Origin of the sequence: Streptomyces sp. NPDC021356 (assembly GCF_040641015.1) — a bacterium.
GTDB lineage: Bacteria > Actinomycetota > Actinomycetes > Streptomycetales > Streptomycetaceae > Streptomyces.
Window position 1 is genome coordinate 62,351 of sequence record NZ_JBFACU010000021.1, and the last position, 57,671, is coordinate 120,021.

At 72.8% G+C, this 57,671-nt stretch carries 40 protein-coding genes, 2 tRNA genes and 1 pseudogene (1 of these 43 cut by a window edge); 7 read left to right on the forward strand and 36 right to left on the reverse strand.

What is annotated here, in order from left to right:
- Positions 1-121 precede the first annotated feature (121 nt).
- The 4 genes from hemW to lepA form a co-directional block, all read right to left on the reverse strand.
- Complete coding sequence (hemW, locus tag AB0G56_RS26530; RefSeq protein ID WP_360973457.1) at positions 122-1,354, reverse strand: radical SAM family heme chaperone HemW; 1,233 nt, start codon at positions 1,352-1,354, stop codon at positions 122-124.
- 189 nt (positions 1,355-1,543) lie between these two features.
- Positions 1,544-3,451: an ATP-binding SpoIIE family protein phosphatase gene (locus AB0G56_RS26535; protein WP_360973459.1), complete on the reverse strand. Its 1,908-nt coding sequence runs from the start codon at positions 3,449-3,451 to the stop codon at positions 1,544-1,546.
- A gap of 133 nt (positions 3,452-3,584) precedes the next feature.
- Positions 3,585-5,465, reverse strand: coding sequence for a long-chain fatty acid--CoA ligase (locus tag AB0G56_RS26540; protein WP_360973461.1), 1,881 nt, complete (start codon positions 5,463-5,465; stop codon positions 3,585-3,587).
- 273 nt (positions 5,466-5,738) lie between these two features.
- Positions 5,739-7,607: a translation elongation factor 4 gene (lepA, locus tag AB0G56_RS26545; RefSeq protein WP_360973463.1), complete on the reverse strand. Its 1,869-nt coding sequence runs from the start codon at positions 7,605-7,607 to the stop codon at positions 5,739-5,741.
- 222 nt (positions 7,608-7,829) lie between these two features.
- Between lepA and rpsT the strand changes: the two genes are divergently transcribed.
- On the forward strand, positions 7,830-8,096 hold the full coding sequence (gene rpsT, locus AB0G56_RS26550; RefSeq protein WP_053750780.1) for a 30S ribosomal protein S20: 267 nt from the start codon (positions 7,830-7,832) through the stop codon (positions 8,094-8,096).
- A 746-nt stretch (positions 8,097-8,842) separates the two neighbouring features.
- Here rpsT and holA read toward each other — a convergent pair.
- From holA to leuS, 9 genes are all read right to left on the reverse strand, one after another.
- Entirely contained in the window at positions 8,843-9,832 is a 990-nt protein-coding gene (gene holA / locus AB0G56_RS26555; protein ID WP_360973465.1) for a DNA polymerase III subunit delta, read from the reverse strand.
- Positions 9,833-9,931: 99 nt separating this feature from the next.
- Positions 9,932-10,177, reverse strand: a complete 246-nt coding sequence (locus tag AB0G56_RS26560) for a hypothetical protein (RefSeq protein WP_360973467.1) — start codon at positions 10,175-10,177, stop codon at positions 9,932-9,934.
- A gap of 52 nt (positions 10,178-10,229) precedes the next feature.
- A complete protein-coding gene (locus tag AB0G56_RS26565) occupies positions 10,230-11,111 on the reverse strand; it encodes a YceI family protein (RefSeq protein ID WP_360973469.1) in 882 nt (293 codons plus the stop codon).
- A gap of 146 nt (positions 11,112-11,257) precedes the next feature.
- Entirely contained in the window at positions 11,258-12,103 is an 846-nt protein-coding gene (locus tag AB0G56_RS26570; protein WP_360973471.1) for an arylamine N-acetyltransferase, read from the reverse strand.
- A gap of 4 nt (positions 12,104-12,107) precedes the next feature.
- Positions 12,108-14,897 carry a ComEC/Rec2 family competence protein gene (locus tag AB0G56_RS26575; RefSeq protein WP_360973570.1) on the reverse strand — a complete coding sequence of 930 codons (2,790 nt, stop codon included), beginning with the start codon at positions 14,895-14,897 and terminating at the stop codon, positions 12,108-12,110.
- 65 nt (positions 14,898-14,962) lie between these two features.
- Entirely contained in the window at positions 14,963-16,099 is a 1,137-nt protein-coding gene (locus AB0G56_RS26580) for a ComEA family DNA-binding protein (RefSeq protein WP_360973473.1), read from the reverse strand.
- Between the two features lie 188 nt (positions 16,100-16,287).
- A complete protein-coding gene (locus AB0G56_RS26585) occupies positions 16,288-17,133 on the reverse strand; it encodes a DegV family protein (RefSeq protein ID WP_360973475.1) in 846 nt (281 codons plus the stop codon).
- A gap of 72 nt (positions 17,134-17,205) precedes the next feature.
- Positions 17,206-17,952 (reverse strand): hypothetical protein, encoded by a 747-nt coding sequence (locus AB0G56_RS26590; protein WP_360973477.1) that lies wholly within the window; start codon positions 17,950-17,952, stop codon positions 17,206-17,208.
- A 129-nt stretch (positions 17,953-18,081) separates the two neighbouring features.
- Complete coding sequence (gene leuS, locus AB0G56_RS26595; protein ID WP_360973479.1) at positions 18,082-20,964, reverse strand: leucine--tRNA ligase; 2,883 nt, start codon at positions 20,962-20,964, stop codon at positions 18,082-18,084.
- Between the two features lie 377 nt (positions 20,965-21,341).
- Here leuS and AB0G56_RS26600 point away from each other — a divergent pair.
- A pseudogene (locus AB0G56_RS26600) lies at positions 21,342-22,037 on the forward strand (cytochrome b/b6 domain-containing protein); the annotation flags it as partial.
- A 242-nt stretch (positions 22,038-22,279) separates the two neighbouring features.
- Here AB0G56_RS26600 and AB0G56_RS26605 read toward each other — a convergent pair.
- From AB0G56_RS26605 to AB0G56_RS26650, 10 genes are all read right to left on the reverse strand, one after another.
- A tRNA-Ala gene (locus AB0G56_RS26605) sits at positions 22,280-22,352 on the reverse strand.
- 142 nt (positions 22,353-22,494) lie between these two features.
- A complete protein-coding gene (locus AB0G56_RS26610) occupies positions 22,495-22,728 on the reverse strand; it encodes a hypothetical protein (RefSeq protein WP_006136074.1) in 234 nt (77 codons plus the stop codon).
- A gap of 3 nt (positions 22,729-22,731) precedes the next feature.
- Positions 22,732-22,905, reverse strand: a complete 174-nt coding sequence (locus tag AB0G56_RS26615) for a hypothetical protein (protein WP_360973481.1) — start codon at positions 22,903-22,905, stop codon at positions 22,732-22,734.
- Positions 22,906-23,192: 287 nt separating this feature from the next.
- A tRNA-Ala gene (locus tag AB0G56_RS26620) sits at positions 23,193-23,265 on the reverse strand.
- 225 nt (positions 23,266-23,490) lie between these two features.
- On the reverse strand, positions 23,491-24,168 hold the full coding sequence (locus AB0G56_RS26625; protein WP_360973483.1) for a histidine phosphatase family protein: 678 nt from the start codon (positions 24,166-24,168) through the stop codon (positions 23,491-23,493).
- Entirely contained in the window at positions 24,159-24,605 is a 447-nt protein-coding gene (gene rsfS, locus AB0G56_RS26630) for a ribosome silencing factor (protein ID WP_360973485.1), read from the reverse strand. Before rsfS ends, AB0G56_RS26625 begins: the two co-directional genes overlap by 10 nt.
- Before the next feature lie 77 nt (positions 24,606-24,682).
- On the reverse strand, positions 24,683-26,536 hold the full coding sequence (locus tag AB0G56_RS26635) for an LCP family protein (protein ID WP_360973487.1): 1,854 nt from the start codon (positions 26,534-26,536) through the stop codon (positions 24,683-24,685).
- A gap of 16 nt (positions 26,537-26,552) precedes the next feature.
- Positions 26,553-27,227: a nicotinate-nucleotide adenylyltransferase gene (gene nadD / locus AB0G56_RS26640; RefSeq protein ID WP_360973489.1), complete on the reverse strand. Its 675-nt coding sequence runs from the start codon at positions 27,225-27,227 to the stop codon at positions 26,553-26,555.
- Positions 27,228-27,270: 43 nt separating this feature from the next.
- On the reverse strand, positions 27,271-27,426 hold the full coding sequence (locus tag AB0G56_RS26645) for a hypothetical protein (protein ID WP_360973491.1): 156 nt from the start codon (positions 27,424-27,426) through the stop codon (positions 27,271-27,273).
- Between the two features lie 1,037 nt (positions 27,427-28,463).
- Positions 28,464-28,628: a hypothetical protein gene (locus tag AB0G56_RS26650; RefSeq protein WP_360973493.1), complete on the reverse strand. Its 165-nt coding sequence runs from the start codon at positions 28,626-28,628 to the stop codon at positions 28,464-28,466.
- Positions 28,629-28,742: 114 nt separating this feature from the next.
- On the opposite strand from AB0G56_RS26650, the gene AB0G56_RS26655 reads away from it, so the two are divergent.
- Positions 28,743-29,891 carry a M48 family metallopeptidase gene (locus AB0G56_RS26655; RefSeq protein ID WP_360973494.1) on the forward strand — a complete coding sequence of 383 codons (1,149 nt, stop codon included), beginning with the start codon at positions 28,743-28,745 and terminating at the stop codon, positions 29,889-29,891.
- A gap of 35 nt (positions 29,892-29,926) precedes the next feature.
- Here AB0G56_RS26655 and AB0G56_RS26660 read toward each other — a convergent pair whose 3' ends face one another.
- The 5 genes from AB0G56_RS26660 to proB all read right to left on the reverse strand — a co-directional run bounded on the left by AB0G56_RS26660 (position 29,927) and on the right by proB (position 35,050).
- Positions 29,927-31,063 carry a hypothetical protein gene (locus AB0G56_RS26660; protein ID WP_360973496.1) on the reverse strand — a complete coding sequence of 379 codons (1,137 nt, stop codon included), beginning with the start codon at positions 31,061-31,063 and terminating at the stop codon, positions 29,927-29,929.
- 89 nt (positions 31,064-31,152) lie between these two features.
- The gene (locus AB0G56_RS26665) at positions 31,153-31,752 is read right to left on the reverse strand and encodes a hypothetical protein (protein ID WP_360973498.1); all 600 of its coding nucleotides are present in this window, start codon (positions 31,750-31,752) and stop codon (positions 31,153-31,155) included.
- Between the two features lie 90 nt (positions 31,753-31,842).
- Positions 31,843-33,129, reverse strand: a complete 1,287-nt coding sequence (locus AB0G56_RS26670) for a glutamate-5-semialdehyde dehydrogenase (protein WP_360973500.1) — start codon at positions 33,127-33,129, stop codon at positions 31,843-31,845.
- Positions 33,130-33,256: 127 nt separating this feature from the next.
- Positions 33,257-33,784, reverse strand: a complete 528-nt coding sequence (locus AB0G56_RS26675; protein WP_360973572.1) for a hypothetical protein — start codon at positions 33,782-33,784, stop codon at positions 33,257-33,259.
- A gap of 138 nt (positions 33,785-33,922) precedes the next feature.
- On the reverse strand, positions 33,923-35,050 hold the full coding sequence (proB, locus tag AB0G56_RS26680) for a glutamate 5-kinase (protein ID WP_360973502.1): 1,128 nt from the start codon (positions 35,048-35,050) through the stop codon (positions 33,923-33,925).
- A 418-nt stretch (positions 35,051-35,468) separates the two neighbouring features.
- Here proB and AB0G56_RS26685 point away from each other — a divergent pair, with 418 nt between their 5' ends.
- From AB0G56_RS26685 to AB0G56_RS26695, 3 genes are all read left to right on the forward strand, one after another.
- On the forward strand, positions 35,469-38,840 hold the full coding sequence (locus AB0G56_RS26685) for a hypothetical protein (RefSeq protein WP_360973504.1): 3,372 nt from the start codon (positions 35,469-35,471) through the stop codon (positions 38,838-38,840).
- A 485-nt stretch (positions 38,841-39,325) separates the two neighbouring features.
- The gene (locus tag AB0G56_RS26690) at positions 39,326-39,847 is read left to right on the forward strand and encodes a hypothetical protein (RefSeq protein ID WP_360973506.1); all 522 of its coding nucleotides are present in this window, start codon (positions 39,326-39,328) and stop codon (positions 39,845-39,847) included.
- Between the two features lie 76 nt (positions 39,848-39,923).
- A complete protein-coding gene (locus AB0G56_RS26695; RefSeq protein WP_360973508.1) occupies positions 39,924-42,125 on the forward strand; it encodes a S1 family peptidase in 2,202 nt (733 codons plus the stop codon).
- Positions 42,126-42,214: 89 nt separating this feature from the next.
- Here the strand turns inward: AB0G56_RS26695 and AB0G56_RS26700 are convergent, their stop codons facing one another.
- The 8 genes from AB0G56_RS26700 to AB0G56_RS26735 form a co-directional block, all read right to left on the reverse strand.
- Positions 42,215-45,049, reverse strand: a complete 2,835-nt coding sequence (locus AB0G56_RS26700; RefSeq protein ID WP_360973510.1) for a stealth conserved region 3 domain-containing protein — start codon at positions 45,047-45,049, stop codon at positions 42,215-42,217.
- Between the two features lie 5 nt (positions 45,050-45,054).
- Positions 45,055-46,044, reverse strand: coding sequence for a hypothetical protein (locus AB0G56_RS26705; protein ID WP_360973512.1), 990 nt, complete (start codon positions 46,042-46,044; stop codon positions 45,055-45,057).
- Complete coding sequence (locus AB0G56_RS26710; protein WP_360973514.1) at positions 46,041-47,873, reverse strand: stealth family protein; 1,833 nt, start codon at positions 47,871-47,873, stop codon at positions 46,041-46,043. The genes AB0G56_RS26705 and AB0G56_RS26710 overlap by 4 nt, the downstream gene beginning before the upstream one ends.
- Before the next feature lie 255 nt (positions 47,874-48,128).
- On the reverse strand, positions 48,129-49,565 hold the full coding sequence (obgE, locus tag AB0G56_RS26715) for a GTPase ObgE (protein ID WP_360973516.1): 1,437 nt from the start codon (positions 49,563-49,565) through the stop codon (positions 48,129-48,131).
- 102 nt (positions 49,566-49,667) lie between these two features.
- Complete coding sequence (gene rpmA, locus AB0G56_RS26720; RefSeq protein ID WP_018570808.1) at positions 49,668-49,922, reverse strand: 50S ribosomal protein L27; 255 nt, start codon at positions 49,920-49,922, stop codon at positions 49,668-49,670.
- Between the two features lie 14 nt (positions 49,923-49,936).
- Positions 49,937-50,257: a 50S ribosomal protein L21 gene (rplU, locus tag AB0G56_RS26725; protein ID WP_004931419.1), complete on the reverse strand. Its 321-nt coding sequence runs from the start codon at positions 50,255-50,257 to the stop codon at positions 49,937-49,939.
- Positions 50,258-51,269: 1,012 nt separating this feature from the next.
- Positions 51,270-55,664, reverse strand: a complete 4,395-nt coding sequence (locus AB0G56_RS26730; protein WP_360973518.1) for an Rne/Rng family ribonuclease — start codon at positions 55,662-55,664, stop codon at positions 51,270-51,272.
- Between the two features lie 274 nt (positions 55,665-55,938).
- A complete protein-coding gene (locus AB0G56_RS26735) occupies positions 55,939-56,724 on the reverse strand; it encodes a TIGR03936 family radical SAM-associated protein (protein ID WP_360973520.1) in 786 nt (261 codons plus the stop codon).
- Between the two features lie 502 nt (positions 56,725-57,226).
- On the opposite strand from AB0G56_RS26735, the gene AB0G56_RS26740 reads away from it, so the two are divergent.
- On the forward strand, positions 57,227-57,671 hold the start of the coding sequence (locus AB0G56_RS26740) for a recombinase family protein (protein WP_360973574.1). The gene runs 1,118 nt beyond the window's last position; the window shows 445 of its 1,563 coding nt (coding positions 1-445); it begins with the start codon at positions 57,227-57,229; its stop codon lies beyond the right edge, outside the window.

Sequence of the window (57,671 nt, forward strand, 5' to 3'; positions counted from 1 at the left end):
GAGACCTGCCGGGCGGGCGTGAGACCTGCCGGGCGGGCGTGAGACCTGCCGGGCGGGCGTGAGACCTGCCGGGCGGGCGTGAGACCTGCCGGGCGGGCGTGAGACCTGCCGGGCGTGGGCCTCAGTCCACGAGGTCCCGCACCACCGCGTCCGCCAGGAGCCGCCCGCGCAGGGTGAGGACGGCGCGGCCGGTCTCGTACGGCGCCTGCTCCAGGAGTCCGTCGGACAGCGCGCGCCGGGAGGCGGCCAGGCCCTCCGGGCGCAGGAGGGAGAGCGGCACGCCCTCCCTGAGCCGCAGCTCCAGCAGGATGCGCTCCACCCGGCGGTCCTCGTCCGTGAGGAGTTCGCGGCCGGCGCCCGGGGAGCGGCCCTCGGCCAGCGCGGCGGCGTATGCGCCGGGGTGCTTGACGTTCCACCAGCGCACGCCGCCCACGTGGCTGTGCGCGCCGGGGCCCGCTCCCCACCAGTCCGCGCCGCGCCAGTACAGCTCGTTGTGCAGGCAGCGGGCCGCCTCGGAGGTGGCCCAGTTGGACACCTCGTACCAGTCGAGGCCCGCCGCGGACAGCATCTCGTCGGCGATCAGGTAGCGGTCGGCGTGCACGTCGTCGTCGGTCATGGGGATCTCGCCGCGGCGGATCCGGCGGGCCAGCCCGGTGCCCTCCTCGACGATGAGGGCGTACGCGGAGACGTGGTCGGGGCCGGCGCCGAGGGCCGCGTCGAGGGAGGCCCGCCAGTCGTCGTCGGACTCGCCGGGGGTGCCGTAGATCAGGTCCAGGTTGACGTGCTCGAAACCGGCCTCGCGGGCCTCTGCGACACAGGCCTCGGGGCGGCCGGGGGTGTGAGTGCGGTCGAGGATCTTCAGCACGTGCTGCTTCGCGCTCTGCATGCCGAAGGAGATCCGGTTGAAACCGCCCTCGCGCAGCGCCGCCAGGTAGGCCGGGTCGACCGACTCGGGGTTGGCCTCGGTGGTGACCTCCGCGTCGGGCGCCAGACCGAACTCCTCGCGGATCGCCGCCAGCATCCGTACGAGGTCGCCTGCCGCGAGCAGCGTGGGCGTGCCGCCGCCGACGAAGACCGTGCGGACCTGGCGCGGGTCGTCGCCGAGCACCTTGCGCGCGAGGCGGACCTCGTCGACCAGGGTCGTGGCGTAGTTGTCGCGGGAGGCGAGCACGCCGCCGCTGCCGCGCAGTTCGGTGGCGGTGTAGGTGTTGAAGTCGCAGTAGCCGCAGCGGGTGGCGCAGTAGGGCACGTGCAGGTAGAACCCGAGCGGCCGGCCGGCGGCCCCGGCGAGCGCGGAAGCGGGCAGCGCGCCGTCGGCGGGGACGGGCTCGCCGTCGGGGAGTGCGGAAGGCATGCCTTCCATTGTCCAGCACGCCGCGACAGTGCGGGGACGAGTGGGGTGGCGGGCGGCCGGGGCGCGATCGGATCACAGATGGCCCGGGCCCCGGGCCGGGCCACCGGGCCGGGCCACCGGGCCGGGCCCACGTCCCGGCCGGAAGGCCGGAAGGCCGGAAGACAGGAAGGCCAGAAGGCAGGGCCCGGGTCACTGCGCCTGGAGGACCAGGAGGGCCAGGTCGTCCTCCGGGGGGCGCTCGCCGAACTCGTGCACCAGGCGTCGGATGCGGTCGGCGATCAGGTCGGCGTCGAGGCCCGCGCAGTCCGCGAGGGCGGCGGCGAGTCCGTCGCCGTCGTCGAACTGGCGGGAGCCGGAGCGCCGCTCGGTCACCCCGTCGGTGACGCACAGCAGGGTGTCGCCCGGCACCAGCTCGAAGCTCTCGCACACGTACGTCTCGTCCTCGATGACGCCGAGCAGCGTCTGCGGGCGGGCGACGGTGCGGACGTCGCCGTCGTGGGCGAGGACCAGCGGCAGCGGGTGACCGGCGCAGGCGAGGGTGCAGCGCACACCGCCCTCGAAGGGGGCCAGCTCGCCGTAGAGGAGGGACAGGAAGCGGGTCTGCGGGGCGTCGCCGGGCACGACCGGGCCGACCAGCGCCCGGGCCGCGGCGTCGGCGGCCTCGGTGGCGTCGTCGAGGAGGAGCTGGTTGAGGCGGTCGAGGACGTCCGCGACGCCGTACCCCTCGCGGGCCAGCAGCCGCAGCCAGGGCCGGGCGAGTCCGATGACCACGGCGGCCTCGGGCCCCTTGCCCTGGACGTCGCCGACCGCGAAGCACCAGCGGCCGTCACCGGCCGGGAAGACGTCGTAGAAGTCACCGCTCGGACCGCCCTGGACGCACGGTTCGTAGACGAGGGCACTGCGCATGCCCGGGATCTCGGCGACCGCGCCGGGCAGCAGCCCGCGCTGGAGCACGGCGCTGATGGTGGCCTGGCGGGCGTACTGCCGGGCCGCGCCGATGCCGAGCGCCACTCGCCGGCTGAGGTCCTCCACCAGCCCGGTGATCTCGTCGGGGAAGCGGAGCAGCCCGGCCCGGCCGATGACGAGCGTGCCGAGCGGCCGGCCGCCGGCGATCAGCCGGTAGGCGAGCGCGGAGCCGTCCGCGGCGCGCGGGCCCAGTGCCTCGCCTGGCCAGGGGTAGGGGACGGGCCCGGAGTTCAGTACGTCGTCGGTGGGGCGCGGCGGGTCCTTCTCCAGGGCCCGGCGCAGTTCCTCGATGTGGCTCTCGCTGCCGTGCCAGACGCGGGCGAGCCGCGGGCCGGGCGCGCCGGCGCCATCGCTCCACAGGCCGCGCGCCGTGGACTCGTCCTCCAGCCAGACCGCGCACCAGTCGGCCAGCCGGGGCACGACGAGCTGGCCGGTGAGTGCGGCCACCAGGTCCTCGTCGAGCTGCCCGGCGAGCAGGTCGGACGCCTCCGCGAGGAAGGACAGCGCGCCGCGTCCCAGCCACTCGCGGTCGCGTTCGGCGCGCTGCGGTCCGGGTGCGAAGGCCTCGGCGAGCCCGAGCCAGGGCTCCGCGCCCTGCCCGGCGGCCGTCGCCTGCCCTTCGCCGCCCTCGCCGCCCGTGTCGTCCACGGCGATCAGCCGCGCCCATACGGTCTTGGCGCCACTGCGGTAGGTGATGCCCCATTCCTCGGCGAGCGCGGCGACCAGGCGCAGGCCCCGGCCGTACTCCGCCGGCTCGTACGCCGGTTCCTGAGCGTGGCCGTGGTCGCGGGGGGCGCGCGAGGGGTGGTGGTCGGTCACCTCGACGACGCACGCGCCGGTCTCCGCCTCCAGCCGGCAGGTCAGCTCGGCGTGCGTGCCCGCGTGCACGACGACGTTGGTGACCAGCTCGCTGACGACGACCAGGACCTCGTCGGCGAGCCGCTCCGGGACGCTCAGGCCCACGTCGCGCCACTTCGTGAACCCCGCGCGGACCAGCGCGCGGGCGGAGCCGGGCGCGAGCGGGCTGCCGGGCAGCGCCGCGTACACCTCACCGGTCGCGCCCGCACGCTGCCGCGCGGCCGGGTCACCGGCGCGGGACCCCGTCTCCCGCTGCGTCGGAATGGCCCCCATCTACAGCTCCCCGAGCGATCGGACGATAGGTCGGTCGTTGCCGACAGGGTGACAGACCGACCGCGTCCATAAGCACCGAGTTACCGAACTCGGCCGCCAGGGGCGAGAACTGTGCTACGCATGAGCTACGCCCTCACGCCTCCCGCGCCCCCGCGTACATGTCGTCGATCAGGTGCTTGTACGCCCGTTCGACCACGGGGCGCTTCAGCTTGAGGCTCGGCGTGATCTCGCCGTGTTCGACGTCGAGGTCGCGCGGCAGGAGGCGGAACTTCTTGACGGTCTGCCAGCGCTGCAGGCCCTCGTTGAGCTGCCGGACGTAGCCGTCGATCAGTTCCACGGTCTGCGGGGCGGCGACGACCTCGGCGTAGGCCTTGCCCTCGAGGCCGTTCTCCTGGGCCCACTCCAGGATCGCGGGCTCGTCGAGCGAGATGAGGGCGGTGCAGAAGTTGCGGTCGGCGCCGTGCACCAGGATGTTCGAGACGTACGGGCACACGGCCTTGAACTGGCCCTCGACCTCGGCGGGCGCGATGTACTTGCCGCCGGAGGTCTTGATCAGGTCCTTCTTGCGGTCGGTGATGCGCAGGTAGCCGTCCGGGGACAGCTCGCCGATGTCGCCGGTGTGGAACCAGCCGTCCGGCTCCAGCACCTCGTCGGTCTTCTCGGGCAGCTTGTGGTAGCCCTGCATGATGCCGGGGCCGCGCAGCAGGATCTCGCCGTCCTCCGCGATGCGGACCTCGGTGCCGGGCAGCGGCTTGCCGACGGTGCCCGTGCGGTAGGCCTCGCCGGGGTTGACGAAGGAGGCCGCGGAGGACTCGGTGAGGCCGTAGCCCTCCAGGATGTGGACGCCGGCGCCGGCGAAGAAGTAGCCGATCTCCGGGGCGAGCGCGGCGCTGCCGGAGATGCAGGCGCGCAGCCGGCCGCCGAAGGCCTCGCGGATCTTGGCGAAGACGAGGGTGTCGGCGACCTTGTGCTTCGCGGCGAGGCCGAAGGGCGCGGAGTGGACGCCGGTGCGCTTGAAGTTGTCCTGCGTGACCTTGGCGTACTCGCGGCCGACCTCGGCGGCCCACTGGAAGATCTTGTACTTGGCGTTGCCGCCGGCGCGGGCCTTGGCGGCGACGCCGTTGTAGACCTTCTCGAAGATGCGCGGCACGGCCGCCATGTAGGTGGGCCGGACGACCGGCAGGTTCTCGATGATCTTGTCGACGCGGCCGTCGACGGCGGTGACGTGCCCCAGCTCGATCTGCCCGGAGGTGAGCACCTTGCCGAAGACGTGCGCGAGCGGCAGCCACAGGTACTGCACGTCGTCGGGGCCGAGCAGGCCGGTGGAGGCGATCGCCTTCGCCATGTACGACCAGTTGTCGTGCGGGAGGCGGACGCCCTTGGGGCGGCCGGTGGTGCCGGAGGTGTAGATGAGGGTGGCGAGCTGGTCCTTGGTGATCGCGCCGACCCGCTCCTTGATCAGCTCCGGGTGCTTCTCCAGGTACGCGGCGCCGCGCTGCTCCAGCTCGGCGAGGGTGAGCACCCAGCCGTCGTCGCCGCTCTCCACGCCCGCCGGGTCGATCACGACGACGTGGCGCAGGTCGGGCAGTTCGGCGCGCCGTTCGACGGCCTTGGCCAGCTGCCCGGCGTTCTCCGCGAGGAGCACTCTGCTCTCGGAGTCGGACAGGATGAACGCGGACTCCTCGGCGTTGGTCTGGGGGTAGACCGTGGTGGTGGCCGCGCCCGCGCACATGATGCCGAGGTCGGCCAGCACCCACTCCACGCGCGTGGAGGAGGCGAGCGCGACGCGCTCCTCGGGGCGCACGCCCAGTTCGATGAGTCCGGCGGCGATGGCGTGCACCCGCTCGGCGGCCTGCGCCCAGCTCAGCGACCGCCACTCGTCGGGGCCCTCACCGGAGGACGGCGGTACGGGGTAGCGGTAGGCCTCGGCGTCCGGTGTGGCCGCCACACGCTCCAGGAAGAGGGCCGCCACGGACGGCGGACGGTTCTCGATCAGGGTCTGTGCGTCGCTCACGACATCCTCCGGGGCCCGCGACAGTGCGGCGGCTGGCTCAGGTGCGGCTGGGTTGACTCACGGGTGGTGGTTCGGCGTTGTTTAACTCACGAGTAACTAGCGAGCAGGCATCAGGGTAAAGGGCGACCGGCCACCGCGTAAGAGGCTGTGGCCTGAGACTTCCCACCGAGCGCTACCACGCGCACGCGCAGGGGCCCGCCGCACTTTCGTGCGACGAGCCCCTTTTCACCCGGTTCACCGACGCGGCGGCCGCTCGATCCGTGCTACCGCCGGTTACTTCTTGCCCTTGGCCGACGCCGTGCTGTCATCGCTGGAGAGCACCGCGATGAAGGCCTCCTGCGGAACCTCCACGGAACCCACCATCTTCATGCGCTTCTTGCCTTCCTTCTGCTTCTCCAGCAGCTTCCGCTTACGGGAGATGTCACCGCCGTAGCACTTGGCGAGGACGTCCTTGCGGATGGCGCGGATGGTCTCGCGGGCGATCACGCGCGAACCGATGGCGGCCTGCACGGGCACCTCGAAGTTCTGCCGCGGGATCAGCTCCCTGAGCTTGGCGACGAGCCGGACGCCGTACGCGTACGCCTGGTCCTTGTGGGTGATCGCCGAGAAGGCGTCCACCTTGTCGCCGTGCAGCAGGATGTCGACCTTGACCAGGGAGCTGGACTGCTCGCCGGTGGGCTCGTAGTCCAGGGAGGCGTAGCCGCGGGTCTTGGACTTCAGCTGGTCGAAGAAGTCGAAGACGATCTCCGCGAGCGGGAGCGTGTAGCGGATCTCGACGCGGTCCTCGGAGAGGTAGTCCATGCCGAGCAGGGTGCCGCGCCGGGTCTGGCACAGCTCCATGATCGCGCCGATGAACTCGGTGGGCGCGAGGATGGTGGCCCGTACGACCGGCTCGTACACCTCCGCGATCTTCCCCTCGGGGAACTCGCTCGGGTTGGTGACGGTGATCTCGCTGCCGTCCTCCATGATCACGCGGTAGACCACGTTGGGGGCGGTCGCGATCAGGTCGAGGCCGAACTCGCGCTCCAGCCGCTCCCGGATCACGTCCAGGTGGAGCAGGCCGAGGAAGCCGACGCGGAAGCCGAAGCCGAGGGCCGCGGAGGTCTCCGGCTCGTAGACGAGCGCGGCGTCGTTGAGCTGGAGCTTGTCCAGCGCCTCGCGCAGCTCGGGGTAGTCGGAGCCGTCCAGCGGGTACAGCCCGGAGAAGACCATGGGCTTGGGGTCCTTGTACCCGCCCAGCGCTTCCGTGGCGCCCTTGTGCTGGCTGGTGACGGTGTCACCGACCTTGGACTGGCGGACGTCCTTCACACCGGTGATCAGGTAGCCCACCTCGCCGACGCCCAGGCCGTCGGCGGGCAGCATCTCCGGGGAGTTGGTGCCGATCTCCAGCAGCTCGTGCGTGGCGCCGGTGGACATCATCCGGATGCGCTCGCGCTTGTTGAGCTGGCCGTCGATCACACGGACGTACGTCACGACACCGCGGTAGGAGTCGTAGACGGAGTCGAAGATCATCGCGCGCGCGGGAGCGTCCTTGACGCCGACCGGGGCGGGGATCTGGTCGACCACCTTGTCGAGCAGCGCCTCGACGCCGAGACCGGTCTTGGCGGAGACCTTCAGCACGTCCTCGGGGTCGCAGCCGACCAGGTTGGCCAGCTCCTCGGCGAACTTCTCCGGCTGCGCGGCCGGCAGGTCGATCTTGTTGAGGACCGGGATGATCGTGAGGTCGTTCTCCATCGCCAGGTAGAGGTTGGCGAGGGTCTGGGCCTCGATGCCCTGGGCCGCGTCGACCAGGAGGACGGTCCCCTCGCAGGCGGCGAGCGACCGGGACACCTCGTACGTGAAGTCGACGTGCCCCGGCGTGTCGATCATGTTGAGGATGTGCGTGGCGCCGGGGTCGTGGGTGGGAGCCCACGGCAGCCGCACCGCCTGGGACTTGATCGTGATGCCGCGCTCGCGCTCGATGTCCATGCGGTCGAGGTACTGGGCGCGCATCTGCCGCTGCTCGACCACACCGGTCAGCTGCAGCATCCGGTCGGCGAGAGTGGACTTGCCGTGGTCGATGTGCGCGATGATGCAGAAATTGCGGATCAGCGCCGGGTCGGTACGGCTCGGCTCGGGCACATGGCTGGGGGTCGCGGGCACGCAGGGTCCTGATTCTTGAGGCGTCCGCATACGTCTGCTGGTGCGTCTGCGGTCTCGGGTCGGATCGATACGTAGTCTTTCCATGGTCCCATGCCCGGCCGGGGCCGGGGAGCGGCGACCGGTTTGGGTCGCGCACCGGGCCGCTGGTAACGTGGGGGGCTGTGTCTCATGCCCTCTCAGCGCGAGGCACACCGGAAAATTTTCGAAAGAGAAGGCTCATTCGTGGCGAACATCAAGTCCCAGATCAAGCGGATCAAGACCAACGAGAAGGCTCGGCTGCGCAACAAGGCCGTCAAGTCCTCCCTGAAGACCGCGATCCGCAAGGCCCGCGAGGCCGCTGCCGCGGGTGACGTCGAGAAGGCCACCGAGTACCAGCGCGCTGCCGCGCGCCAGCTCGACAAGGCCGTCTCCAAGGGCGTCATCCACAAGAACCAGGCCGCCAACAAGAAGTCGGCGCTGGCTTCCAAGGTCGCGACCCTCAAGGGCTGAACTCCCTGACTTGACGCCGGACGGATCCGAGCGGGCCCTCTCTCATCCGCTCCCGCCCGGCACCCCGGCCCCATGCGCGGCCTGCGTTCGCCACGCGGGCATGGGTCCACGAGCATCATCCGAAGGTCCCGGCAGCCTCCCTTCCCCAGGGACGGCGGCCGGGGCCTTCGGCCTTTGACGGGTACGGCAGGGGGGTTCGGGATTCAAGAAGTTCGGCGTCGGGCGGGGGTCCCCACCAGGCGCCAGTGCCGCTCGGCCGGGGCTTCGGTCAGGGCGCTGGTGCCGGTGCGGGTCGGCGGGAGGCTTCGGCCAGGGCGACGGTGCCGGTGCCGGTGCGGGTCGGCGGGGAGGCTTCGGCCAGGGCGCTGGTGCCGGTGCCGGTGCGGGTCGGCGGGAGGCTTCGGCCAGGGCGACGGTGCCGGTGCCGGTCGGCGGGAGGCTTCGGCCAGGACGCCGGTGCCGGTGCCGGTCGGCGGGGAGGCTTCGGCCAGGACGCTGGTGCCGGTGCCGGTCGGCGGGAGGCTTCGGCCAGGACGACGGTGCCTACGCTCCGGAGCAGTGGTGCCGACCGCTTGGGGGTGCCGGTGTCGCCTGTCGTCCCCCGCCCGGGAACGCCGACGGCGTTCGCTCAGGGAAGCGACGGCGTTCTCACGGAAGCGACGACGTCCGCCCGGGAAGGCGACGGCGTTCTCACGGAAGCGACGACGTCCGCTCGGGAAGGCGACGGCCTCGGCACGGCCGCGGGGTCATCCGCGTCCCCGGGAGCGGGCCGCGCGGGCGATGGTCACCACCGCTTTTTCCAGGGCGTACTCCGGGTCGTCGCCGCCGCCCTTCACGCCGGCGTCCGCCTCGGCCACCGCACGCAGGGCCACCGCCACACCGTCCGGAGTCCAGCCACGCATCTGCTGGCGGACGCGGTCGATCTTCCACGGCGGCATGCCCAGCTCGCGCGCAAGGTCCGCGGGCCGTCCGCCGCGCGCGGAGGACAGCTTCCCGATCGCCCGTACGCCCTGGGCCAGCGCGCTGGTGATCAGCACCGGGGCCACGCCCGTCGCGAGCGACCACCGCAGCGCCTCCAGGGCCTCCGCCGCGCGGCCCTCGACGGCCCGGTCGGCGACGGTGAAGCTGGAGGCCTCCGCCCGGCCCGTGTAGTAGCGGGCGACGACGGCCTCGTCGATCGTGCCCTCCACGTCCGCGACCAGCTGGGACACCGCCGACGCCAGCTCCCGCAGGTCGCTGCCGATCGCGTCGACCAGCGCCTGGCAGGCCTCGGGCGTCGCCGAGCGGCCCAGACCGCGGAACTCGCCCCGCACGAAGGCGAGCCGGTCGGCGGGCTTGGTCATCTTCGGGCAGGCCACCTCCCGCGCCCCCGCCTTGCGGGCCGCGTCCAGCAGGCCCTTGCCCTTGGCGCCGCCCGCGTGCAGCAGCACGAGGGTGATCTCCTCGGCGGGCGAGGACAGATACGCCTTCACGTCCTTGACGGTGTCGGCCGACAGGTCCTGCGCGCTGCGGACGACCACGACCTTGCGCTCGGCGAAGAGCGAGGGGCTGGTCAGCTCGGCGAGCGTGCCGGGCTGCAACTGGTCGGGGGTGAGGTCGCGTACGTCCGTGTCGGCGTCGGCGGCCCGGGCGGCGGCCACCACCTCCCGCACCGCACGGTCGAGCAGGAGGTCCTCCTGGCCCACGGCGAGCGTCACCGGGGCGAGAGGGTCGTCATTCGCAGTCTTCCTGGCCATCGCGACAAGCATCCCACGGCCCACTGACAACGCCCCCGGCGCGCGGACGGCCCAGGCCTGCGGCCGGTCGGGGCGCCCCTGGAGCAGGACGCCCCGCGGTCACGGCTCCTCGCGCCAGCCCTCCCACTCCCCTGCGAACGCGTCCAGCTCCGCCGGGTCGAGCCGTTCCTCCTCGTCACGCAGGACGACGAGCCACTGGGCGTCCTCCGCGTCGTCCTCACCCGCCAGCGCCTCCCGTACCAGCCGCGGCTCCTCCTGGAGCCCGAACCGCTCCCCGAGCGCCTCCGCGGCCTCCTCCGCCGCGTCGCGGTCGGGCAGCACCAGGACATGTCTCACGTCACTCACGCACGCCATTGTCGGGCACGGCGCGTCGGCGCCTTCACCGGCGGTGGGCCGCTCAGCCCTTGGGCACGACCTGGATGTCGAGTTCGATCTTGATGGTCGGGCCGACCACGGCGATGCCGCGCGCCAGCATCGTCTGCCAGCTCACCGTGAAGTCGTCGCGGTGCAGCTCGGTGGTGGCCCGGCAGGCGGCCCGGGCCTCGCCCTCCATGCCGTTGCCGAGCCCGAGGTACTCCGTCTCCAGGGTGACCGTACGGGTCACGCCGTGCAGCGACAGCGCCCCGGTGACGGCCCAACGGTTGCCGCCGCGGTGCGCGAACCGGTCGCTGTAGAACTCCAGGGTCGGGAACCGCGCCACGTCCAGGAAGTCGCCCGAGCGCAGGTGGTCGTCCCGCATCTTGACGTTGGTGTCGATGGACGCCGCGTCGATCACCACGTGCATCGCCGAGCGCTCGACCTCCTCGGCGACCCGCACCACACCGGCGAACGAGTTGAACCGCCCGTGGATCCGGGCCAGCCCGATGTGCCGGGCGGTGAAGGCGATCGAGGAATGGGCGGGCTCGATCTCCCAGTCGCCCGGCGCGGGCAGTTCGGGCGGCTGCGAGACCTGGAGCGTCACGTCGCCGAGCGAGGTGAGCGAGTTCTCCGCGACCGTCGCCGCGGCCCGGTAGGGCGCGTACCCCTCGGCGGTCACCGCGAGCCGGTACTCCCCAGCGGGAACCGCCGCCACGAACGACCCGAACGGGTCCGTCCCGCCGCTGACCACCTTGCGTCCCGCGGTGTCGAGCACCGCGAACTCGGCCTGTTCGACGGGCTGGTTGACCGGATCCAGCACTCGGCAGCTCAGCACTCCCGCGCTCGGTGGGGTCCACACCGCCGCCAGGGGACTCGTCCGTTGCACGCGCTTCGTTCGGCTTCCCAGCAAGCGGCCGATCATCTACGACACCTTCTGCACGATGTGAGAACAGCTGTTACCAAAGAAGCATTCGATCACCGATGGGGCTTTCGAGGCAACACGGGATCACATCATGGGAAACCGGGGCATGTACCGCGGGTCGCACGAGTGGCGCAGTGTGGCCAAAATCAGCCGCTCCCGAGGGGATTGCGCACAGTCGGCACACAGCCCGGCGCGATGCCGAACCGGTCCCGGTACACCGCCAGCACCTCTTCGTCCGAACCCAGCTCCTCCACCTCCCGCGTTCCGTCGGGGCCCGTAGTCGTCAGCGTCCGGCCGCCGAGGGTGATCCGCCCTCCGTCCTCCGTCAGCCGCGAACACACCAGCGACCGCATGAAGTGCGAGGCGGGCGACGTGCTGTGCCACCAGGCCCCGGACACGAAGTCGCCGAGGGCCCTCGGCCGTGACTCCAGCCGGTACTGGCGCCGGCCGTCGCGGACCACGTCCAGATCCACACCCTCCGCCCCGGCCCCGGCCCCGGCACCGCGCACCCCGGCCGCGTCCGGGTCGGCGGGCACGATCCGGAACGTCCCGCCCGGCTCCACCTGCTCCTCCCGCTCCCGGAAGGCCAGCGGGAAGTGGCTCAGCGCCCCGAACCCCACATCGGCCAGCCAGTCGCCCCCGTCCCCCGTCCGCACCCGCAGCGCGAGATGGTCGTACGGGATCCCGAGCCGCCCCTCCTCCCCGTACACCCGGGCCGCCAGCAACGCCACGCCGAAACCGAGCGCGGTGAGCAGGGCCCCGAACGCGCCGTTCAGTTCGTAGCAGAACCCGCCCCGGCGCGCGCCCACCACCTTGTCCAGCAGCCGTTCCTCGGTCAGCACGATCTCCTCGCCGAGGTGGACGGAGAGGTTCTCGAAGGGCACGGTCCGCAGGTGCCGCAGATGCAGCTCCCGCAGGGCGGCGACGGTGGGCGAGGCCGGGGGCGCGGCCCCGATCCGGTCGAGGTAGGCGGCGGCCTGTGCGGCGTTCATGCCCTCAGTCTCGCGCCACGCGCAGCCCCGCGCCCTCCCCGGACACGGCGAGCGTCCCGTCCCGGTCCGTCCGCAACACCACCGCGCCCCCGGCCCGCAGCGCCGCGACCGTACGGGGAGCCGGATGCCCGTACATGTTTCCCGCGCCGCAGGAGATCAGCGCCAGTCGCGGGGCCACCGTCCTCATCAGGTCGGGGTCCTGGTACGCCGACCCGTGGTGGGCGACTTTCAGCACGTCCACCCTGGCCAGCCCGGCCGCCTCCGGCGAGTGCGCCAACTCCTGCTGCGCCAGGGGCTCCAGGTCGCCCAGCAGCAACAGCCGCAGCCCGCCGGAGCGGACGAGCAGCGTGACGCTGGCGTCGTTGGGGCCGTCCGGCCGCGCGGACGGACGCGCCGACGGCCACAGCACCCGCCAGGACAGGGTGCCGGTGCGCCGCTCCTCCCCCGCGACGGCACGGGTGAGCGGGATGCCCCGCCGCGCCGCCTCACCGCGGACGAACGCCGCCTGTTCCGCGGGCTCTTCGTACCCCGTCGTCTCGATCGACCCCACCGAGCGGCCCCGCAGGACCCCGGGCAGGCCGGTCACGTGGTCGGCGTGGAAGTGGGTCAGCACCACCAGCGGGACCCTGGTGACGCCGAGGGCACGCAGGCAGTGGTCCACCCGCCGCGGATCAGGGCCCGCGTCCACCACCACCCCGGCACCCGGCCCCGCCGCCAGCACCGTCGCATCGCCCTGCCCCACGTCACACATCGCGAACCGCCACCCCGGCGGCGGCCAGCCCGTGAGCACCCGGGTCAGCGGCGGCGGTCGCACCACCGCCAGCAGGAGCAGCGCCCCGCAGACCCCGCACAGCCATGGATGGCGCAGCAGCCGCCGGCCCAGCAGCACGAGCACCACCGTGACCAGGCCCAGGAGCAGCGCCCCGGTCCAGCTGCCCGGCCAGTCCACTCCCCCGCCGGGCAACCCCGCACCGGTGCGGGCGACGTCCGCGATCCATCCGGTCGGCCAACTCGCGCACCAGGCCAGCGCCCTGGCCACGGGCAGCGCGACCGGTGCGCACGCCAGCGCCGCGAAGCCCAGCACCGTGGCGGGGGCGACCGCGATCTCCGCCAGCAGGTTGCACGGCACCGCCACCAGGCTCACCCGGGCCGACAGCACGGCCACCACCGGCGCGCACAGGGCCTGCGCCGCGGCCGCCGCGGCAAGCGCCTCGGCCAGGCGGGCGGGGACCCGTCGGCGGCGCAGCGCCGCGCTCCAACGGGGTGCCAGCGTGAGCAGGGCGCCGGTGGCCAGCACCGACAGCAGGAAGCCGTAACTGCGGGCCAGCCACGGGTCGTAGAGCACCAGCAGCAGAACGGCCGTCGCCAGCGCCGGGATCAGCGATCTGCGCCGCCCCGTGGCCAGGGCCAGCAGCACCACCGCCCCGCAGGCCGCGGCGCGCAGCACGCTCGGGTCGGGCCTGCACACGACGACGAACCCCAGGGTGAGTACCGCGCCCAGCAGCGCGGTGGCCCGCAGCGGCAGCCCCAGTCGGGGCGCGAGGCCCCTGCGTTCGACGTGCTGGGCCAGACCGGGCGGTCCGATGAGCAGGGCGAGGAGGATCGTGAGGTTGCTCCCCGAGACGGCCAGGACGTGGGCGAGGTCCGTCTCCTTGAACGCCTCGTCCAGTTCGGACGTGATCCGCGAGGTGTCCCCGACGACCAGTCCCGGCAGCAGGGCCCGCGCGTCCGCCGGCAGCCCGTCGGTCGCCGCGCGCAGCCCGGCCCGCAGCCGGCCCGCCAGGCGCTGCGGCCCGGACGGGCCCCCGATCACCTCGGGTGCCGCTCCGGCCCGGACCTTCAGCACCGCCGCGATCCGGTCGCCGCCCGCCAGTGGCGGCGCCAGCCGTGCGGTCACCCGCAGCCGTGTGGAGGGCAGCAGCCCGAGCCAGGGCGCACCCCGACCGCCGGCCGCCCGCGCACCTGAGGGTTCGTCGCCCCGCGCCCCGGTGTCCACGAGGATCAGGACCGGCGCGCGGGTCCTCGCCGCCGTTCCGTCCGGCCGTTCGACGCGTCGTACGTCCGCGTCGAGCAGTACGGAGACCGGTGCCATGTGGTCACCGCTGACCCGGGGACGGGTGAGCCGTGGGTCGGAGGTCAGCTCCACCTCGGCGGTCACCGTCGCGTACCGCCGCGCGAGCTCCGGAACCGGGCCGCGCCGCAGATCCGCGCCGTGCAGCCCCGCCGAGGCGGCGGCTGCCGCGGCGGCGAGCAGCGCGGCCGAGACGGAGACACGCACCCAACCGGGCACTCGGCCACCTGGCAGGTCACCTGTGCGGGGGCGGACTGTGGGTACGCGGGTCGGGTGGTCGGTACCGACCTGGGCCGGGTGGTCGGCTTTGGTCCCGCAGGGGTGGTCGGTGTCTGGCAGGGCCGGGCGGTCGGTGTCTGGCAGGGCGGGGTGGTCAGCCTCTGCCCAGGTGGGGCGATCGGTTCCTTCTGGGGCTGGTTGGTCGCTCCGTGCTCGGGCAGGGCGGTCGGTCCCTGGCCGGGCGGGGCGGTGCGTCCCTGCTCGGGCCAGGTCGTCGGTCCCTGCCCGGGTCGGGCCTCGTCGCCCGGCCCGTCGGCTGAGGACGAGTGCGGCGCTCGCGGCGAGACAGGCGAGCACGAACACCGTCACCCACCTCGCGGAGGCGTCCAGAGTCAGGGCCGCCGTCGCCCAGGCCGCGAGTGCCGGGGGCACGAGCCGAAGGTCGGTCGGCCCCTCCTGCCGGGGGTGGGCCGCGCCGAGCCGGTTGCCGGAGTCGGCGTGCACCGACGGACGGAGGCGGTCGGCGGGCCCGGCGGCGGGACGGCCGGGCGTTGCCGCGGTGGCCGCTTTCATGCCCGCACCAGGTCGCGCAGGTCGGCGAAGCGACGGTCGCCGATGCCGGTCACCTGCCGCAGTTCCTGCACCGAGCGGAAGCCGCCGTGCTGAGTGCGGTAGTCGATGATGTGCCGCGCCAGCACCGGGCCGACGCCGGGGAGGGTCTCCAACTGCTCCGCGGTGGCGGTGTTGAGGGAGACGGGGACCGCCGGACCCGTAGCGGAAGATCCCGGCCCGGCCGGTCCTGTCCCGGCCGGGCCGGCCCCGCCCGGTCCCGCAGCCGGTGCCGGTCCGCCGACGACCACCTGCTCACCGTCCACGAGGAACCTGGCGCGGTTGAGGCTGTCGAGGGAGGTCCCGGGCCGTGCGCCGCCCGCCGCCCGGATCGCGTCGGCGACCCGTGAGCCCGCCGGGAGCCGGTGGACACCAGGACGGCGGACCTTGCCGCTGACGTCCACCACGATCTGCTGCGCACCGGTCGAAGGGGCGGCGGCCGGTACGGATGCCAGGCCGTCCGCCGGGAGGCTCCTGCCCCCGTCCCGGCCGGGCCGGGGCGCCGCCGCACGCACCACTTCCGGCGCCGCGACCGACCGGGTGCGGCCGGTCCAGAAGTGCTGCGCGGCCAGAGCCGCGACGGCGGCGAGCACCACCGTTAGCGCGATCACGTTCCTGCGCTCGATCGCGCACCGCTTCTGCAGCCACAGCGGCATCCGCTCGCGCAGCGCGAGGCCGGCCCGCTCCCGCCACGGCCGCTCCCGCCAGGTCCGCGCCGCGTCGGGCGCGTCGGGCACTTCCGTCGCATCGGCCACGTCGGAGGCGCTGCCTACAGTGCCTGGGGCACTGACGCGGTCCCCGTCCCCGCATCCGTCCCCTCCCCCGTGCGCGGCCGGCCCGGGGATCCGCGGCGGGCCGCTGCCCGACTCCCCGGTCGGCGCGGTGGGTCCTGCGAAGAGGACTTCGGCGCGTCGGCGCAGGTCCTCGGCCGGGGCCTGCCGCTGCCGCAGCCCCTGCCGGACGGGAGCGTGGCGCCGGTGCGGACGAAGGGAGTGACGGTGGTCGCGGGTCCGGCCGTCCGAGCCGGGACCCCGGCCGGGTCCGCTGGTCGCCGTCGCCGTACCTGAACGTGAGCGTGAGTGTGATCGAAGTGCCATGCCGTCAGCATCGGACGGATCGGCCACTTCGTGATGATCTTGCTCAATTCCCGGGGATTACCCGCCGGTTGTGGACAACTTGGTCACCCACGCGGGTGATCCCTCGCGTCCACTTCCGATCCGGCCACGCCCGACCAAGCACGTCCGACCAGGCACGTCCGACCAGGCACGTCCGGTCCGTCCACGCCTCAGCGAGGAGAGACCACGACTCCCAGCAGGCCCGGCCCGGTGTGCGCGCCGATCACCGCGCCGACCTCGCTCACATGCAGGTCGGCCAGCCCGGGGACACGCGCCCGCAGCCGGTCGGCGAGGGCCGCGGCCCGGTCGGGGGCGGCGAGGTGGTGGACGGCGATGTCGATGCCGGGCCCGCTCGCGCACTCGGCGGCGATCTCCTCCAGGCGGGCGATCGCCCTGGACGCCGTCCGTACCTTCTCCAGCAGTTCGATACGGCCGTCCTGCAGTTGCAGCAGGGGCTTCACGGCGAGGGCGGAGCCGAGCAGGGCCTGCGCGGCGCCGATCCGGCCGCCGCGGCGCAGATAGTCGAGGGTGTCGACGTAGAAGTAGGCGGAGGTGCCCGCGGCGCGTTTCTCGGCGGCCGTGACCGCGTCGTCCACCGTGCCTCCGCTGCCGGCCGTCTCGGCGGCGGCCAGGGCGCAGAAGCCCAGGGCCATGGCGACCGTCCCGGTGTCCACCACCCGTACCGGCACCGGTGCCTCGCGCGCCGCGAGCACGGCGGCGTCGTAGGTGCCCGACAGCTCGGCGGACAGGTGCAGGGAGACGATGCCGCTCGCGCCGGACTCGGCGACCTTGCGGTAGGTCTCGGCGAACTGCTCGGGGCTGGGGCGCGAGGTGGTGACGGAGCGCCGCTTCTGCAGCGCCTGGGCCAGGGAGCGGGTCGAGATCTCGGTGCCCTCTTCGAGTGCCTGGTCACCGAGGACCACGGTCAGCGGAACCGCGGTGATGCCGTGGCGCTCCATCGTCCGCGGCGGCAGGTAGGCCGTTGAATCGGTGACGATCGCGACATGGCGGGACATGAGCTGGAGGTTACCTGCCGTAGCGCTCGGGCGGCAGCCCAGCCCCTCTGACCGGGTGGACGCTTGGCCGGATCAGGTGGTGCTCTCGGGGCGGGGCTTCTTCTGCCAGGAGTACGCGGGACGGCGGCCTGGCGGGGTGATGGCGGGCCGGGAGCGGTCCTGGACGGTGTCCGGGTCCGGGCGGGTGGCCGCGGGCGGCGTGCGCCGGTCCGCATCGCCGGGGGCCGGCTCAGCCGAGGGCTCACCCCACGCGGGGGCGCCGGGCGGCGGTTCCGTGCTGGTCCAGTGGCGCAGGGCGTCGGCCTCCACGCCGATCTGCGCGCTCAGGGAGTCCAGGTCGTCGTCGGCGAAGCGGCGGGCGCGGTCGTGGGCCGCCCAGCGCAGGGCGTCGGCCGACTGCGTGATGCGGTGCGTCCGCTCCCTCAGGGGTGGCAGCCGCTCGGCGAGCGTGGCCCGGTCCGGCTCGCTCTCCAGCCGCTTCAGTTCGTGGTCCAGCTCTTGCCCGTGGGCGCTGAGGCGTTCGAACAGGGCGATGGATTCCTTGAGGGACTCGTCCTCGGCCGCGCCCGCGTACAGGGCGTCCTGGGTGGCGCGCATCGAGGTGCGCAGCGTGAGCCGGAGCTGGGCCAGTTCGCCGGCCGGGCCGGGCTGGGCGAAGGACTTGGCCCGCAGGGTCTGGTCCTCCACGGCGCGGCGGGCCTGGCCGATGGTGCGGTCCACACCGCGCTTGGCGGCGCCGACCGCCTTGACCGTGGCGTAGGCGCCGAGGACCAGGCAGAGCACGAAGAGCACGGCGAAAACCGCGACGACTGCTTCCACGACGCTCCTCCTCCGCTTCGCGGCGCCGTCCGCGCCGCTCTTCCACGGTAAACGCAGCGGGCAGGTTCAGGGTTCCGACAGAACCCCGAACCTGCCCGTAGGGGACTACCCCGAGCGGTGCGCGTCGCGTCAGGCGGGCACGATGTTCACCAGCTTCGGCGCCCGCACGATCACCTTGCGGATGACGGCGCCGCCCAGCGCGGCGACGACCTTCTCGTCGGCGAGCGCGGCCTTCTCCAGCTCCTCCCCGGAGATGGACGGGGGCACCTCCAGGCGCGCCTTGACCTTGCCCTTGATCTGGACGACACAGGTCACGGCCTCGTCCACGACGTACGCCGGGTCGGCGACCGGGAAGTCCCGGTGGACTACGGAGTCGGTGTGGCCCAGCTTGTGCCACAGCTCCTCGGCGATGTGCGGGGCCAGCGGGGCGGCCATCAGCACCAGTGGTTCGGCCACCGCGCGCGCGAGGGGGCCGTCCGCCTTGGTCAGGTGGTTGTTCAGCTCGGTGACCTTGGCGATGGCGGTGTTGAAGCGCAGGCCCTCCAGGTCCTGGCGCACCCCGTCGATCGCCTTGTGCAGGGCGCGCAGCGTCTGCTCGTCGGGCGCGGCGTCGATCACGGTGACCTCGCCGGTGGCCTCGTCGACGATGTTGCGCCACAGCCGCTGCAGCAGCCGGAACTGGCCGACCACCGCGCGTGTGTCCCACGGCCGTGAGACGTCCAGCGGGCCCATGGCCATCTCGTACAGGCGCAGCGTGTCGGCACCGTACTCCGCGCAGATCTCGTCCGGGGTGACGGCGTTCTTCAGGGACTTGCCCATCTTGCCGAGCAGCCGGGAGACCTTCTCGCCCTGGTAGTAGTACGCGCCGTCGCGCTCCTCCACCTCGGCGGCGGGCACCGCGATGCCCCGGCTGTCGCGGTAGACGAAGGCCTGGATCATGCCCTGGTTGAACAGCTTGTGGAACGGTTCCGCGGAGGAGACGTGCCCCAGGTCGTAGAGGACCTTGGACCAGAAGCGCGCGTACAGCAGGTGCAGCACGGCGTGCTCGGCGCCGCCGACGTACAGGTCGACGCCGCCGTGCGGCCGGCCCTCGCGCGGGCCCATCCAGTACCGCTCGATCTCCGGGTCGACCAGGGCGCGGTCGTTGTGCGGGTCCAGGTAGCGCAGCTCGTACCAGCAGGAACCGGCCCAATTGGGCATGGTATTGGTCTCGCGGCGGTACTTCTTCGGGCCGTCGCCCAGGTCCAGGGTGACGTTGACCCAGTCCTCGTTGCGCGACAGCGGCGTCTCGGGCTGGGTGTCGGCGTCGTCGGGGTCGAAGGTGCGCGGCGAGTAGTCCTCGACCTCGGGCAGTTCCAGGGGCAGCATCGACTCGGGCAGCGGGTGGGCGGTGCCGTCCTCGTCGTAGACGATCGGGAAGGGCTCGCCCCAGTAGCGCTGGCGGCTGAACAGCCAGTCGCGCAGCCGGAAGTTGACGGTGCCCTCGCCGATGCCCCGGCCCTGCAGCCACTCGGTGATGCGGGCCTTGGCCTCGGCGACGCCCAGGCCGTCCAGCCGTACGCCGTCGCCGGCGGAGTTGACGATCTTCGCGTCGTAGGAGTCGAACGCGTCGTCCCAGGCGGCGGGGTCCGTGCCGCGGCCGTCGCCGGGCTCCACGACGCAGCGCATCGGCAGTTCGAAGGCGCGCGCGAAGGCGAAGTCGCGGCTGTCGTGCGCCGGGACGGCCATGATGGCGCCGGTGCCGTACCCCATCAGGACGTAGTCGGCGATGAAGACGGGGATCTTCTCGCCGTTGACCGGGTTGGTCGCGAACGCGCCGGTGAAGACGCCGGTCTTGTCCTTGGCCTCGGCCTGGCGTTCGACGTCGGACTTGGCGGCGGCCTGGGCGCGGTAGGCGGCGACGGCCTCGGCGGGAGTGGCGTGGCCGCCGGTCCACACCTCGTGGGTGCCCTCGGGCCAGGCGGCCGGGGTGAACTTCTCGACCAGCGGGTGCTCGGGGGCCAGCACCATGTAGGTCGCGCCGAACAGGGTGTCGGGGCGGGTGGTGAAGACGGTGATGTGCTCGCCGTCGATCGGGAAGTCGACCCGGGCGCCTTCGGAGCGGCCGATCCAGTTGCGCTGCTGCAGCTTGATGGCCTCGGGCCAGTCCAGCTCCTCCAGGTCCTCCAGGAGCCGGTCGGCGTACGCGGTGATGCGCATGTTCCACTGGCGCAGCTTGGCCTTGAAGACCGGGAAGTTGCCGCGCTCGGAGCGGCCCTCGGCGGTGACCTCCTCGTTGGCCAGCACGGTGCCCAGGCCGGGGCACCAGTTGACGGGCGCGTCGGAGGCGTAGGCCAGGCGGAACTCGCCCAGGACGTCGGCGCGCTCGGCGGCGGTCAGCTCGCCCCACGCGCGCGTGTGCCCCGGTACGGGCCGCTCACCGGACTCGAACCGGACGATCAGCTCGCCGATCGGGCGGGCCTGCTTCGCCTCGTCGTCGTACCAGGAGTTGAAGATCTGCAGGAAGATCCACTGGGTCCACTTGTAGTACTCCGGGTCGATCGTGGCGAAGGACCGGCGCCTGTCGTGGCCCAGGCCCAGCCGGCGCAGCTGGGCCTTCATGTTCTCGATGTTGGCCTCGGTGGACACGCGCGGGTGCGTGCCGGTCTGCACGGCGTACTGCTCGGCGGGCAGGCCGAAGGCGTCGAAGCCCAGGGTGTGCAGCACGTTGTGGCCGGTCATCCGCTGGAAGCGGGCGTACACGTCGGTGGCGATGTAGCCCAGGGGGTGGCCCACGTGCAGGCCCGCACCGGAGGGGTACGGGAACATGTCCATGATGAACTTCTCGGGGCGGGCGACCAGGTCCGGGTCACCGGCCAGGTCACCCTTGGGGTTGGGCGCCGCGTAGGTGCCGTCGGCCTCCCAGAAGTCCTGCCAGCGTGCCTCGATGTCGGCCGCCACGGCGGCCGTGTAGCGGTGCGGCGCAGCCTCCGCCGACGTGGCGGCGGGGGCGGCGGGGTTCGTCTCGCTCATGATCCTCAAAGCTCCATCGATCGTCTCTGCCCGCGGCTGCGACTTTCCGGAAATGAAAAATCCCCTCGCACAGGAGGGGACGCCGCGCCGATTCCGACCAACCGATTCGCCCGGCGGTCGGGACTGATCAGCGCGGCTCGCTAAGCAGAAGGCGTACGGCACGCATGGCGTCAGGGTACCGCAGCCCTCGACGGCCCCGCGACAGTCTTGTGATTACCCGGCGTAACAGCCGCTATGGGGACAGCCCCTCCGGGGACGAGGACTCCCCGCGAACCCCGTTGATGACAAGACAATGACTCAAACGCCGTACCGCCCGGTTTGGAGCGGCCCAGAGTGCGTGCCCGGGACCGCTCACCCGAACCGCTCGGAGTTGCGCCATGACACCTCGACGGATCCCTCGCCGCAGTACCGGCCCACTCCCCCGGCCTGGCTGCTCGGCCTACGGGGCGGCCTGCGCCGTCGCCCTGCTCCTCATACCCGTGACCGTGCTCGGCTCGGGCAGCCGGTTCCGCGAGTTCCTCGACTTCGGCACGGGGGTGCTCTCGCTCGTCTCGCTGACCTGCTCGGTGATCTGGGGCCTGATCGCCCAGGACCGGATCCTCCTCGGCACACGCCAACGGATCGTGGGCCAGGCGGCGCACCGGACCACCGCGGTCGCCTCGATCGCGTTCCTCCTGCTGCTCATCACCATCAAGATCGCCCTGGACCGCACGCAGGTCGTCGCCGCCGTCGTCCCGTTCTCGCTCGGCTTCACGGGAAGCGCCGGCCTGATCGGGCTCGGCTCGCCGGCGAGCCTGTTGATGATCTTCGTGGGCCTCACCGGCGCGCTGCGCGGCGACTTCGCCGCCCCGGCTCCCGTCGCGGCCCGCTGGCGGGCGATGCACATGCTCGCCAATCCGGCCTGGTGCGCCGCCCTGGTCCACGGCCTGTACGCCGGCCGGCAGGCCGAGCCCGTCTTCGTGGCCCTCTACGGCCTGTCCCTGGTCGGCGTCATGGCCGCGCTGGCCCTGCGCCCCGTCAGGCGGAAGGTCGCCGACCGGATCGGCGCGGTCCCGGGCGGCGCGAAGCGGCCCGAGCCGTCGCGCCGGGGCGTGCGCCGGACGGCGGCAGCGGGCTCCGCGCCACCCGGCCACGAGAACACGCGGAACGCCCCACGGGGGCCGCACGCCGACACGGCCGTCGCGAACGGCGCGACCGGCATCCCTGCCTTCGATGCGTACACCGCCGGATACACCGGATACACCGGATACGGCAGCGACAGGCCCCACACGCCGAAGGCGGGCCATCCTCTGGGATGACCCGCCTTCGACTCCTGTGGAGCTAAGGAGAATTGAACTCCTGACCTCCTGCATGCCATGCAGGCGCTCTACCAACTGAGCTATAGCCCCTTGCTTCGTTCCGCCCGGCTTCCCCGGCGGCGACGCCAACATTACACGGTCCAGGGGGTGCTTCACCAAATCCGTTTCCGCTATGCCCGTGATGACCGATATTCACCACTCGGTCGGGGGGTGCACGCGGTCTGACCTGCGCTCACGCCGTGACGAACGAATAGAACCGCTTCAACGTGCAGTGCTCCTCCAGCAACCGCCCGTAGATCGGCTCCCCCTCCAGCTCCCGGTAGGTCTCGATCGGGTCGCCTTTTATGATCAGCGCCCGCGCGCACTCCTCGCACCAGTACTGGTAGTCGGGGTTGATCGGTTCCATGTCACGGACGATCGGCGTACCGCTGCCGCACCAGTCGCACTTTCGCCTGTGTGCACCCATCGATCAGCTCCAGCTGTGGCCGCAGGCCGTGCACACGTACGAGACCCCGCCGTTGTCCCCGAGGACCTGGGCCACGTGGAGGGAACCACAGGAGGGGCAGACGAGGCGGGTGACGGTGTCCCGTGTCAACGCCGCGCCGAGGAGGTGACCGCCCTCCTCGAGGATGCTCGCAGGCATCGCCACTCCCTCCCAGTCGGGCCGCGCCCCCTTCCGGCCGTTTGATTCTGCCACGGCCGGGCCAATACGGTCAGCGACGCCTCGGTACCAGTCCGGCCACGGCATCCGTCACGGGCCGCCCGACCTGCGCAGCGGCGCGCAGGCGCACGCCGAGGGCATCGTCGCGGAGCTGTACGCCCCTCAGGCCCCAGCGACTCGACCCGGCGGGCCGAACGCAGAAAATCCCGCCCCTCAAGGGACGGGATTCTCATCACCGATCACTCGCACTCGCACAGAGTGCCGATCAGTGGAGCTAAGGAGAATTGAACTCCTGACCTCCTGCATGCCATGCAGGCGCTCTACCAACTGAGCTATAGCCCCTCGTTCTCTCCCCGCTCGGCGGGGGCGAACAAGAAGAACTTTAGCCTGCGACCTGCCGGAAAGTGAAATCCGGGTCCCTCGGGGCCGTACGGCCGCCGGAACCGGCCCGCAGGGCCCCGGACCGGCCTCACCGACAGCCGAAGCCGGCCTCTCAGGTCCGCCCGGGCAGTGACCCGCGGGACTCCTACCGGGCCGTGACCCGCGGGACTCCGCCCGGGCCGTGGCTCAGGTGTCGTCGCCGAGGACCGGTTCCGGAAGGGTGCCGGCGTTGTGCTCCAGCAGGCGCCAGCCACGGGCGCCCTCACCGAGGACGGACCAGCAGCAGTTGGACAGCCCGCCCAGGCTCTCCCAGTGCCGGGCCTCAAGACCGAGGAGGCGGCCGATGGTCGTGCGGATGGTGCCGCCGTGGCTGACCACCACGAGCGTGCCGTCCTCGGGCAGCTTGTCCGCGTGCCGCAGCACCACGGGGGCGGCGCGGTCGGCGACCTCGCTCTCCAGTTCGCCCCCGCCCCGGCGCACCGGCTCGCCGCGCTTCCACGCGGCGTACTCCTCGCCGTACCGGTCGATGATCTCCTCGTGCGTCAGGCCCTGCCAGACACCCGCATAGGTCTCGCGCAGGCCCTCGTCGCGGGCGATGTCAAGGCCGGTGAGGGCGGCCAGCTCGGCGGCCGTGCGCGCGGCGCGCTGCAGGTCGGAGGAGACGATCGCGTCGGGGCCCAGGGAGGCCAGCAGGCGGGCGGCGCGGCGGGCCTGGCCGACCCCGGTCTCGGTCAGTTCGACGTCCGTGGAGCCCTGGAAGCGGCGCTCCACGTTCCACGACGTCTGGCCGTGCCGCCACAGGATGACGCGGCGGCCCCGGCCCGGCGGCCGGCCGGCCGCCTCACCGGCGCTGCTCACCGCCACTCACCGTCCGGCTGCGCCGGCTCCTCGGCGGCCTGCAGCTTGGCGTGCTCCGCCGCCTTGCCGCGGGTCGCCCTGGCGTCCTCGGGCAGCTCCAGCTCGGGGCAGTCCTTCCACAGCCGCTCCAGGGCGTAGAAGACGCGCTCCTCGCTGTGCTGGACGTGGACGACGATGTCGACGTAGTCGAGCAGGACCCAGCGGGCCTCGCGGTCGCCCTCGCGGCGCACCGGCTTGGCGCCCAGCTCCTTGAGCAGCCGCTCCTCGATCTCGTCGACGATGGACTTGACCTGGCGGTCGTTGGGCGCGGACGCCAGCAGGAAGGCGTCGGTGATCGACAGGACGTCACTGACGTCGTAGGCGATGATGTCGTGCGCGAGCTTGTCGGCGGCCGCCTGGGCGGCGGCGTTGATCAGCTCGAGGGATCGGTCGGTCGCGGTCACTACAGGGCTTTCCGTCGGCGGTCACTTGAGACCAAGGGTCTCACGGACCGCCGACAGCGCCCCACGTCATTGACGGATCACTGGGCGGAGGCGGGCTTGTAGTCCTGGCCGAGCACCACCGAGACGTCGGCGTTCGCGGTGACGGTGCCCTTCCTCACGGCGCTCGCGGGCAGGCCCAGCGTCTTGGCTGCCTCGACGGCGTCGTTCTTGTGGGCGACGTCGGAGTAGGTGACCTCGGACACCGGCCGGCCCACGGATGCCGTGCCGGCCGCCACGAAGCTGAAGCCGCCGTTGAGGAGGGCGACGCGCGCCTTGTCGGTGCCGCTCTTGGTGCCGGAGGCGTTCTGGACGGAGACGCGGACGGCCGAGCCCTGGCCTGGGCTCTTCGCGGTGCCGCCCAGGATGTCCTTGACCACGCTGTCGCTGGTCTGGGCGGTCAGCGTGCCGTCGCCCTGGACGGGCAGCAGCGCGGTCTTGTAGGCGCCGCCCTTGGCCAGCTCGGCGAGCTTGGCCAGGAAGGTCCCGAGGTCCTTGTCGGTGAGCGAGGGGTCGAGGATCTGCGCCAGCGTCTGCACGGTGGTGGTGGCGGCCTGCGGGTCGGAGGACATCTTGCGCAGCACCCCCTGCATCACCTGGCCGAACCGCTTGAGCTGGGCGTTCTGGTCCTCCCCGGAGGCGCGGTAGGTGGCGTAGGCGACGGCCATGCGGCCGCTGAGGGTCTGTCCCTGGCCCTTGTGGACGAGCACCGTGGTGCCCTTCTTCTTGTCCGGGTCGGGTACGTCGGCGTCGGTGTCGGCCTCGACGCCGCCGACCAGGTCGACGAGGTTCTGCAGGTAGGGGGTGTCCAGGCGCCAGGTGCCCTGGATGCTGGTGCCGAGGACGGTGTCGAGCTGGTCGCGGGTGCCGGAGGAACCGTCGTCCTTGACCGACTTCGCGAGGGTCGTCGCGGTGCCGTCGTCGGCCGACACGGCGAGGGAGTTGGGCAGCAGGACGGTGGTGCCCTGCTTGGTGGTGGTGTTGTCGACGAGCAGCGCCGTCGACGTGCCGCCCTTGGCGGTGTCGTGCAGGTGGACCACGACCACGTCGCGTTTCTGGGCGCCCGCGGCGCTCGCCGCGCCGCTGCCGCCGCCGGACGAGGACACTCCGGGGAGCTTCCCGGCGTACCAGAGGTAGCCGACGCCGCCGACCGCGACCAGGGCCAGGACCACCGCCAGGGCGATCACGCGGCTGCGGGCGCGGCGGCGGGCCTCCTCACGGCGCTCGGTGCGGTTCTCGGTGAACTTCAGCCAGTCGATGACGTCCTCGGAGTCGTCGGTCGGCTCCTCGACGAAGGCGAACTGCTCGGTGTGGTACTCCTCAGCGCCCGCCTCCGGCCGGCCGGAGCGGCCCGCGCTCCCGTCCGCCCCGGGCTCCGCGGGCGGCTCCGCCGGCGGGCCGGCCTGCTGCGGGATGCGGGCGGTCTGATCGGCGAGCCGGGGCTGCTGCCCGCTGGTCGCCGCCGCCCCGTACGGGTCGTACGGGGCGTACGGTTCCTGCGGTTCGTACGGCGCCGTCGGGGCCGCCGGGGCCGAGGGGGCGCTCGAGCCGTGGCCCGTGCCGTCGTAGGTCCCGTAGGTCGTCCCGTAGGACCCGTGCACCCCGGGGGCCTCGTAGGGCTGCTGTGCCGGGTACGGCTCGTGGGCGGGGTAGGTCCCGTAGGGGTCGCCAGGGGCCGGGGCCTGAGCCTGGGCCGGGATCTGGCCCTGCTGGGGGCGGCCGTCCGCACCCGCCGCGTACGGGTCGTAGCCGTAGCCCTGCCGGCCGTACGCGTCGTACGTCTGCTGCGGAGTCTGCTGCGCCGGTACCTGCCGGTACATGGGCCTGCCGTACTCGTCGTAGCCGACGAGCTCGTAACCGTCGTCCCCGTGTCCCGCGTCGTATCGGTCGTTCACCGGTGCCCCTCTCGGCTCACTCGCCGCGGTACAGCTCGCGTTTGGCGATGTAGCGCACGACTCCGTCCGGCACCATGTACCAGATGGGGTCTCCCTTGGCGACTCTCGCCCGGCAGTCCGTGGAGGAGATGGCGAGGGCGGGGACCTCGACGAGCGATACGCCGCCCTCGGGGAGACCGGGGTCGGTGAGGTGGTGGCCCGGCCGGGTGACGCCGATGAAGTGCGCGAGGGAGAACAGCTCCTCCGAGTCGCGCCAGGTGAGGATCTGACCGAGGGCGTCGGCGCCGGTGATGAAGAACAGGTCCGTGTCCGGGTTGAGGGCGCGCAGGTCGCGCAGGGTGTCCACGGTGTAGGTGGCGCCGCCGCGGTCGATGTCGATGCGGCTGACGGAGAACTGCGGGTTCTCGGCGGTCGCGATGACCGTCATCAGGTAGCGGTCCTCGGCCGCGGAGACCTTGCGGTGGGACTTCTGCCAGGGCTGGCCGGTGGGGACGAACACCACCTCGTCCAGCTGGAACTGCGCGGCGACCTCGCTGGCCGCCACGAGGTGCCCGTGGTGGATCGGGTCAAACGTTCCGCCCATGACGCCGAGACGGCGCTTGCCCGTGGACGAAGGGCCGCTGCCGGGCCCCGCCCCGAGATGCTTCACCGTGTCGCTCACCGGACCGGTAGGCATGTCCTGCTCTCCCATGCGTGCAGACCCTACCGGCCCGGCCCGAGGGCTCCCGCCGGGCTCAGCGGTCGCGGTTGAAGCGGGTGGTGATCCAGAGCAGGAGCAGCAGGATGATGAGGGCGGCTCCGCCCGTCACCGCGGGGTTGAGGCTGTCGTGGTTGCCGCCCTCGGCCTCGGCGAGGTTGACCAACTGGGCTGCGGTGCTGGGGATGCTCATCTTCGGCAGACCTATCCGGGTGTGGGCGGGATAAAGATGTCCGCCCATCGTAAGCGCCCGCCTCCACCCCCCTCACCCCGACTCCACGGTTGCGGCCGGTCAGGGCACGGGAGCAGCGGAGGGGGGAGGGTGCCTGGTGGGGGCGGGGCCCGCCGGGGGCGGGAGCTGGGGGGGTGCCCTGGGCGGGGCCGGTCCGGCGGGCCGCCCGCACCGCGGGGCCGGGCCGTGGGGTGTCGGACCCGCACGGGCACCACGGACCGCCGGGCAGGCCTGCGCCGCCGATCGCGGTGCGCGGGAGGTTCGAGGGGCGAGTCGCCGACGGCATCCGCGACTCCTTTCCGGCGGCTACCCCGTGCGCGCTGCTACGTAGCGCACGTACCGCAGCCCCGGCGGCTCATGGCCGCGACGGCGACGCGAGCAGGCGGCCGAGCGGCGCCCGGCCAGGCCGCCGCGACAGGTGCCCGCGCCCGTGAGCGGGCCGGATCGATGGGCGGAAAGGGCAGACGGGTCGGTCGGTGGCATCCCGGCAGCGGGGCGCCGAGGGTCGGCGGGACGCCCGCGCCTACGGCCGGGCCGGGGCCCAGGCCGGTTCCTGCGCGCCCGTCCCTCGTGCGGGCCGCCGTTGACGGCCCCTTCCGGGCGGTCACGCCGCGCCCGCGCCCGGCGACCCGCCTGCCGCCGCGCCGAGGACGTACCGCGCCGAGGACGTACCCCACGGGCCAGCGGGGCGCCGTGGCCCCGGAGCGACCTCGGCAGCGGCCCGAGAGCGACCCGGTCAGCACCGTCGGAGACCCGTCAGCGGCGCGGGGGGCACGCGCCCATCGACGCACCGCCCCCGGACCCGCCCTCCAGCCGACCCCCAACAGTCAACAGCCCCACGGTGACCCGCGCGAAGGCCCCGCAGCGCCCGGTCAGGAGCCCCGCAGGGACACACACCCGGCGGCGCACCGGTCCGGAGCTGCCCGACGGCGGTCCCCCGCCGGACCCGCGGCGGGGCGCGGCCCGTGTTTCCCGGGTGCGGGAACCTTCCGGAGGGGTCAGTCGTCGTTCCGTTTGTAGCCGCGCAGGAGGAACCAGCCGGTGAGCACGCAGCCCAGGACCATCACGACCAGGACGACGCGGAGCAGGTCGCCCGATCCCTGATGCTGCGCTGTGGTGTTCGCGGCCGCGGCCAGCCGGACGGCTGCGGGGTAGTGCTCCATGGCGTGACTCCTTCGCTGTGCTGCCCGCCCACGGTATCTCCGCCTAGGCTGGCCCTTGCTTCGGGGGCACATCGGGCGACACAGACGCACATGGGGAATCACATGGGGGATCACATGTCCGACGACGGCCGCTACCACGACGGGCACGAGCAGACGCCGAGCCGGCGGCGTACGCGCTTCCCGGGGATCTCCTCGCGCGCCTACGAGCACCCGGCCGACCGCTCCGCCCTGGTCGCGCTGCGCAAGCTGAGCGGTTTCGACACGGTCTTCAAGGCCCTCAGCGGCCTGCTGCCCGAGCGCAGTCTCCGGCTGCTCTTCCTGTCCGACTCGGTACGTGTCTCGGACGAGCAGTTCGCACACCTGAACGGCATGCTGCGCGACGCCTGCTACATCCTGGACCTGGAGAAGGTCCCGCCGATGTACGTCAACCAGGACCCTCAGCCCAACGCGATGTGCATCGGCCTGGACGAGCCGGTGATCGTCGTGACCACGGGGCTGGTCGAACTGCTCGACGAGGAGGAGATGCGGGCCGTCGTCGGCCACGAGGTGGGCCACGCCCTCTCCGGCCACTCCGTGTACCGCACGATCCTGCTCTTCCTGACCAGCCTGGCGGTGCGGGTGGCCTGGATCCCGCTGGGCAACATCGCGATCATGGCGATCGTGACGGCGCTGCGCGAGTGGTTCCGCAAGTCGGAGCTGTCGGCGGACCGGGCGGGTCTGCTGGTCGGCCAGGACCTGCGGGCGTCCATGCGCGGCCTGATGAAGATCGCGGGCGGCAACCACCTGCACGAGATGAACGTGGACGCGTTCCTGCGGCAGGCCGAGGAGTACGAGTCGGCGGGCGACCTGCGCGACTCCGTCCTGAAGATCCTCAACGTGCTGCCGCGTACGCACCCCTTCACCACCGTGCGGGCGGCCGAGCTGAAGAAGTGGGCCGAGTCCCGCGACTACCAGCGGATCGTGGACGGTCACTACCCGCGCCGCAGCGAGGACAAGGACACCTCGGTCAGCGACTCCTTCCGTGAGTCGGCCGCGCACTACGCCGACCACGTGAAGAACTCCAAGGACCCGCTGATGAAGCTGGTGACCGACCTCGCGGGCGGCGCGGGCGACCTGGGCGACCGGGTCCGGCGCGGCTTCAGCGGGTTCACCGGCTCGGCACCGCCCAAGGACGCGAAGGGCGGCGAGGGCGGCGGAGAGAAGGGTGGCGCGACGGGCGGGCCGGAGGGCGAGTCCGGCACCCCGCCGCGCGACGAGCGCTGAGCGTCACGCCGCACCGGAGCCACGCGGGCCGGGCGTCACACCTTCGGCTGGGCGGCCGGTGCCAGCGCGCCGCACACGGCGGTCAGGCCGTCCGGCGCGAACGGGTCCGTCGCGAACGGGTCCGTCGCGGCCGGACCGCCCGCCTTCGCGCTCCGGCCGGCCGTCAGCGGGTGGAAGTGGTCCGTGTTGTCGTCGGCGCAGGACAGCGGGCCCGCCCCGGTGGTGGAGACGACCAGCTGGACCTGGTGCAGCCGCAGATCGTCGTGGTCGAAGCGGAACCGCAGTTCCCGCCGGACGGTGAACAGCGAGGCCGGGGCGGCCGCGGCGGAGCCGGCCGGCTTGAGGGCGTAGACGAGGACGGGGTCCGCGGAGACCTCCAGGGTGGCGGCGTCCGCCTCCGTGACCTGGAGGCTGCCCTGCACCCGGATGTGGGAATCGGCCAGCTCGACCCGGTGCGCATCGAAGCGGACCAGCCACCCGGTGGCCGCCACGTCCCCGCCACCGGCGGCCGGGCGACCGGCACCACGGCCGGCGCCCCCACCGGCATCCCGGTCGGCGCTCCCGCCGATGCTGCGGTCGAACTGGTCGAGCTGGCCCGGGTCCAGCAGGGCCCGTACGGCCTCCGTGCTGCCTCCGACCAGCACCGCCGGGTCGACGGAGGAGGCCACGATGTAGTCACGCGCGCCGGTCAGGGCCGCGACGACCTGGCTGTCCGAGAAGTGCTCCGTGCCGCGGTGGGCGGGCAGCGGGATGCCCTCGGCGCCGGTGGCGAACTGGGCGGCGGGAGAGTTCGCGTACAGGTGTGCGAGGTCGGCGCTGCCGGGCACCTTGCCGGTGGGGACGAGCGGGACGACGGCCGCCCGCAGGGGTTCGACGGCCCGCGGGGACAGCGGGGACCGGTAGGGCGTCCGTACGCCCATGTAGATCGCCGTGGCGAAGGCGACGGCGATCAGCAGGAGCAGGAACAGCGCCTGCCGCGGCAGTCCGCGGTGCAGGTGCGGGCGGCGCCGGACGGCGGGCGTGTGGTCGGTCATCCGCTCCCGGGCGGAGTACTCCTGGAGGCGGGCAGCACGGACGAACGACTCGTCGAAGACGACGGATCGGTATTCGTCCTCCGCGCCTGAGGGGGTGCCGTCGGGTGTCCCTTCAGGCGGGTCGCCAGGCCCTCCCATACTTTCAGGGTAGGTCGCGCGAAGCGGTGGTAAACGCGCTGCTCTGCGCCAAGTTCTGACTGGCGCTCACCCGTCCGGCCGCCCGGCGCTCAGTGGGCCCGGGGTACCGCCGGGACGAGCGGGCGGGAGGAGGCGGCGGACCCGGAGGGCGCGGCGGCGCTGCCCTGCTCCAGGCCGGTCGAGGCGGGCGGCGGCACCTGGTCGCGGCTGCCGGAGGAGCCGCCCCGGTAGACGGCCGCGAAGGCCAGCGCGACCATGCCGATGCCCATGACGAGCGCGAGCACCCAGGCGACGGGGCGGTGCCAGCGGACCTGTCTGCCGAACGCGCCCGGGCCGCCGTAGCGGTGTTCGAGCACGTCGGGGTCGTCCAGGTCGTCGAGCTCGTGCCCGGCGCCGAAACCGTGCCGGCCGGCGCCGAAGCCGTCGTCGTAGCGCTCGGCTCTCAGGCGGGCGCGGCGGGCTTCGGCCTCGGAGGCCTCGGCTCTGGCCTGCGCCGCGGCCAGGAGACGTTCGACGGCGGTGGGCTCGTGGATCACGGCCGCCCGTACGAAGGCCTCGTCGAAGACCACGGAGGCGAACTCTTCGTCCGACACTCCGCGGTCGTGGTCGTCGTCGGGCTCCCAGCCGTCAGGGAACGGCGTGCCCCCCACGTCCTCCGGCACGGATCCAGAGTAGACCTGGGGGGTCAATTTGGGCAGACGGTACGGAAATTCATCCGCCAGGTGAGACGCCGCCCCCGGGCCCCGGGCACCGGCCGGTGTCCGGCCCGCGGCGGGCGGTCAGCGCCTGATGTGCCCGTCGCCGGTGACGATGTACTTGGTGCTGGTCAGCTCCGGCAGGCCCATGGGGCCGCGGGCGTGCAGTTTCTGCGTGGAGATGCCGATCTCGGCGCCGAAGCCGAACTGGCCGCCGTCGGTGAACCGGGTGGAGGCGTTCACGGCGACCGTGGTGGAGTCGACCAACTGGGTGAAACGGCGGGCGGCCTGCTGCGAGGTGGTGACGATCGCCTCGGTGTGACCGGAGGTCCACAGCCGGATGTGGCTGACGGCCCGGTCCAGGGAGTCGACGACGGCGGCGGCGATGTCGTAGGACAGGTACTCGGTGTCCCAGTCCTCCGGGGTGGCCTCGACGACGGTGGCCCGGGAGCCCTTGGCGTAGGCCATGACCCGCTCGTCGGCGTGCACGGTGACCCCGGCGTCGGCGAGGGCGTCCAGGGCACGCGGCAGGAACTCGGCGGCGATGTCCTGGTGGACGAGGAGCGTCTCGGCCGCGTTGCAGACGCTGGGGCGCTGCGCCTTGGAGTTGATCAGGATGTCGACGGCCATGTCGAGGTCGGCCCGGGCGTCGACGTAGACGTGGCAGTTGCCGGTGCCGGTCTCGATCACGGGGACGGTGGACTCGTTGACCACGGTGCGGATCAGGGAGGCGCCGCCGCGCGGGATCAGCACGTCGACGAGGCCGCGGGCGCGCATCAGCTCGCGCACGCTCTCCCGGCTCTCGCCGGGCACGAGCTGGACGGCGTCGGCGGGCAGCCCGGCGCCGCCGACCGCGTCGCGGATCACCCGGACCAGGGCGGTGTTCGACGCGTAGGCGGAGGCGGAGCCGCGCAGCAGCACCGCGTTGCCGGACTTCAGGCACAGCGCGGCGGCGTCCACGGTGACGTTGGGGCGGGCCTCGTAGATGATGCCGACCACACCGAGCGGGACGCGGACCTGTCGCAGGTCCAGGCCGTTGGGGAGGGTGGAGCCGCGGACCACCTCGCCGACCGGGTCGGGCAGCGCCACCACGTCGCGCACGTCGGCGGCGATGGCGCGCACCCGCTCGGGGGTGAGCGTGAGCCGGTCGACGACGGCCTCGCTGGTGCCGGCCGCGCGGGCCTTGGCGACGTCCTGCGCGTTGGCCTCGACGATCTCGCTGGTACGGACCTCCAGGGCGTCCGCGATGGCGAGCAGCGCGTCGTCCTTCTCGGCGCGCGGCAGCGGCGCGAGGTCGGCTGCGGCGGCCTTGGCCCGGTAGGCGGCCTGGGCCACCGGGGACATCGAGTCGTACGGCGAGAGCGTGGTCATGGGGGAAGCGTAGTGCGCCGAGCTGGGGCGTTCACGCGCTGTTCCACACCGCGAGACGCCCGTGGCCACCGGTGGGACGGCCTCGGCCGGCGGGGCCGTCCCGGGGGCTCGGCGGGGCCGGAGCGGGTCAGAAGGGGTGGACCCCGACCGGGGTCGCCGGGGGCGGTCCGTAGCCCTCGGCCAGGCGCTGGTGGTACGTCTCGCGGTCGATGACCTCCAGGCCGACGATCTCCCAGGGCGGCAGCTGGGCGCTCTGCCGGTGCTCGCCCCACAGGCGCAGGGCGACGGCCGCCGCGTCGTGCAGGTCCCGGGCCTCCTCCCAGTAGCGGATCTCGGCGTGGTCGTCGGCGTAGCGGCTGGTCAGCAGGAAGGGGTGGTCGTGGGCGAGCTGCTCAAGGCCGCGCCTGACCTCCTGCAGCGGGGTTCCGGTGCCGGAGACCCGCAGGGTGATGTGCCACAGCCGGGGCAGGTCCGCCGGTCGCCCGCGCCCGTCGTGCGCCTGCCGTGTTCCGCGCTCCCCCTCGCGCTGCCGGTCCTGCTGTTCGCGCGCGTACCGGTCGCCGGCGGCGACGCTGGTCAGGGCGCGCTCCTCACCGGGTGCGCGGGAAGGGGACCCGCCGGCACCACCGCGGGACGCCGTCGCCCCAGGGCGCACTCGTCTCACGACGGCCTCCTTCACCCGTGCTCGCGGAATGTCCCTGGGACAAAGTGCAGCAGGCCCTACGGCTCCATGGGGCGGTTTTGCGGAAGGTCCCCCACCTTCAGGGACCGCAGGGCCGGACGATTCGGCCCATTACGGCTCCAGGACCACCAGGTCGTCCCTGTGTACGACCTCGCGTTCGTACGCCGGTCCCAGCTCGCGGGCGAGGTCCCTGGTGGAGCGGCCGAGCAGCAGGGGGATCTCCTTGGCGTCGAAGTTGACGAGGCCGCGGGCGACGGCGTGGCCGCGGCCGTCGCGCAGTTCGACCGGGTCGCCTGCGGTGAAGTCGCCCTCGACGGCGGCGATGCCCGCGGGGAGCAGCGACTTGCGGCCCTCGACGACCGCGCGCACCGCGCCGTCGTCGAGGGTGAGGGCACCCTGCGGGGTGGAGGCGTGCTGGAGCCACAGCAGGCGGTCGGCGGAGCGCCTGCCGGTGGGGTGGAAGTAGGTGCCGGTGTCGTTGCCGGACAGGGCGTCGGCGGCGTGCACGGCGCTGGTGAGGACGACGGGGATGCCCGCGGCGGCGGCGATCCTGGCGGCCTCGACCTTGGTGACCATGCCGCCGGTGCCGACGCCCGCCTTGCCGGCGCTGCCGATCTCGACACCGGCCAGGTCGGCGGGGCCCCGCACCTCGGTGATCCGGGAGGTGCCCGGGCGGCTGGGGTCGCCGTCGTAGACGCCGTCGACGTCGGAGAGCAGGACGAGCAGGTCGGCGCGGACGAGGTGGGCGACGAGGGCGGCGAGGCGGTCGTTGTCGCCGAAGCGGATCTCGTCGGTGGCGACGGTGTCGTTCTCGTTGACGACCGGCAGGGCGCCCATGGCCAGCAGTTTGTCCAGGGTGCGGGAGGCGTTGCGGTGGTGGGCGCGGCGGCTGGTGTCGTCGCCGGTCAGCAGGACCTGGCCGACGCGGATGCCGTAGCGGGCGAAGGAGGCGGTGTAGCGGGCCACGAGGAGGCCCTGGCCGACGCTGGCGGCGGCCTGCTGGCGGGCGAGGTCCTTGGGGCGGCGGCGCAGGCCGAGCGGGGCGAGGCCGGCGGCGATGGCGCCGGAGGAGACCAGGACGACCTCCTTGCGGCCGGGGCCACTGCTCTTGGCGAGGACGTCGACGAGGGCGTCCACCCGGTCGGCGTCCAGGCCGCCGGCGGCGGTGGTCAGCGACGAGGAGCCCACCTTGACGACGATCCTGCGGGCCTCGCGCACGGCCTGCCTTGCCCCTGCCACCTTGCTGCCCGTCCCCTCCGTGTTCCGGTGATCCCGTTCGCCGGTGATCCGCCTCGCAATCTACGCGAGCCGGCCGGCCACCGCTCGTTCGTCCAGTACGCGGACGAATGACCGGATCGCGCCCTGTGGCGCGAGCGAAACGTGATGTGTCTCTCAGGTGCCGCTCAAGCCGCCTGTGGCAGCGGCCGGGTGCGCCGAAGATGGCGCAAAAACGTCCATGAGCGCTCGCATTTGGCCAACGAGACCTCCACAGGTGTTCAACACGCCCTCCAGAGTGCGTATCTTCGCGTGGCGCTCTGTCGTGTCCCTGCTCAACTTCTGCACCAACGGGGGGACATGCGCGCGGCGGGCATCCAGTCTGTCCGACGGCATCCCGCCGTCTTCGCGCAGCCGTCGGGCACCGATACGAAGGACAGCTTTGGACACCACCTACTGGAGCAGACGACGCGTTCTCGGCACCCTCGCGGCCACCGCGGCCGTCGCCACCACCTCCAGCCTCGTCCTGAACCCCGTAGCCGCCTGGGCCGCCGACACGCCTCCGGCCGACGACGACGGCGATCCGCTCGAACTGCCCGACACCGACCGGGCGAAGACCGTGAAGGCGTGGCTGCTGGGCGGCCCTGCCGTGCGCGCCGCCGCGGAGCTGGCGCTGACCGGCACCGACGCCGACATCCAGACCTTCCTGACCGGCGAACTCCCGGCGGCCACGGCTGAGGACAACCGTGTCGCCATCCTGACCTCCCTGGCCGCCGGCGGCACGGGCACCCGGCGCGCCGCCGCGGCCGCGCTCGACGGGGGCGACGCCGCCATCGCCGACTACCTCGGCACCGGCTTCAGGACGGCGATCGTGGAGGACCTGCGCGTCGCCACCAGCACCGTGATGGCGACCGGAGACAAGGCCGTGCGCCGTGACGGCGACGCCGCCCTGAACGCGGGCACCCAGGACGCCCTGGAGAACTTCCTCACCGACGGGCAGTACAGCGCCCGCCTGGAGGACATGCGCTTCGAGGTGTCCGCGCTCACCGTGAACGCGGGCCCCGAGGTGCAGAAGTACGCCACCCGGGCGCTGGACGGCACCGCCGACGACATCGAGTGGTTCCTCGACACCGGCCAGCACATCGCCCGCGCCCGGGACCAGGAGTCCGCCAAGATCGAGGAACTGGTCGCGGTCGTCGAGCGCGAAGGCAAGATCGCCGACGCGAAGACGAAGGAGGCCGAGGAGGCCGCCGCCCGCGCCGTCGAGGCCGCCGCCAAGGCCAAGGAGGCCGCCGAGAAGGCCGCGGCCGAGGCCCAGGCCGCCCAGGACGACGTGGTCAAGTCGGGCAAGGCCGCCCGCAAGGCGGCCCAGGCCGCGCAGGGCGCCGCCGACTCCTCGCGCGTCGCCATCCGTGCCTCGCACGCCGCCGTGCAGGCCTCCCGCCGGGCCGCCTACGCCGCCACCGCCGCGAGCCAGGCCGCGGCCACCGCCGGTTCCGCCGCCGCCCGCGCCTACAACGCGGCGATCGCCGCCTCCAAGGACGCCTCCAAGGCGTCCGCCGCCAAGGACGCCGCCGTCGCCGCGCGCAACGCCGCCGCCAAGGCGCGCAGCGCCGCGAAGGCCGCCGACTACGCCGCCACCTCCTCCGCGCAGGCCGCGAGCGCCGGTTCGGCCGCCGCCTCGGCCGCCCGCAACGCCGCCGCCGCCGCGAACGCCTCCGCCACCGCGGCGTCCGCCGCGGGCAAGGCGCAGGCGGAGGCCGCGGAGGCCAAGCGGCAGGCGCAGATCGCCAGCAGCAACGCGCAGATCGCCACCAACGCGGCCGGTACCGCGCAGGCGCTGGCGAACACCGCGGCCAGTGCCGCGCGCACCGCGCGGGACGCCGCCAACAGCGCTGCCGACCACGCGGACAAGGCCGCGGACGCCGCCGAGTGGGCCGTCAAGTACGCGGGCCAGGCCGTCGAGTACGCGAAGAAGTCCACCGATTTCGCCAACGAGGCGACCAAGGCCGCCAACACCGCCACCGACGCCGTCAACCAGGCGGTCGCGGTGGAGAAGCAGGCCCGCGACGCCGAGTGGCAGCGGCTGGACGAGGACGTCAAGCAGGCCCTGGAGGAAGCCCGCGACCTCGCGCAGATCGAGGACCGGGAGCGGGCGGAGTACGCCGAGAAGCGCACCCAGGCCTCCCAGGCCGAGCAGGCCACCAAGGACCTCGTCGCCCAGGCCGAGACGGCGCTGAAGGCGGGCGACCTCGGTCTCGCCGCCACCCTGGGGCGCAAGGCCGCGCTCGCCCACATGGACTCGCGCGGCTCCTGGTCGCGCGAGGCGGCGCGGTTCGCGCTGTCCGGCGCGGACGCCGACGTGCACGGCTGGATCGACACCGACCGGGCGCTCGCGCAGAAGCAGGACGACCGGGAGACCGTCCTGTACCTGGCGCAGATCACCACGCCGGACGTGGCCGACGCCGCGACCAGGGCGCTGGAGAACGACGACCCGGACGCCGGTACCGCCTTCCTCGCCACCGGTGTGGTCGAGGCCGCCGCCACCGACAACCGCGTCGCGGTCTCCCGCGTCCTGTCCGCCGGTCCCGGCAGCGCGGTGACGAAAGCGGCGAACGACGCCCTGAACGCGGGGACCGCCGAGGCCCTGCACGAGTTCCTCAGCGTCGCCTACGAGGCGGCGCAGCGCGAGGACGACGCGGTCGCCACCGCGGCCCTCATCGACAAGGGCGGCCCGTACACCAAGGCGCACGCCCAGGCCGCGATGGAGGGGCCGACGTGGATGCGTCGCAACTTCATCGCCTCGGTGCAGTACAAGACCGCGCAGCTCGACTACGACTCGGCCGCGCACATCGCCGCCGTGCAGGGCGCGATCGCCGCCGCCGCGAAGATCGCGAACAAGGCGCAGGAGGACGCCGCCCGGGCGCAGGAGGCGGCGGCCAAGGCCCGTAACGCCGCCACCGAGGCGCTCCAGTGGGCGGACAAGGCGAAGAAGGCCGCCGACCAGGCCGCCGCGTCCGCGCAGCAGGCGGACGCGAACGCGGACGCCGCCGAGCAGTCGGCCAAGGACGCCCAGGCCTCCGCCGACCGGGCGAAGGCCGCGGCGGCCACCGCCCGCACGGCCGCGCGTTCGGCGAACTACTCCGCCAACCGCGCGGTGGACGCCGCGCAGCGTGCGGTGGCGTCGGCGAACTCGGCGCAGGCGTCGGCGAACTCGGCCCGCGCCTCGGCCGTCCAGGCGGGCAAGGACGCGCAGACCGCCGCGGCGGCGGCGAGCCAGGCCCACCAGATCGCCGCGGCCAAGCGCAAGGCGGAGATCGCGGCCGCGGCCAAGGCGGCGGCCGAGCAGGCCCGCAAGGCCAAGGAGGCCGGCCAGAACCCGGCCGACACGTCCGACAACGACGACGTCAAGGGCGGCCTGCCCTGGTGGAAGAAGGACGCCCGGTGGCTGGCGAACGCCACGAACTGGGCCAGCATCGGCACCGGCTTCGCCTCGGTGGGCATCGGCCTGGTCGGCCTCGGGGTGGGTGTCTTCTTCCCGCCGGCCGGAGTGGCCCTCGAAGGCATCGCGGCCGGATTCGGATATGCCTCGCTCGCCTTCACGGGACTGAACGTCCTGTTCACCGGAATCGGCTACGGCTGGACGAGCAGCGAGTTCCAGTCCTCCCTCGGGAGTGCCGCCCTGAGTCTGATCACGTTCGGTCAGTCCAAGTGGATCGGCGCGCTCGGCGGGGCGAAGGTCGCCACCAAGCTCACGCAGGCGGGACACGACCTCATCTCGCCGGTCACCGGCCTGCTCGGGTCGCTGTTCTGACGGGGCTGGCGTAAAAGTATCCGGGAAGGGCCGGCGTGCGGTGTTTCCGCCGCCGGCCCTTGCGGAATTCCCGAAAGACAGACCGCGCTTGCGCTGCTTTCCCTGGAATGTCCGTGGATCGGTTATCGTGAGGGTGATTTCCGGCGTTCTCGCGGGCCGTCCGAGAAACATCGCCCTCCTGTGATTCACCTCACAAAGGGAGTCCCGCTTTACGCCCCATTTAGGTACTTTGCGAAGTGGACAAGGGTTCACCGCAGAGGGTTTTATAGCCAAGTTCGAGCAGTTTCCCGGTAGTCGGACAGAAGTCCGGTCGAAGCCCCACGCCGAATGAACGGCAGGGCGGCACGGCCGCCGTTCGTTCGGCTGCCGGGAGTGGGGGCACTGCACGTCACTTCCGGCTGCCTTCACACCGCTGCATGAAAAGCGCTCCGGTCCATTTCGTCCGGAGCCGACCAGTGAGGACTGTGATGAAGGCACGTGCAGTAATGGCGAAGCCGTACCAGAGAAGGATCGCCGGCACCGTTCTGGCCGCCGCGGCCGCGGGTGCCCTGGCGTTCACGACGCTGACGGGCGGCGCCTCCGCCGCGAAGGGCGACAAGGCCGACGCGGTCACCTCCGTCGCCGGCGAGGCCCCCGGCTACGCCGTGGAGGACTTCAACTACCCGGGCGCCGACAAGATCCTCGCCGAGAAGAACATCGTCCTCAAGCGCGGCGACGGACACATCACGCTCGCCGACTGCGCGAGCGGCACCGGCTTCCTGGAGGTCTGGGCCCGCAGCAAGGACAAGATCTGCTTCCAGGTCACCGGGAACACCGGCTGGCTGACGCTGGAGATCCCCTCCGTCTACGCCGTCCGCGGCAACGACTACGCGGCCCAGGTGGACATGACCGTCGACTCGGAGCAGAAGAGCTTCGACGTCGCCAAGAACACCTGGACCGCGGTCGGCGAGAGCGCGGACCCGCAGGGCAGGGAGCACATGCTCGTGGAGATCCGCACCTCCAAGTAACCGCGCCCGGCACCGTTCGCCAGCCGATCCGCCGGCCGCTCCGGTCCCGCGGACCTCACGTTCAAGGAATCACCACATGCCACCCACCAGACACGTGCGTCTCGCCGCACTCGCCACCGCGGTCATCGCGGGCCCCCTGGCGTTCTGCGCCGCGCCCGCGTCCGCCGTCACCGGCACCCCGGTCGCCGACGCCTCCTTCGCCTACACCGCGCAGGTGATCGTCGGCGACCACGACCACGGCTGCTCCGGCGTCCTGGTCGACACCGAATGGCTGCTCACCGCGGCCAGCTGCTTCGCCGACAACCCCGCGAGCGACCTCACCGTGCCGGCCGGCAAGCCGAAGGCGAAGACGACCGCGACGATCGGCCGCGCCGACCTGAGCGGCACCGACGGAGCCGTGCGCGAGATCGTCGAGCTGGTGCCCCGCGCCGACCGCGACGTGGTCCTGGCCCGGCTGAACCGCCCGGTCACCAACGTCGCCCCCGTCGCCCTGGCCACCACCGCGCCCGCCGCCGGCGAGGAGCTGAAGTTCGCCGGCTACGGGCGCGACAAGACCGAGTGGGCGCCCCTGAAGCTGCACACCGGCACGCTGGGTGTGGACGCCGCCGACGCCACCACGGCCACCGTCACCGGCAAGGACGCCGCCGCCTGCATGGGCGACGCCGGCGGTCCGGTGGTGCGGTCGGCGGGCGGCACGCCCCAGCTGGTCGCCCTCAACAGCCGGTCCTACCAGGGCGGTTGCTTCGGCATCGACCCGGCCGAGACCCGCACCGGCGGTATCACCACGCGGGTCGACGACCTCGCCTCCTGGGTGAACTCGAAGACCGGTTCCGCGCGCATCACCGACTTCAACTGCGACGGCGTCGAGGACGTCGCCATCGCCGACCCGAAGGCGGCCGTGGCCGGCAAGGACGGCGCCGGCGTCGTCCGCATCGTCTACGGCGGCGGCAAGGGCACCGCCGAGATCAACCAGGACCTCGACTGGGTGCCGGGCGGCTCCGAGGCGGGCGACTGGTTCGGCGAGGCCATGGACACCGTCGACTACAACGAGGACGGCTGCACCGACCTCGTCGTCGGCACCCCCTCCGAGGACCTCGGCACGGCCACCGACGCGGGTATGGCCGACATCCTGTACGGCGCCCCGGGCGGCATCGGCACCGGCTCCCTGAAGGACACCCACTTCGAGCAGGGCTCGGGCACCGGCTCCTTCAAGTCCTCCACCGCGGAGACCGGCGACCGCACCGGCCAGGCCGTCGCGGCCGGTGTCACCGCCGCCGGCGAGCCGTTCGTCGTGATCGGCTCCCCGGGCGAGGCCATCGGCTCGGTCGCCAAGGCGGGCATGGCCTTCTACGTGCACGCCGACACCAACATCGCCATCAGCCAGGACAGCACCGGCGTGCCCGGCGCCGTGGAGGCGAACGACGGCTTCGGCGGCGCGGTCGCGGCCGACGCCAACCACATCGCCATCTCCGCCTCGAACGAGACGATCGGCACCGACGCGGGCGCCGGCAACGTGGCGGTCTTCTCGCACCAGCTGAACTCCGAGAAGCGGCCCACTCCGCTGTTCGGCCTCGACCAGGACCTGGACACGGTCTCCGGCGGCGCCGAGCCGGGCGACCAGTTCGGCAAGTCGCTGGCCATGGTCACCTACCGCCCCTCGGGCGCGGCCACCGCCAACGAGTCGATCATCGCGGTCGGCGTACCGGGCGAAGACCTGGACGTCGACGGCGTCAACAAGACCGACGCCGGCATGGTGCAGACCTTCCGCATCGGCGCGGACGGCAAGTACACCCAGCTCAACTCGTACCTGTCCGGCACCGGTTCCGACACCGTGCCCGGCACCTCCGAGGCCGGTGACCACTTCGGCACGGCCGTGGCCGCCGTGAACACCGCCCCGCGCGCGGTGAGCACCACGGCGACGATGAAGCTGGCCGTCGGCATCACCGACGAGGCCATCGGCACCACCGCGAAGGCCGGTGCCATCACCACCTTCTCGCTGATCGGCTCGCCCGGCGCCAACAACCGCTGGATCGAGGCCGGCACCTCCGGCATCCCGGGTCCGGCCGGTGCCGACCAGCACCTCGGCCAGAGCATCCACTACAGCGGCACCAAGCTGTACCTGGGCATGCCCTACGGTCCGGGCAGCTACGGCACGGTCTACGCCCTGCCGCTGGCCAACGTGACCGCGGGCGGCTCCAACGCGGCGATCACCACGTACCAGCCCGGCAAGGACGGCCTGCCGGCGGCCGGCGGCCGCTTCGGCTACGTGGTCCGCTAGGACCCGCCGGACTCGACGGACCCGACAGAAAGGGGGGCTTCCCCGGCACCGAGTGCCGGGGAAGCCCCCTTTTCCGTCGCCTTCGGGGCTCAGAGCTCGTACGGGCTCTTCACCGGGAAGTAGGCGCGCAGGAACGAGCCTATGATGCGGGCCTGCTCCTGGTCCGGGACCTCCGCGTCCTGCGACTCGCCCAGGCAGAACGCGTCGTGCCCGCGTATGGCGAGCAGACGGGTCAGCTCGGGGTGGCGGGAGTAGGTGCCCACGTCGATGTAGGCGCACCGGATGCTGCTCGGCACCGCGCTGCCCGTCAGGTAGCCGTAGTGGTGGTGCAGCGAGGAGACCATCGAGATGTCCTGCCATCCGCGCATGGGGTTGGCGGCGGTGCGGGCCACGCTCTCGGCGAAGTCCGCCTCGATGTTCTCCAGGACACTCCTGCGCAGCGGGTGCGGGGCGTGCGCGAAGCTGTTCGCCACGGTCACCCCGAAGCGCTCCTCCAGCAGCTTGCGGTTGTTCTTCGCCGCGGCGAAGTAGCCCTCGTCCGTCTCCGCCGGCTCCCCGATCGGCACGGTCGTCGGCGTCCAGTAGAAGCGGCTCGTGCCGTTCGGCTGGAAGAACTTCTGCGCGTTGAGCGGCCTGCCGATGAACACGTCGTCGTTCATGTACAGGAAGTGCTCGGACAGCCCGTCGATGTGGTGCAGCTGGCTCTCGATGGCGTGCGAGTTGAACGTCGGCAGGCAGGACGGGTCGGTGAAGATGTCGCGGTGCGACACCACCTCGATGTCCGGGTGCGCGGTGTTCAGCCACTGCGGGGTCTGGTCGTCGGTGACCAGGTAGATCTTGCGCACCCAGGGCGCGAACATCGCCAGCGAGCGCAGCGAGTAGCGCAGTTCGTCACGGTTGCGGAAGCGGGCGGCCTCGTCGCCGGAGCCCGTCGCCTCGGCCGCGAAGCCGAGTTCGGCGCGGCGCCGCGCCCGCCGCTCCTGCCAGCCGGGGTCGGTGTCGTCGACCCACGTGTAGACGACGTCCACCGGGAAGTCGATGTCGCTGACCATCCGCTTGGTGAACGGCTCCAGCGTCGGGTACTCCCGGTCGCGCACCCGCAGCCGGGCGTCCGCGGTCAGCGTCGGCAGCTTCGGGCCGACGGAGCTGGCGCGCAGCGGCGCGACGAACTGGCCGTCGCCGCCCTCCTCTTCCGGTACCTGACGCCAGAACTCCACGTCGCAGCCGTAGGCGGGACCGAAGCGCAGCGTGCGGCTGGAGGTCACCACGGGGCGGAAGACCCGGAGCCCGGCCACCTCTCCGGCGGCCTCCAGGCGCTCGGCGAGCAGGACGCCGGGCGCGTGCGTGCGGGGCTTGAGCAGTTCGGCGTAGACCGCCTTGCCCTCGTAGTCGGTGGCCAGGGCCTTGCGGACCGCCGCCTGGTGGACGGTGTCCACGGCGATGCGGCGGCGCGGGCTGTCCTCCCGGTCGCGCACCAGCACGAAGGGGATGCCGTGCTTCTCCAGCGCGGCGACGACCGTCTCGAAGTTGCGCTGGACGATGTCCGAGCCCTGGAGGTCGTCGTGGACCTCGGAGAGCCGGCCGCTGGCACGTACCAGGGAGCGGTTGGCCGCGCCGATCATCAGCTCGCGGGCGCGCTGGTCGCCCGAGGAGGGCGCCGTGCGGTCCGCGGCGACGGCGGCGTGGAAGCGGCCCGCGCCGCCGTGCGCCACGCGGTGGGCCATGCGGTCGGCCCGCTGCGCCATCCGCTGCGGGTCGTCACGGCGGTAGAGCAGTTCGGTGAACAGCTCCTCCCACTGCTTGACGATCACGTCGGCGGCGAAGCGCGCGGAGCCCTCGTGGGCGTTCTCCCCGTAGGAGCGCAGCAGTTCCTCGTCGCCCATCAGACGGGAGATCGCCTCGGAGAGGCCCTCTATGTCGTTGGGTGCCACGAGCAGGCCGTCCACGCCGTGCCGGATGATCTCGGCGGGGCCGGTGACGATGTCGTACGCCACCGCCGGGACGCCGGCGGCGAAGGCCTCCAGGAGCACCAGCGGGAAGGCCTCGCCGTCCTGCGACGGCAGCATGGTGAGGCTGGCCTTGGCCCACTCCTCGGTCATGTGCTGGCTGGGGCCGAGGATCTCCACGGCGTCGTGCAGACCGAGGCCCTGGACCATGTTGCGCAGCCGGGACATCTGCGGGCCGTCGCCGAAGACGCGCAGCCGCCAGCCGGGGTGCTCGGGCAGCGCCTTCGCGAACGCCTGGATGGCGTGGTCGACCTGCTTGTCGGGCACGAGGCGGCGCGGCATCACGATGCTCTTGCCGGTGAGGCTGGAGCGGGGCCGGAAGCCCTCCGGGATGGCGTTCGGGATGGCCGCCAGGCGCGGGGCCGCCTTGCCGAGCGACTCCTCCAGCCACTGCTTGGTGCGCTCGGTCAGAACGACCAGCGCGTCGATCTCCGGGGCCCGCAGCAGCAGCGGCTCGCCGGTGCCGCCGCGCAGCTGCGAGGGCCGGTGCTCCTGGTGGATGGTGATCACCCGGGAGGGCACCAGGTCGGCGACGGCGGACATCAGCGCCGGCGAGGTGGTGATGAGGATGTCGGTGTCGAGGGTGCGCAGGGCGCGGTTCATCTCGACGTCGGAGAGGGCGTCGAAGGTCGCCTCCCACTTGGGGCTGATCAGGTCGCTGGGCAGCCCGGCCAGGCGGCGGCACTCCTCGGCGCCGATGTCGCTGTCGCGCACCGGGCGTTCCGTCTTGCCCGTGCGGTCCACGAGGTAGCGCACGGGGACCCGCTCGTCCACGGAGAAGAAGGGACGCTCGCGGGTCTTGAAGACGCTGAGCACATCGACGCTGTGCCGGGGCGCCAGGTGCGTCGCCTGGGTGTAGACGGCCTGCTCCGTGCCGCCCATCTCGTCGCCCCAGGTGAGCAGAAACGTGATCTTCATTGGTGTCAACATCCAGAGGGGAGGTGGGCCGCTCGGAAGGCGAGGCTGCCGATGGGCGTGTAATACGGGTTGATCCTGAGCACGGAGTCGTCGTCGGCGGTCAGCAGCCGGTGCGGCATGCGGAAGACGTCCCCGGGGCTGCGTACGTCGGTGCGCTGCCGGGAGATCTTCAGCGGCCGGCGGCGCGGGCGCTGGAGCCGGACGTCGAATATCTGCTCCTTGGTGCCGACGTCGCCGAAGTCGGCCACGCGCAGCGAGCAGACGAAGACGTCGCCGTGCCAGGTGGCCGGGACGACGCGGGCGGCCTTGCCGCTGCGGCGGACGAGTTCGACGTCGCCGCTGCACTCCTCGGCCGGCGCGTTGACGAGCCGGCCCTCCAGCGTCACCTCGGACCAGCCGATCTTCACGGAGAGGATCTCCGCCTCGGCGTCGTCCCTGCCCACGGAGACGTACGCGCGTCCGGTGCCGGAGGCGATGAGACGGCAGTAGGTGCCGTCCGGGCGCACCGGCTCGGGGACCGTGGGCCCGTCGGTCATGAGCCGGGGCGCCTTGGCCACCGCGAAGCGGCGTTCGGTGCCGGCGGCGTCGGCGAAGACGACCGAGAGCCGCCACTGGCCGGACCCCAGCAGGAACCTGCGCACTCCGGCGGGGACCGGCGGGTGGGAGTCGGCGTCCGCCTCCAGCAGGTCGAGGACGGCGGTGCCCTGTGCCTCGACCTGGCCGTCACTGCGCTGGACGAGCGTCAGCGGGATGACCACCGGCGTCGAGGAGCCGCCCAGCAGCAGGGACGCGGCCGAGGCGGTCACCTCGCCGGGCACGCGGACGCAGAAGTTGAGCGTCCTGCCGTCCAGGAGGGAGAGGTGTTCGGCGGTGACCCGCGGCCAGTCGTCGGCGCTCGGCGGGACCAGGACGAGACTGTCCAGTCGCGACCGTGCCGAGCGCACCACGTCGTACCCCTTGCGCATCACCTTGTGCGGGGTAGGGAGTTGTCTCATCGGTTGTCTGCACCACGCTCGTAGGGGCTGGGGTACGGGAAGTACTCGTCCAGGAAGCGGGTCATCAGGGCCTGCTGGCGGCCCAGTTCGGCTTCCGTGGAGGTCGTGTCGTTCAGGCAGAACACGTGCGCGTCACGCTGGGCGAGCAGTCGGCCGAGCAGTCGCTCGACACCGGGTTTGCCCACGTCGCAGTAGCGGTACACGAGTCCTTCGCCGGAGAAGGAACGCTGGGTGTGGAAGGCGTAGTAGTGGTGCAGGGACGAGGCGACGGAGATGTCCTCGGCACTGCGGAACCGGCTCGCCGCCGTGCGCCGGTGCTCCTCGGGGAACTCCCGCTCGATCTCGTCCAGGACGCTGCGGTGCAGCGCGTGCGGCACGTGCTTCATCTTGCGGAAGATGTTGTCGCCGAAGCGCTCCGCGATGAGCCTGCGGTTGTTCTTCCCGGCCGCCGCCACCGGCGGGTCCTCGGGGGAGGGCTCGCCGAAGGGGACCAGGGCGGGCGAGAGGTAGAACTTGCCGAGGCCGTTGGGCAGGAAGAAGTGCTGCGGGAGCACCTCCTGGCCCAGCATCACGTCGTCGTTGAAGTACAGGAAGTGCTCGGAGAGCCCCTCGATGTGGTGCAGCTGGCTCTCGATCGCGTGCGAGTTGAAGGTCGGCAGCGCGTCGGGGTCCTTGAAGATCTGCTTGTGGCTGACGACCTTGATCCGGGGGTGGTCGGTGTCGAGCCACTCCGGCGTCTGGTCGGCGGTCACCAGGTAGATGTTGCGCACCCAGGGCGCGTACAGGTGCAGCGAGCGCAGCGAGTAGCGCAGTTCGTCCCGGCTGAGGTAGCGCGCGGCGTTGGCGGCCTCCTCGTGGTACGGCCGGTCGGAGAAGGCGGCCCGCTGGCGCACCCAGTCCGGGTCGGCGCCGTCCACCCACGTGTACACCACGTCGACGGGGAACGTCCGGCGGCCGACGGCGGCCGCCGCGAAGGCCGGGCGGGTCGGCACGTGCACCCGTCCCTGCTCCGGGTGCTCCAGTTCCGGATGGCCCTGTTCCGACTGCTCCCGCTCCGTCCGCTCCCGCTCGGCGGGGAGTTCGTGCTCGGCGGGGAGCGGGGCGAGTTCGGTGAACAGGCTCTCGTCGGCCTGGACCGGCGCCTCGTCGGCGGGTACGGCCTCGGCGACGACATTGCGCCGGGGCGAGAGGAGTTCGTCGCCCTCCTGCCGCCAGAACTCGATGTCGCAGCCGTAGCGCAGGCCCAGCACCAGGCGGCCGGTCTGGTCGGTGAGGTACCAGGTGCACCGGAAGACGTCGGCGCCGGAGACCCGCTTCCACGGGCCGGCCCCGTAGCCGGGCAGCACCGACTCCTCCTGGGGCTGGCGGCCCCGGACCGGGACCACGTAGCCGGGCCTGATCCGGCAGGCCTGGCGCAGTGCGGTGAGCACCCGCTCGCGGTCCTCCCGGCGTACGGCGACCGCCGCGGAGGTCTCGGAGGCCGAGCGCACGCAGAAGTAGTCGACACCGGCGCCACGCAGCGCGGCGGCCACCTCGTCGAGGTTGGCCCGGCGGGCCTGGAGCGGAGTGATGTCGGGGACGACGTGGGCGATGCGCGGGGTCCCGTCGACACTGACGACGGTTCTGTCGTGCCGTGCCAGCAGCGCACGGTGGCGGCGGACCACCCGCCCCCGCTTGACCTGGTTGCGCATCTCGGCCGCGGCGGCGATCCCCGACTTGAGCTGCTCGCGGAAGTCGGTCCCCACGTGCTCGGCGATCACTCGCCGCGCGCCGACCGGCACCGCGCGGCGGTACACGCCAACCAACCGGGAGGCTTCAGGGTTTCGCACTGCGGGAGCTCCTCCGACGGGAACGGCTGGGTGAACGGCACGCTCCCACTAGGTGATCCGGTAAAAACACGGCGAGACAAGTATGCAGTGTGTTTACCTCACGTCCCCATGGCCGTGCCACAACCGCAACCGTCAGCAAATGCGGCATACCGGGCCAATCGCCCACGAGTGTTGACATAAATCACAGCGTGGAACCGCGCGGCCGACAGCCGCGTCCGGGAGCCCGAAAGCTCCCGGACACAAGGGCCGCACCGGTCAGAACGGCTCGAAGTCGTCGTACTCCCGCTCGGAGTCGTCGCGCTCGGCCTGCCGGTCGCGGCGGCGCTGCGCGGCCGGGCGGGGCGCCTCGAAACGGTGGTCCTCGCCGCGGCGGCCGAGCATCTCCGCGCCCGCCATCACCGACGGCTCCCAGTCGAAGACGACCGCGTTGTCCTCGGGACCGATCGCGACGCCGTCGCCGGAGCGGGCGCCCGCCTTCATCAACTCCTCCTCGACACCGAGGCGGTTGAGCCGGTCGGCGAGGTAGCCGACGGCCTCGTCGTTGCTGAAGTCGGTCTGCCGCACCCAGCGTTCGGGCTTCTCGCCGCGGACCCGGAACAGGCCGTCCTCCTCGAGGGTGACCGTGAAACCGGCCTCGTCGACGGCCTTCGGCCGGATGACGATCCGCGTCGCCTCCTCCTTGGGCCGGGCGGCCCGCGCCCCGGCGACCAGCTCGGCCAGCGCGAACGACAGCTCCTTCAGGCCCGTGTGGGCCACCGCCGACACCTCGAAGACGCGGTAGCCGCGCGCCTGGAGGTCCGGCCGGACCATCTCGGCGAGGTCCTTGCCGTCGGGCACGTCGATCTTGTTCAGGACGACGATGCGCGGCCGGTTGTCCAGACCGCCGTACTGCCGCAGCTCCTCCTCGATGATGTCGAGGTCGGAGACCGGGTCGCGGTCCGACTCCAGGGTCGCGGTGTCCAGCACGTGCACGAGGACGCTGCACCGCTCGACGTGCCGCAGGAACTCCAGGCCGAGCCCCTTGCCCTGGCTGGCGCCGGGGATGAGTCCGGGCACGTCGGCGACGGTGTAGACGGTCGAACCGGCCGTCACCACGCCCAGGTTGGGCACGAGGGTCGTGAACGGGTAGTCCGCGATCTTCGGCTTGGCCGCGCTGAGCACGGAGATCAGCGACGACTTGCCGGCGCTCGGGTAGCCCACCAGCGCCACGTCCGCGACGGTCTTCAGCTCCAGGACGATGTCCTGGAGGTCCCCCGGCACGCCCAGCAGCGCGAACCCGGGCGCCTTGCGGCGGGCCGAGGCCAGCGCCGCGTTGCCCAGGCCGCCCCGGCCGCCCTGCGCGGCGACGTACGAGGTGCCGTGGCCGACCAGGTCGGCCAGCACGTTGCCCGCCTTGTCCAGGACGACCGTGCCGTCCGGCACCGGCAGGACCAGGTCCTCGCCGTCCTTGCCGGAACGGTTGCCGCCCTCGCCGGGCTTGCCGTTGGTGGCCTTGCGGTGCGGCGAGTGGTGGTAGTCGAGCAGCGTGGTCACGGACTGGTCGACGGTGAGGATCACATCGCCGCCCCGGCCGCCGTTGCCGCCGTCCGGGCCGCCCAGCGGCTTGAACTTCTCACGGTGCACGGAGGCACAGCCGTGGCCCCCGTTACCCGCGGCGACGTGCAGTTCGACGCGGTCCACGAAGGTGGTCATGGTGGTGCCTCCAGAGCTACGGGAATGTCTCTTACGTAACACGCGAAAGGCGGACCCGCCTTCCCGATGGGGAAGTGAGGTCCGCCTCGCGAAAGTCTCCGGTCAGGCGACCGGAACGATGTTCACGACCTTGCGGCCACGGTGGGTACCGAACTCCACCGCACCGGGCTGCAGCGCGAACAGCGTGTCGTCGCCGCCGCGGCCGACGCCCGCACCGGGGTGGAAGTGGGTGCCGCGCTGGCGGATGATGATCTCACCGGCGTTCACGACCTGACCGCCGAAGCGCTTCACGCCGAGCCGCTGGGCATTCGAGTCGCGACCGTTCCGGGTGGACGATGCGCCCTTCTTGTGTGCCATGTCTCCTCAGTCCCTTACTTCGCAGCCGCGGGGATCTCAGTGACCTTGATCGCCGTGTACTGCTGGCGGTGGCCCTGACGACGGCGGTAGCCGGTCTTGTTCTTGTAGCGCAGAATGTCGATCTTCTGCCCCTTGTGGTGGTCCACGACCTCGGCCTGGACCTTGATGCCGGCCAGCACCCACGGGTCGCTGGTCACAGCGTCGCCGTCGACAACGAGCAGGGTCGAGAGCTCGACCGTGTCGCCAACCTTGGCGGTGGAAATCTTGTCAACCTCAACGATGTCGCCGACAGCAACCTTGTGCTGGCGACCACCGCTGCGCACGATGGCGTACACGCGGATCTCACTCTCTACGCTCGGGAAACGGCACCCCCGCAGGCCAGCCGCCCGCACTGCGGACGACCTCTCCCGGCCAGCCCAGTGCCCGGGAGGAAGAGGTTTACGGGGATGTGGCGCACTCAGTCGGCACGCCGACGGTCAAGATTACGGGTCCCCGGCCGAAGGGGTCAAACCGGCCCGGACTCCAGGGGTGTGCGGCTGCTCACGGCTGGGGCCCGCCGGGGGCGGGGCGAGCGGCGGCTGCGGGGCCTGCTGCGGGGCCCGGGGGCGTACGCAGGGGGCGATTCCAGCCACGGGTGCGTGCGCAGGGGGCGGTTCCAGCTCTCCGGGCCGGGAGCGACTCAGAGTCGGGTACAACCCTCGCGGTCCAGGTACGACCCTCACGCTCCGGGCACGACCTCACGGTCCAGGTACGACCTTCACGGTCCGGGCACGACCTCACGGTCCAGGTACGACCCTCACGGTCCAGGTACGACCCTCACGGTCCGGGCACGACCTCACGGTCCAGGTACGACCCTCACGGTCCGGGCACGACCTCACGGTCCAGGTACGACCCTCACGGTCCAGGTACGACCTCACGGTCCAGGTACGACCCTCACGGTCCAGGTACGACCTCACGGTCCGGTTCCGGCTCGACGGGCCGCGTCCGAACCTGTGGGCCGGGGCCGGCCCCGAGGGCGGCGGATACGACCCCACGGTCCGAGGCCAGGCGCTGGGCCCCCACGAACCGGGACCGGCCACAGAGACGGGTACGACCCCACAGGCCCGGTCCAGCCCCACGACCGGGGCCGAGCCCTAAGAGCCGCGCCGCGCCCCACAGCCAAGGTCCAGCCCCACAGACCGGCAGGCCCCACGGTCCGGGCCCAGCCCGGCGAGCCGCCACCGACTCCACGCCCGGCCCAGCCCGACAAGTACGACCGACACCGGATGCGGCCCAGCCCGACGAGCCTCCCCCGAAACCCGCGGGCCGGACCCGGTCCGTGGACCAGGCCCGACCCGCGGGTGGGGCTCAGCTCTCGTCGGTCGTGGCGGAGGCCGGCGTCGATGCCGACGCCGTCTTCTTCGCGGCCGTCTTCTTCGCGGCGGTGGCCGTCTTGGCGGTCTTCGTCGCCTTCTTGGCCGTCGCCTTCTTCGCGGCGGTCTTCTTGGCCGCCGTCTTCTTGGTCGCGGCCTTCTTCGCCGTGGCCTTCTTGGCGGCCTTGCGGGCCGTCTTCTTCGCCGGCGCCGCCTCCTCCTCGCCCGCGTCCGCCGGGGCCCCGGCAGCAGGCGTCTCCGCCTCGGCCTGGGCCGACGGGACGACCACGACGGCCGCCTCCTCGGACGCGGTCGGCGCGGTGGCCTTGCGCACGGCGCGCCGCCGCGGACGGGCCGGTGCGGACGGCTCGGCCGCCTCTGCGGCAGCCTCGGCCGCGGCCCCGGTCTCTGCCTGGGCCTCCTCGGCCGGGGCCCGCTGCGGCTCGGGCGCGGTCTCCGGGACCGTCACCACGGCCGCCTCGGCCCCCGTCGGGGAACCGGCCGGCGCCGACGCCCTGCGGGTCGCGCGGCGACGGGTACGGCCCTTCGGCGCGGCCTCCTCGTCCGGCACGACCGGGACGACCGGGTCCTCCACGGCCACGGGCTCGGCCTGCGCCTCGGCGGCCGGCTCCGGACGCACCGGACGCTCGGCCTCCTGCGCGGCGGTCACGTCCTGCGCCGTCGGCGCGGCGGGTGCGGCCGGGGCCGCCCCGTCGGCGGAGGCCTTCGGCGCACCCGCCGGAGCGGACGCCCGACGGCTCGCCCGGCGCCTGCCGCGGCCACGGGACGCCGCGGCCTCCGCCTCGGCGACGGAGCTGTACAGCTCCTCGTCCGGGGCCATCTCGAACGCGGGCAGCGCGACCGGCTCGGAGACCACGGGTGCCTCGGCGGCCTCGGTGACGGTCTCGGCCTCGGCCTCCGCCTCCTCCTCCGCGGTCGGCAGGGCGGCCTGGGCCGCCACGGCCTCGTGCTCGTGCTCGTGCGGCTGCTCGGCACCGGCACGGGCGCGCTTGCGGCGCTTGCCGCCACCCGCGCCGCCCGCGGACGGCTGCTCCAGGTGGACGATGACACCGCGGCCGTTGCAGTGGACACAGGTCTCGGAGAACGACTCCAGCAGACCCTGGCCGACCCGCTTGCGGGTCATCTGCACCAGGCCCAGCGAGGTCACCTCGGCCACCTGGTGCTTCGTACGGTCCCGGCCCAGGCACTCCAGCAGGCGGCGCAGCACCAGGTCCCGGTTGGACTCCAGCACCATGTCGATGAAGTCGATCACGATGATGCCGCCGAGGTCGCGCAGCCTGAGCTGGCGCACGATCTCCTCGGCCGCCTCCAGGTTGTTCCTGGTGACCGTCTCCTCCAGGTTGCCGCCCTGGCCGGTGAACTTGCCGGTGTTGACGTCGATGACGACCATCGCCTCGGTCCGGTCGATCACCAGCGAACCGCCGCTGGGCAGCCAGACCTTGCGGTCCAGCGCCTTGGCGAGCTGCTCGTCGATCCGGTACGTGGCGAAGACGTCCACCTCGCTCGTCCAGCGCGACAGACGCGGGGCGAGGTCGGGCGCGACGTGCGAGACGTAGCCGTGGACGGTGTCCCAGGCCTCGTCACCGCTGACGACGACCTTGGAGAAGTCCTCGTTGAAGATGTCGCGCACGACGCGGACGGTCATGTCCGGCTCGCCGTACAGCAGCGACGGCGCGCTGCTGTTGCCGTTCTTGGCCTTCTTCTGGATGTCCTCCCACTGCGCCTGCAGCCGCTCGACGTCCCGGCGCAGCTCGTCCTCGCTCGCGCCCTCGGCGGCGGTGCGCACGATGACACCCGCGTCCTCGGGGACGATCTTCTTGAGGATGGTCTTCAGCCGGGCCCGCTCGGTGTCGGGCAGCTTGCGGCTGATGCCGGTCATCGAGCCCTCGGGCACGTACACGAGGTAGCGGCCCGGCAGGGAGACCTGACTGGTCAGGCGGGCGCCCTTGTGGCCGATCGGGTCCTTGGTGACCTGGACGAGCACGGACTGCCCGGACTTCAGCGCGGACTCGATGCGGCGCGGGCCGTTGGCCATGCCCAGCGCCTCGAAGTTGACCTCGCCCGCGTACAGCACGGCGTTGCGGCCCTTGCCGATGTCGATGAAGGCGGCCTCCATCGACGGCAGGACGTTCTGCACCTTGCCGAGGTAGACGTTGCCGACGTACGAGACGGCCTGCTCCTTGTTGACGTAGTGCTCGACGAGCACCTCGTCCTCCAGGACGCCGATCTGCGTACGGTCGCCGTGCTGGCGGACGACCATCACGCGCTCGACGGCCTCGCGGCGGGCCAGGAACTCCGCCTCGGTGATGATCGGGACGCGGCGGCGGCCCTGCTCACGTCCTTCGCGGCGGCGCTGCTTCTTCGCTTCGAGGCGGGTCGAACCCTTGATGGACTGCACCTCGTCCGTGCCGCCACCGGGCCGCTCGTCCTTCTTGCCGCGCGGCTCGCGGACCTTGACGACGGTGCGCTCGGGGTCGTCGGCGGACGGCTCGCCCTCGGGGCCGCTGTCCCCGGCCCGGCGGCGCCTGCGGCGACGGCGACGGCTGCTGCTGTTGCCGCCGGAGCCCGCGCCACCCGCGTACTCGTCGTCCTCGTCGCCCTCGGCCGCGTCCTCGGCGTCCTCCTCGACCTGCTCGGCGGTGTCCTCGGCGTCCTGCGCGGCCTGCGCTGCGGCGAGTTCGCCGCTCTCCTCCGGCTCCTCGTCACCGCCGCTCTCCGCGGACTCGCCCCGGCGGCGACGACGGCCACCACGGCGACGGCGCCGGCGGGAGCCGCCGTCCTCGCCCTCGTCGCCGTCCGCTGCGTCCTCGGCCGACTCCTCGGCCTCCTCCGCCTCGTCCTCGGCGACGGCCTGAGCGGCCTGCGGCGCCTGCGGGGCCTGGGTCTCGGGCTCCTCGTCGTCACCGGCGCCCCGGCGACGGCGGCGGCGCCGCGCCCCGGGCTGCTCGTTCGCCTCGGGCTGCTCCGCCTGCTCGGCCTTCCGCGCCGACGGCGTGGCGGGCTCGGTGGGCTCGGCGGGCTCCTCGTCGTGCGCGGCCTCGGCGGCCGCCTCGGCGGCGGCCCGCTGCGGGGTCTGGAACTGGAACTTCGGCTCGGCGAACACCGGCGGCTGGAAGACGGCGACGGCGGGCCGTGCGGGCTTGCGCGGTGCGTCCTCCTCCGCCCCCTTGGCACCGGCGGGCTCGGAGAACCCGGTCGCGGCACGCCGCACGACCCGGCGGCGGCCACGGCGCGGCGCGGCCTCCTCGGCGACCTCGGCGGCCGGGGCCTGAGCCGGGGTCTGGGTCTGGGGTGCCTCGGCGACGGGGGCTTCCGCGGCGACGGGGGCCTCGGCAGCCTCGACGGCGGCCTCGGCGGTCTCCGTGGCAGACGCCGTGGCCCGGCGAGTGGCACGACGACGGGCCCGCGACGGAGCGGCCTCCTCGGCCTCCTCCACAGCGGCGGGCGCGACGGCCTCAACGACGGGGGCCTCGGCGGCGGGTGCCTCGACGGCGGACTCGCTCGCCTCGGCGGCGGGCGCGGCGGCGCGACGCGTGGCACGACGACGGGTCCGCGCCGGAGCAGCCTCCTCACCGCTCTCCACGGAGGCGGCGGTGCCGGGCGCGGTCTCGGCGGCGGGGGCCTCGGCAGCCTCGGTGGCGGCCTCGGCGGTCTCGATGACGGGCGCCGTCGCCCGGCGGGTGGCACGACGACGGGCCCGCGGCGGAGCGGCCTCCTCGGCCTCCTCCACAGCGGCGGGCGCGACGGCCTCGGCAGCCGGCGCGACGGCCTCGGCGGCCTGCGGCGCACCGGCGGCAGCGGCCGCGCGACGCCGCGTACGGCGGGCGGGCGCGGGCGCTTCGGCGACCTCGGCGGTCTCACCGGCCTGCTCGGCGGTCTCGGGGGCTTCCGCTGCCGTCGGTGCCCCGGCGGGGGCGGACACGCTGCGCGTGGCGCGGCGGCGGGTACGGCGCGGAGCGGCGGCCTCGCCGGTCTCTACGGACCCGGCGGCCGACTCGTCGACGGCCTGTCCGGCGCCCTCGGCGTCCGCAGTGGCGGCCACGGGCACGACCGTCTCGGCGTCCGCGGCGGCCCGGGCGGCCTTGGGCGCCCCGGTGGGCGCGGACGCCCGACGGCGCGTGCGGCGCGCGGGCTGCGCCTCGGGCTCCGCGTCCACGGCCCCGGCGGCGCCACTGCCCGCCGGCTCCGCGAGCGCGGTGGCCTCGGCGGGTGCCGCGCTCGCCGAGGTGATCTCGGCGGGTGCCTCGGAGGCGGCGACCGGCGGACCCGCCGGTCGCGACGCGGCACGGCGCCGACGACGCGGCGGCAGGGTGTCGCTGGGGGTGTTCAGTTCTTCGGAACCCTGGGTGGGTTCGGTCGGTTCGAGCATGCGGGCGAATCTCCCGTCAGGCTCCCGGGCGCCGCGCCTGGTCCGGTACCGATCGCAGGGATCGGCACCGTTGACGTCCGCGGCCTCGCGGTTGCGCGATGGCCGCCGTCCGGGGCGCGGGCGCCGCACGGGAGCACTCTGTGTCCTGTCTCGCCGGTTCCGTACGCCTTGTCGGTACGGCCTGGCGAAAGTCTTCTGGTCGGTGCGCTGCCCGACCCAGGTGGCTCCCGAGTACGAGGGCGGCGCTTCGACGTCCGTCCCTACGGAACCTTCCCTAAGCCGGCGCCTTCGCGGCGGCGGAGTCGGCGGCCCCTGGTGAAATGGCCGGGGCGGCCGGGTCTGCCTCGCGGTCGGGCGCGAGCGGGTCGGTCACCGTGCCGGTCTCTTCATCGAGCAGCCCCTGCGCCAGCCTGGTCACCGCTGCGGGGACCGGCGGCGCCAGGTCGGCCACGGCGCGGAGACCGGACAGGACGTCGTCGGGTCGTACGGCAGGCGTCACGTGCCGAACAACCAGCCGCAGTATCGCACAGGGCTGGTCGCTCGGCCTATCGGCCGCCGCACCAGGCGTTTCCACGCAGCCCAGATCCACGACCGCGGGACGGGCGTCGAAGGTGCGCACACCGTTCTTGGTCCGGCGCTGTACCTCGACACTCCCGGCGCCGTTGAAGGCCGCGACCGCACGGTCCGCCTCCGCCGGGTCCACGCCGTCCAGCCGCAGCTCCCACACCGAAGCCGTCAGCCGGTCAGCGAGCCCCGACGTGCGGGCCTCGACCGCCTCGACGATGTCCAGCCCGGCGGGCATCGACTCGTCGAGGAGGACGCGCAGCCGCTCCGGGTCGCGGGACGCGGTGAGCGAGATCTCCAGGTACTCCGCCTCACTGCCCGTGCCGGTGGGTGCGGCATTGGCGTAGGACACCTTGGGGTGCGGAGTGAACCCCGCCGAGTACGCCATCGGCACCTCGGCGCGGCGCAGCGCACGCTCGAAGGCGCGCTGGAAGTCACGGTGGCTGGTGAACCGGAGGCGGCCGCGCTTGGTGTAGCGCAGTCGGATGCGCTGCACCGCGGGTGCGGGCGGCGGGCCTTCGGGCTGTCGCTTGCCCAGTGTCGTTCAGTCCTTCGTGAGAGCGGTCCTACTGCTGTCAAGAGTACGTGTCCCACGGCCCGGAGGTTCCCGCCGGGCCACCGGCGGCGCTCACCGCGGCTCCCCGGACCGCGTCCTTCGCGCCTCCGCCCCGCGCACGGGCTCCACGGACATCCACCACAAGAGGGTTTCCGGAAACCGCCGGACCACGCCCCCGGACGTCGGTGGCGGGCCGGCCCGCCACCGAAGTGACGGACCGGCCAGCTGCCGCTCAATCGGCGCTCAGTGCATGTGTCCGCTCCCGGCGGGCTGCTTCACGGTCAGCGGCAGCAGCTTCCGGCCCGTGGGGCCGATCTGGATGCTGGTGTCCATGGCGGGGCATATGGAAAAACGCTGAAAACTGACCAGGAGCTACGCCACGCTGTCTGGCATGAGGAAACGAGGACAACGGCGGCTCGCAGCAGAGCGGGCGGCCTACAACGTGGAAGCCGAGTGGACCGAAGCGGACTTGGCGCTCTTGGAGGAGTTGAAGCGGGCCGAGGCCCTGCTCCCCGAGGACGCTCCCCGGGCACTGCTCTCCATCCGCTTATCCGTGCTGACGGACGACACGACGTCGCCCGTGCGACAGGAGCTCGACCTGCGCATCCTGGCCAGGGAGCGCGGCAGCCGAGTCATAGGTGTGGCTTCCGACCTGAACGTGTCGGCGACGAAGGTCCCGCCATGGAAGCGGAAGCAACTCGGAGAATGGTTGAACAACCGCTCCCCCGAGTTCGACGAGATCCTGTTCTGGAAGCTGGACCGCTTCGTACGCCGCCTCTCCGATCTCTCGATGATGATCGAGTGGAGCCTGAAGCGCGGGAAGAACCTGGTCTCCAAGAACGACAGTCTTGACCTCACGACGACCGCCGGGAAGATCATGGTCACGA

What these genes read in the sequence shown, in the direction of transcription:
- hemW (WP_360973457.1), bottom strand. Translation starts at nt 1,354, where the DNA reads ATGCCTTCCGCACTCCCCGACGGCGAGCCCGTCCCCGCCGACGGCGCG.
- AB0G56_RS26535 (WP_360973459.1), bottom strand. Translation starts at nt 3,451, where the DNA reads ATGGGGGCCATTCCGACGCAGCGGGAGACGGGGTCCCGCGCCGGTGAC.
- holA (WP_360973465.1), bottom strand. Translation starts at nt 9,832, where the DNA reads ATGGCCAGGAAGACTGCGAATGACGACCCTCTCGCCCCGGTGACGCTC.
- AB0G56_RS26565 (WP_360973469.1), bottom strand. Translation starts at nt 11,111, where the DNA reads ATGATCGGCCGCTTGCTGGGAAGCCGAACGAAGCGCGTGCAACGGACG.
- AB0G56_RS26570 (WP_360973471.1), bottom strand. Translation starts at nt 12,103, where the DNA reads ATGAACGCCGCACAGGCCGCCGCCTACCTCGACCGGATCGGGGCCGCG.
- AB0G56_RS26580 (WP_360973473.1), bottom strand. Translation starts at nt 16,099, where the DNA reads ATGGCACTTCGATCACACTCACGCTCACGTTCAGGTACGGCGACGGCG.
- AB0G56_RS26585 (WP_360973475.1), bottom strand. Translation starts at nt 17,133, where the DNA reads ATGTCCCGCCATGTCGCGATCGTCACCGATTCAACGGCCTACCTGCCG.
- leuS (WP_360973479.1), bottom strand. Translation starts at nt 20,964, where the DNA reads ATGAGCGAGACGAACCCCGCCGCCCCCGCCGCCACGTCGGCGGAGGCT.
- AB0G56_RS26610 (WP_006136074.1), bottom strand. Translation starts at nt 22,728, where the DNA reads ATGGGTGCACACAGGCGAAAGTGCGACTGGTGCGGCAGCGGTACGCCG.
- AB0G56_RS26615 (WP_360973481.1), bottom strand. Translation starts at nt 22,905, where the DNA reads ATGCCTGCGAGCATCCTCGAGGAGGGCGGTCACCTCCTCGGCGCGGCG.
- nadD (WP_360973489.1), bottom strand. Translation starts at nt 27,227, where the DNA reads ATGGGAGAGCAGGACATGCCTACCGGTCCGGTGAGCGACACGGTGAAG.
- AB0G56_RS26645 (WP_360973491.1), bottom strand. Translation starts at nt 27,426, where the DNA reads ATGAGCATCCCCAGCACCGCAGCCCAGTTGGTCAACCTCGCCGAGGCC.
- AB0G56_RS26650 (WP_360973493.1), bottom strand. Translation starts at nt 28,628, where the DNA reads ATGGAGCACTACCCCGCAGCCGTCCGGCTGGCCGCGGCCGCGAACACC.
- AB0G56_RS26655 (WP_360973494.1), top strand. Translation starts at nt 28,743, where the DNA reads ATGTCCGACGACGGCCGCTACCACGACGGGCACGAGCAGACGCCGAGC.
- AB0G56_RS26660 (WP_360973496.1), bottom strand. Translation starts at nt 31,063, where the DNA reads ATGGGAGGGCCTGGCGACCCGCCTGAAGGGACACCCGACGGCACCCCC.
- AB0G56_RS26670 (WP_360973500.1), bottom strand. Translation starts at nt 33,129, where the DNA reads ATGACCACGCTCTCGCCGTACGACTCGATGTCCCCGGTGGCCCAGGCC.
- AB0G56_RS26690 (WP_360973506.1), top strand. Translation starts at nt 39,326, where the DNA reads ATGGCGAAGCCGTACCAGAGAAGGATCGCCGGCACCGTTCTGGCCGCC.
- AB0G56_RS26695 (WP_360973508.1), top strand. Translation starts at nt 39,924, where the DNA reads ATGCCACCCACCAGACACGTGCGTCTCGCCGCACTCGCCACCGCGGTC.
- AB0G56_RS26700 (WP_360973510.1), bottom strand. Translation starts at nt 45,049, where the DNA reads ATGAAGATCACGTTTCTGCTCACCTGGGGCGACGAGATGGGCGGCACG.
- AB0G56_RS26705 (WP_360973512.1), bottom strand. Translation starts at nt 46,044, where the DNA reads ATGAGACAACTCCCTACCCCGCACAAGGTGATGCGCAAGGGGTACGAC.
- obgE (WP_360973516.1), bottom strand. Translation starts at nt 49,565, where the DNA reads ATGACCACCTTCGTGGACCGCGTCGAACTGCACGTCGCCGCGGGTAAC.
- rpmA (WP_018570808.1), bottom strand. Translation starts at nt 49,922, where the DNA reads ATGGCACACAAGAAGGGCGCATCGTCCACCCGGAACGGTCGCGACTCG.
- AB0G56_RS26730 (WP_360973518.1), bottom strand. Translation starts at nt 55,664, where the DNA reads ATGCTCGAACCGACCGAACCCACCCAGGGTTCCGAAGAACTGAACACC.